This is a genomic window from Pseudomonas sp. 15C (genome assembly GCF_055484735.1).
Genome location: NZ_JBUDGD010000001.1, coordinates 227,401 through 284,032, shown reverse-complemented (window position 1 = coordinate 284,032; position 56,632 = coordinate 227,401). Strand labels below are relative to the sequence as shown.

52 protein-coding genes (2 of these 52 running past the window's edge) are annotated in these 56,632 nt (G+C 61.7%); 27 read left to right on the top strand and 25 right to left on the bottom strand.

Annotated elements, in window-relative coordinates:
• Both ACYYKW_RS01340 and bfr read left to right on the top strand, forming a co-directional pair.
• On the top strand, positions 1-794 hold the 3' portion of the coding sequence (locus tag ACYYKW_RS01340) for a catalase (RefSeq protein ID WP_464989240.1). It extends 661 nt beyond the left edge of the window; only the last 794 of its 1,455 coding nucleotides appear in the window; its start codon lies off the left edge, out of view; the stop codon is at positions 792-794.
• Between the two features lie 149 nt (positions 795-943).
• Entirely contained in the window at positions 944-1,411 is a 468-nt protein-coding gene (bfr, locus tag ACYYKW_RS01335; RefSeq protein ID WP_016772947.1) for a bacterioferritin, read from the top strand.
• A 65-nt stretch (positions 1,412-1,476) separates the two neighbouring features.
• Here the strand turns inward: bfr and uvrA are convergent, their stop codons facing one another.
• Positions 1,477-4,311: an excinuclease ABC subunit UvrA gene (gene uvrA, locus ACYYKW_RS01330; RefSeq protein WP_090286766.1), complete on the bottom strand. Its 2,835-nt coding sequence runs from the start codon at positions 4,309-4,311 to the stop codon at positions 1,477-1,479.
• A gap of 191 nt (positions 4,312-4,502) precedes the next feature.
• On the opposite strand from uvrA, the gene ACYYKW_RS01325 reads away from it, so the two are divergent.
• On the top strand, positions 4,503-5,894 hold the full coding sequence (locus tag ACYYKW_RS01325; RefSeq protein WP_464989239.1) for an MFS transporter: 1,392 nt from the start codon (positions 4,503-4,505) through the stop codon (positions 5,892-5,894).
• Between the two features lie 15 nt (positions 5,895-5,909).
• On the top strand, positions 5,910-6,431 hold the full coding sequence (locus ACYYKW_RS01320) for a single-stranded DNA-binding protein (protein WP_042610650.1): 522 nt from the start codon (positions 5,910-5,912) through the stop codon (positions 6,429-6,431).
• Between the two features lie 108 nt (positions 6,432-6,539).
• Here ACYYKW_RS01320 and ACYYKW_RS01315 read toward each other — a convergent pair whose 3' ends face one another.
• The 7 genes from ACYYKW_RS01315 to ACYYKW_RS01285 all read right to left on the bottom strand — a co-directional run bounded on the left by ACYYKW_RS01315 (position 6,540) and on the right by ACYYKW_RS01285 (position 11,799).
• Positions 6,540-7,697 carry a glutathionylspermidine synthase family protein gene (locus tag ACYYKW_RS01315; protein ID WP_464989238.1) on the bottom strand — a complete coding sequence of 386 codons (1,158 nt, stop codon included), beginning with the start codon at positions 7,695-7,697 and terminating at the stop codon, positions 6,540-6,542.
• A gap of 2 nt (positions 7,698-7,699) precedes the next feature.
• Entirely contained in the window at positions 7,700-8,392 is a 693-nt protein-coding gene (locus tag ACYYKW_RS01310; RefSeq protein WP_464989237.1) for a DUF1190 domain-containing protein, read from the bottom strand.
• A gap of 17 nt (positions 8,393-8,409) precedes the next feature.
• Complete coding sequence (locus tag ACYYKW_RS01305; protein WP_093097853.1) at positions 8,410-8,835, bottom strand: DUF350 domain-containing protein; 426 nt, start codon at positions 8,833-8,835, stop codon at positions 8,410-8,412.
• Positions 8,836-8,850: 15 nt separating this feature from the next.
• Positions 8,851-9,501 carry a DUF2491 family protein gene (locus ACYYKW_RS01300; RefSeq protein ID WP_464989236.1) on the bottom strand — a complete coding sequence of 217 codons (651 nt, stop codon included), beginning with the start codon at positions 9,499-9,501 and terminating at the stop codon, positions 8,851-8,853.
• A 212-nt stretch (positions 9,502-9,713) separates the two neighbouring features.
• Positions 9,714-10,412, bottom strand: coding sequence for a PspA/IM30 family protein (locus ACYYKW_RS01295; RefSeq protein ID WP_093097859.1), 699 nt, complete (start codon positions 10,410-10,412; stop codon positions 9,714-9,716).
• A 17-nt stretch (positions 10,413-10,429) separates the two neighbouring features.
• Positions 10,430-11,011, bottom strand: coding sequence for a YjfI family protein (locus tag ACYYKW_RS01290; protein ID WP_203419683.1), 582 nt, complete (start codon positions 11,009-11,011; stop codon positions 10,430-10,432).
• 233 nt (positions 11,012-11,244) lie between these two features.
• Positions 11,245-11,799: a cysteine hydrolase family protein gene (locus ACYYKW_RS01285; protein WP_464989235.1), complete on the bottom strand. Its 555-nt coding sequence runs from the start codon at positions 11,797-11,799 to the stop codon at positions 11,245-11,247.
• A gap of 101 nt (positions 11,800-11,900) precedes the next feature.
• Between ACYYKW_RS01285 and ACYYKW_RS01280 the strand changes: the two genes are divergently transcribed.
• From ACYYKW_RS01280 to ACYYKW_RS01270, 3 genes are all read left to right on the top strand, one after another.
• The gene (locus tag ACYYKW_RS01280) at positions 11,901-12,881 is read left to right on the top strand and encodes a GlxA family transcriptional regulator (protein ID WP_464989234.1); all 981 of its coding nucleotides are present in this window, start codon (positions 11,901-11,903) and stop codon (positions 12,879-12,881) included.
• 300 nt (positions 12,882-13,181) lie between these two features.
• Positions 13,182-14,291: a DUF3182 family protein gene (locus ACYYKW_RS01275; RefSeq protein ID WP_464989233.1), complete on the top strand. Its 1,110-nt coding sequence runs from the start codon at positions 13,182-13,184 to the stop codon at positions 14,289-14,291.
• A complete protein-coding gene (locus tag ACYYKW_RS01270) occupies positions 14,281-15,039 on the top strand; it encodes an alpha/beta hydrolase family protein (protein ID WP_093097875.1) in 759 nt (252 codons plus the stop codon). Before ACYYKW_RS01275 ends, ACYYKW_RS01270 begins: the two co-directional genes overlap by 11 nt.
• Positions 15,040-15,153: 114 nt before the next feature.
• Here the strand turns inward: ACYYKW_RS01270 and ACYYKW_RS01265 are convergent, their stop codons facing one another.
• Genes ACYYKW_RS01265 through ACYYKW_RS01250 form a run of 4 tightly spaced genes read right to left on the bottom strand, consistent with a single transcriptional unit; the run spans position 15,154 to position 19,128 of the window.
• Positions 15,154-16,140: a lysylphosphatidylglycerol synthase domain-containing protein gene (locus tag ACYYKW_RS01265; protein WP_090286742.1), complete on the bottom strand. Its 987-nt coding sequence runs from the start codon at positions 16,138-16,140 to the stop codon at positions 15,154-15,156.
• Complete coding sequence (gene clsB / locus ACYYKW_RS01260; protein WP_093097878.1) at positions 16,137-17,411, bottom strand: cardiolipin synthase ClsB; 1,275 nt, start codon at positions 17,409-17,411, stop codon at positions 16,137-16,139. The genes ACYYKW_RS01265 and clsB overlap by 4 nt, the downstream gene beginning before the upstream one ends.
• Complete coding sequence (locus ACYYKW_RS01255) at positions 17,408-18,205, bottom strand: endonuclease/exonuclease/phosphatase family protein (RefSeq protein WP_090286739.1); 798 nt, start codon at positions 18,203-18,205, stop codon at positions 17,408-17,410. The genes clsB and ACYYKW_RS01255 overlap by 4 nt, the downstream gene beginning before the upstream one ends.
• On the bottom strand, positions 18,202-19,128 hold the full coding sequence (locus ACYYKW_RS01250) for a DUF72 domain-containing protein (RefSeq protein ID WP_093097881.1): 927 nt from the start codon (positions 19,126-19,128) through the stop codon (positions 18,202-18,204). The genes ACYYKW_RS01255 and ACYYKW_RS01250 overlap by 4 nt, the downstream gene beginning before the upstream one ends.
• 412 nt (positions 19,129-19,540) lie before the next feature.
• Between ACYYKW_RS01250 and ACYYKW_RS01245 the strand changes: the two genes are divergently transcribed.
• Complete coding sequence (locus tag ACYYKW_RS01245) at positions 19,541-21,643, top strand: mechanosensitive ion channel family protein (protein WP_464989245.1); 2,103 nt, start codon at positions 19,541-19,543, stop codon at positions 21,641-21,643.
• A gap of 124 nt (positions 21,644-21,767) precedes the next feature.
• Here ACYYKW_RS01245 and ACYYKW_RS01240 read toward each other — a convergent pair whose 3' ends face one another.
• Entirely contained in the window at positions 21,768-26,054 is a 4,287-nt protein-coding gene (locus ACYYKW_RS01240; protein ID WP_464989232.1) for a DEAD/DEAH box helicase, read from the bottom strand.
• Between the two features lie 303 nt (positions 26,055-26,357).
• On the opposite strand from ACYYKW_RS01240, the gene ACYYKW_RS01235 reads away from it, so the two are divergent.
• Positions 26,358-27,242, top strand: a complete 885-nt coding sequence (locus tag ACYYKW_RS01235; protein ID WP_093097887.1) for a sugar nucleotide-binding protein — start codon at positions 26,358-26,360, stop codon at positions 27,240-27,242.
• Positions 27,235-28,167, top strand: a complete 933-nt coding sequence (locus ACYYKW_RS01230; protein WP_464989231.1) for an NAD-dependent epimerase/dehydratase family protein — start codon at positions 27,235-27,237, stop codon at positions 28,165-28,167. Before ACYYKW_RS01235 ends, ACYYKW_RS01230 begins: the two co-directional genes overlap by 8 nt.
• A gap of 369 nt (positions 28,168-28,536) precedes the next feature.
• Here ACYYKW_RS01230 and ACYYKW_RS01225 read toward each other — a convergent pair whose 3' ends face one another.
• From ACYYKW_RS01225 to ACYYKW_RS01205, 5 genes are all read right to left on the bottom strand, one after another.
• Positions 28,537-29,235, bottom strand: coding sequence for an OmpW/AlkL family protein (locus ACYYKW_RS01225; RefSeq protein ID WP_016985285.1), 699 nt, complete (start codon positions 29,233-29,235; stop codon positions 28,537-28,539).
• Between the two features lie 249 nt (positions 29,236-29,484).
• Complete coding sequence (locus ACYYKW_RS01220; protein WP_093097893.1) at positions 29,485-30,003, bottom strand: DUF3299 domain-containing protein; 519 nt, start codon at positions 30,001-30,003, stop codon at positions 29,485-29,487.
• A gap of 11 nt (positions 30,004-30,014) precedes the next feature.
• Complete coding sequence (locus ACYYKW_RS01215) at positions 30,015-31,280, bottom strand: ABC transporter permease (RefSeq protein ID WP_258447866.1); 1,266 nt, start codon at positions 31,278-31,280, stop codon at positions 30,015-30,017.
• A 1-nt stretch (position 31,281) separates the two neighbouring features.
• Entirely contained in the window at positions 31,282-31,992 is a 711-nt protein-coding gene (locus ACYYKW_RS01210) for an ABC transporter ATP-binding protein (protein ID WP_090286721.1), read from the bottom strand.
• Positions 31,993-32,129: 137 nt separating this feature from the next.
• Positions 32,130-32,729, bottom strand: coding sequence for a DUF2796 domain-containing protein (locus tag ACYYKW_RS01205; RefSeq protein WP_464989230.1), 600 nt, complete (start codon positions 32,727-32,729; stop codon positions 32,130-32,132).
• Between the two features lie 135 nt (positions 32,730-32,864).
• Between ACYYKW_RS01205 and ACYYKW_RS01200 the strand changes: the two genes are divergently transcribed.
• Complete coding sequence (locus tag ACYYKW_RS01200) at positions 32,865-33,224, top strand: hypothetical protein (protein WP_464989229.1); 360 nt, start codon at positions 32,865-32,867, stop codon at positions 33,222-33,224.
• Positions 33,225-33,228: 4 nt separating this feature from the next.
• On the opposite strand, the gene trxA is transcribed toward ACYYKW_RS01200, so the two are convergent.
• The 3 genes from trxA to ACYYKW_RS01185 form a co-directional block, all read right to left on the bottom strand.
• Complete coding sequence (gene trxA / locus ACYYKW_RS01195; RefSeq protein ID WP_434709354.1) at positions 33,229-34,101, bottom strand: thioredoxin; 873 nt, start codon at positions 34,099-34,101, stop codon at positions 33,229-33,231.
• A gap of 198 nt (positions 34,102-34,299) precedes the next feature.
• Complete coding sequence (locus tag ACYYKW_RS01190; protein ID WP_464989228.1) at positions 34,300-34,953, bottom strand: class I SAM-dependent methyltransferase; 654 nt, start codon at positions 34,951-34,953, stop codon at positions 34,300-34,302.
• Positions 34,950-35,414: a YbaY family lipoprotein gene (locus ACYYKW_RS01185; RefSeq protein ID WP_090286712.1), complete on the bottom strand. Its 465-nt coding sequence runs from the start codon at positions 35,412-35,414 to the stop codon at positions 34,950-34,952. The genes ACYYKW_RS01190 and ACYYKW_RS01185 overlap by 4 nt, the downstream gene beginning before the upstream one ends.
• Before the next feature lie 128 nt (positions 35,415-35,542).
• Between ACYYKW_RS01185 and nrdR the strand changes: the two genes are divergently transcribed.
• From nrdR to ACYYKW_RS01125, 12 genes are all read left to right on the top strand, one after another.
• Entirely contained in the window at positions 35,543-36,007 is a 465-nt protein-coding gene (nrdR, locus tag ACYYKW_RS01180; protein WP_172833237.1) for a transcriptional regulator NrdR, read from the top strand.
• Positions 36,004-37,134 (top strand): bifunctional diaminohydroxyphosphoribosylaminopyrimidine deaminase/5-amino-6-(5-phosphoribosylamino)uracil reductase RibD, encoded by a 1,131-nt coding sequence (gene ribD, locus ACYYKW_RS01175; RefSeq protein WP_464989227.1) that lies wholly within the window; start codon positions 36,004-36,006, stop codon positions 37,132-37,134. Before nrdR ends, ribD begins: the two co-directional genes overlap by 4 nt.
• A gap of 47 nt (positions 37,135-37,181) precedes the next feature.
• Positions 37,182-37,844 (top strand): riboflavin synthase, encoded by a 663-nt coding sequence (locus tag ACYYKW_RS01170; RefSeq protein WP_464989226.1) that lies wholly within the window; start codon positions 37,182-37,184, stop codon positions 37,842-37,844.
• 21 nt (positions 37,845-37,865) lie between these two features.
• Positions 37,866-38,957, top strand: a complete 1,092-nt coding sequence (gene ribBA, locus ACYYKW_RS01165; protein ID WP_093097920.1) for a bifunctional 3,4-dihydroxy-2-butanone-4-phosphate synthase/GTP cyclohydrolase II — start codon at positions 37,866-37,868, stop codon at positions 38,955-38,957.
• 90 nt (positions 38,958-39,047) lie between these two features.
• The gene (gene ribH, locus ACYYKW_RS01160; RefSeq protein WP_258447870.1) at positions 39,048-39,524 is read left to right on the top strand and encodes a 6,7-dimethyl-8-ribityllumazine synthase; all 477 of its coding nucleotides are present in this window, start codon (positions 39,048-39,050) and stop codon (positions 39,522-39,524) included.
• Positions 39,521-40,021, top strand: coding sequence for a transcription antitermination factor NusB (gene nusB / locus ACYYKW_RS01155; protein WP_039761889.1), 501 nt, complete (start codon positions 39,521-39,523; stop codon positions 40,019-40,021). The genes ribH and nusB overlap by 4 nt, the downstream gene beginning before the upstream one ends.
• 27 nt (positions 40,022-40,048) lie before the next feature.
• The gene (gene thiL / locus ACYYKW_RS01150; protein ID WP_464989225.1) at positions 40,049-41,014 is read left to right on the top strand and encodes a thiamine-phosphate kinase; all 966 of its coding nucleotides are present in this window, start codon (positions 40,049-40,051) and stop codon (positions 41,012-41,014) included.
• Complete coding sequence (locus ACYYKW_RS01145) at positions 41,011-41,514, top strand: phosphatidylglycerophosphatase A family protein (protein WP_090286703.1); 504 nt, start codon at positions 41,011-41,013, stop codon at positions 41,512-41,514. The genes thiL and ACYYKW_RS01145 overlap by 4 nt, the downstream gene beginning before the upstream one ends.
• A 31-nt stretch (positions 41,515-41,545) precedes the next feature.
• Complete coding sequence (locus tag ACYYKW_RS01140) at positions 41,546-42,283, top strand: substrate-binding periplasmic protein (protein ID WP_464989224.1); 738 nt, start codon at positions 41,546-41,548, stop codon at positions 42,281-42,283.
• A 243-nt stretch (positions 42,284-42,526) separates the two neighbouring features.
• Positions 42,527-43,144, top strand: coding sequence for a GTP cyclohydrolase II (gene ribA / locus ACYYKW_RS01135; RefSeq protein WP_336356057.1), 618 nt, complete (start codon positions 42,527-42,529; stop codon positions 43,142-43,144).
• Positions 43,141-43,560, top strand: a complete 420-nt coding sequence (locus ACYYKW_RS01130) for an MFS transporter (RefSeq protein ID WP_336356058.1) — start codon at positions 43,141-43,143, stop codon at positions 43,558-43,560. Before ribA ends, ACYYKW_RS01130 begins: the two co-directional genes overlap by 4 nt.
• Positions 43,560-44,360, top strand: coding sequence for a cobalamin-binding protein (locus ACYYKW_RS01125; protein WP_464989223.1), 801 nt, complete (start codon positions 43,560-43,562; stop codon positions 44,358-44,360). Before ACYYKW_RS01130 ends, ACYYKW_RS01125 begins: the two co-directional genes overlap by 1 nt.
• Before the next feature lie 62 nt (positions 44,361-44,422).
• On the opposite strand, the gene ACYYKW_RS01120 is transcribed toward ACYYKW_RS01125, so the two are convergent.
• The 4 genes from ACYYKW_RS01120 to ACYYKW_RS01105 form a co-directional block, all read right to left on the bottom strand.
• Entirely contained in the window at positions 44,423-46,306 is a 1,884-nt protein-coding gene (locus tag ACYYKW_RS01120) for a TonB-dependent receptor domain-containing protein (protein ID WP_464989222.1), read from the bottom strand.
• A 165-nt stretch (positions 46,307-46,471) separates the two neighbouring features.
• Positions 46,472-48,370, bottom strand: a complete 1,899-nt coding sequence (gene dxs / locus ACYYKW_RS01115) for a 1-deoxy-D-xylulose-5-phosphate synthase (protein ID WP_464989244.1) — start codon at positions 48,368-48,370, stop codon at positions 46,472-46,474.
• 90 nt (positions 48,371-48,460) lie between these two features.
• Positions 48,461-49,348, bottom strand: coding sequence for a (2E,6E)-farnesyl diphosphate synthase (gene ispA / locus ACYYKW_RS01110; protein ID WP_464989221.1), 888 nt, complete (start codon positions 49,346-49,348; stop codon positions 48,461-48,463).
• Positions 49,345-49,587, bottom strand: a complete 243-nt coding sequence (locus tag ACYYKW_RS01105) for an exodeoxyribonuclease VII small subunit (RefSeq protein WP_003228627.1) — start codon at positions 49,585-49,587, stop codon at positions 49,345-49,347. Before ACYYKW_RS01105 ends, ispA begins: the two co-directional genes overlap by 4 nt.
• A gap of 350 nt (positions 49,588-49,937) precedes the next feature.
• Between ACYYKW_RS01105 and ACYYKW_RS01100 the strand changes: the two genes are divergently transcribed.
• The 4 genes in view from ACYYKW_RS01100 to ACYYKW_RS01085 are tightly spaced (at most 35 nt apart) and all read left to right on the top strand, a layout consistent with a single transcriptional unit that may run on beyond the window.
• The gene (locus tag ACYYKW_RS01100; protein WP_464989220.1) at positions 49,938-50,732 is read left to right on the top strand and encodes a YfaP family protein; all 795 of its coding nucleotides are present in this window, start codon (positions 49,938-49,940) and stop codon (positions 50,730-50,732) included.
• A 35-nt stretch (positions 50,733-50,767) separates the two neighbouring features.
• On the top strand, positions 50,768-52,480 hold the full coding sequence (locus tag ACYYKW_RS01095) for a DUF2138 domain-containing protein (RefSeq protein WP_464989219.1): 1,713 nt from the start codon (positions 50,768-50,770) through the stop codon (positions 52,478-52,480).
• Complete coding sequence (locus ACYYKW_RS01090; protein WP_464989218.1) at positions 52,465-53,130, top strand: DUF1175 domain-containing protein; 666 nt, start codon at positions 52,465-52,467, stop codon at positions 53,128-53,130. Before ACYYKW_RS01095 ends, ACYYKW_RS01090 begins: the two co-directional genes overlap by 16 nt.
• A protein-coding gene (locus ACYYKW_RS01085; RefSeq protein WP_464989217.1) for an alpha-2-macroglobulin family protein crosses the window boundary here: on the top strand, positions 53,127-56,632 show its 5' portion. The gene runs 1,069 nt beyond the window's last position; the window shows 3,506 of its 4,575 coding nt (coding positions 1-3,506); the start codon lies at positions 53,127-53,129; its stop codon lies off the right edge, out of view. Before ACYYKW_RS01090 ends, ACYYKW_RS01085 begins: the two co-directional genes overlap by 4 nt.

Sequence of the window (56,632 nt, the reverse complement as noted above, 5' to 3'; positions counted from 1 at the left end):
GGATCAAGAACCTCGATCCTGCTGTTGCTGCAGAGCTTGCGGGCACTGATCCGGATTACGCTCAGCGCGACTTGTTTAATGCAATTGCTCGAGGCGATTTCCCGCAATGGGATGTATGCATGCAGGTCATGACTGAAGCACAGGCCGCGGCACATCACGACAATCCGTTCGATGTCACCAAAACATGGTCACAGCGGGAGTTTCCGCTGATCAAGGTCGGCATTCTGGAACTGAACCGGAATCCACAAAACTATCACGCGGAAGTTGAGCAGGCGGCGCTCGCACCAAGCAATGTTGTTCCAGGGGTTGGTTTGTCTCCCGACCGTATGCTTCAGGGACGTGTATTTGCTTATGCCGATGCGCAGCGTTATCGAGTCGGTACCAATCACCAGCAGTTACCAGTAAACGCGGCACGCAGCCCGGTGAATACGTACCAGCGAGACGGCGCCATGGCATCCCCCAGTTATGGGACAGGCGCTCCGAATTATGAGCCGAACAGCTATTCCGGGGCTCCGAAACAGGATCCGAGCTACAGGGAGCCGGCGCTGATGCTCAGCGGTAGCGCGGATCGATATGACCATCGCGTCGACAACGATTACTTCAGCTATGCAGGTGCGCTCTTTCGATTGATGAGTCCTGAACAGCAGACGTTGCTGACCACCAACATTGCCGGTTCCATGAGTGGCGTCTCTTCCGATGTGATTGACCGGGCTCTGATGTATTTTTACCAAGCCGATCCGGCGTATGGAGAAGCAATCGCAAAGCTGCTCAACGTACAGCTTAACGAAGTCTAAACGAGAAGCAGAACCGCCCTCATTTGGGCGGTTTTTGCGTTATTTAGGGCGCTTTTCTCGGATATTCTTCGCTTTTATTGCGCGCGGCGGGTGACCTTCCGGTCAGGTTGGTTCAAACTACAGACTTTCAAGCAGGGAGATGTAGGGCGATGCAAGGCCACCCAGATGTAATCGATTACCTCAACACGTTGCTGACCGGCGAACTGGCCGCGCGCGATCAATATTTTGTTCATTCGCGGATGTATGAGGACTGGGGGTTTACCAAGCTCTACGAGCGAATCAACCACGAGATGGAAGAAGAAGCAGGCCACGCCGACGCGTTGATGCGGCGGATTCTGATGCTCGAAGGCACGCCGCGCATGCGTCCGGATGATCTGGATGTAGGCACCACGGTGCCAACCATGCTCGAAGCGGATTTGCGCCTCGAATACAAGGTTCGCGCTGCCCTGTGCAAAGGCATCGAGCTGTGCGAGCAACACAAGGATTACGTCAGCCGCGAGATCCTGCGGGTTCAGCTCAATGACACCGAAGAAGATCACACCTACTGGCTGGAAAAGCAGTTGGGTCTGATCAAGCTCATTGGTCTCGAGAACTACCTGCAATCCCACGCGTCCTGATTGCCACCGAAGTAAAAATGCCCCTGTCACTTCAACGGTGACAGGGGCTTTTTTATGCCTGGCGTTTAGGCCCGGTCGCGGATCAACAGCGGTTTGAGGTAATGGCCGGTGTGGGATTGCTTCATCTCGGCCACTTCCTCCGGCGTACCGGTGGCAATGATCTGCCCGCCTTTGGAACCACCTTCCGGGCCAAGATCCACCAACCAGTCGGCGGTCTTGATCACATCGAGGTTGTGCTCGATCACCACTACCGTGTTGCCGTGATCGCGCAGGCGATGCAGTACATCGAGCAATTGCTGGATATCGGCAAAGTGCAGACCGGTGGTCGGCTCATCGAGGATGTACAGGGTTTTGCCGGTATCACGCTTGGACAGCTCGCGAGACAACTTGACCCGCTGCGCCTCACCGCCTGAAAGCGTGGTCGCCGACTGCCCGAGCTTGATGTACGACAGGCCCACATCCATCAGCGTTTGCAGCTTGCGCGCCAGCGCTGGTACCGCGTCGAAGAATTCCCGGGCTTCCTCGATCGTCATCTCGAGGGTTTCGTGAATGCTCTTGCCCTTGTATTTGATCTCAAGGGTCTCGCGGTTATAGCGCTTGCTCTTGCACACGTCGCACGGCACATAGATGTCCGGGAGGAAGTGCATCTCAACCTTGATCAGGCCATCGCCCTGGCAGGCTTCGCAACGACCGCCCTTGACGTTAAACGAGAACCGCCCCGGTCCATAGCCGCGCGAACGCGACTCCGGCACGCCGGCAAACAGTTCGCGAATCGGCGTGAACAGCCCGGTATACGTTGCCGGGTTGGACCGCGGTGTACGGCCGATGGGGCTCTGGTCGATATCGACGACCTTGTCCAGGTGCTCAAGGCCCTTGATGCTGTCATGTGCGGCTGCTTCCAGCGTGGTCGCACCGTTGAGCGCGGTGGCGCTCAGCGGGAACAGCGTGTTGTTGATCAGCGTCGACTTGCCCGAGCCGGACACGCCGGTTACGCATGTCAGCAGGCCGATCGGAATGTCCAGATCGACGTTGCGCAGGTTGTTGCCGCGCGCGCCTCTGAGCGACAGGTTGAGCTTCTTGTTGCGTGGCGTGCGCTTGGCCGGCACTTCAATCTTCACTCGGCCCGAGAGGTATTTACCGGTCAGGGAATCCGGATGCGCCATGACTTCGTCCGGCGTACCTTCGGCGACGATCTGCCCGCCATGTACACCGGCTCCCGGGCCGATATCCACGACATAGTCAGCCAGACGAATCGCGTCTTCGTCGTGCTCGACCACAATCACCGTGTTGCCGATGTCGCGAAGGTGCTTGAGGGTGCCGAGAAGACGGTCGTTATCGCGTTGATGCAGACCAATGGACGGTTCATCGAGGATGTACAAGACGCCCACGAGACCCGCACCGATCTGGCTGGCCAGGCGAATCCGTTGCGCCTCGCCGCCGGACAGGGTGTCGGCGCTGCGATCCAGCGACAGGTAGTCGAGCCCGACGTTGACCAGAAACTGCAGACGCTCGCGGATCTCCTTGAGGATCTTGTCGGCGATTTCACCGCGGCGTCCGGTCATCTTCAGGTCGGCGAAGTACTCGCAGGCATCGCCGATCGGCAGGTTGGTCACGGCCGGCAGGGTTTTTTCGCCTACCCACACGTGCCGCGCTTCACGACGCAGGCGGGTGCCGCGGCAATCCGGGCAAGCCTGATGGCTGAGGAACTTGGCCAGCTCTTCGCGCACGCTTGCCGACTCGGTCTCGCGGTAGCGACGCTCGAGATTCGGCACGATGCCTTCGAACGGGTGCGAACGCTTGACGATATCGCCCCGGTCGTTGAGGTATTTGAAGTCGACATTCTGCGAACCACTGCCGTGCAGGATGTTTTTCTGCTGCTCGGCGGTCAGTTCGTTGAAAGGCTTGTCGAGGCTGAACTTGTAGTGCGAAGCCAGCGAGCCAAGCATCTGGAAGTAATAGACGTTGCGCCGGTCCCAACCGCGGATCGCACCTTCGGCCAAGGTCAGCTCACCGTTGACCAGGCGCTTGATATCGAAGAATTGCTTCACCCCCAGGCCATCACAGGTCGGGCAGGCGCCGGCCGGGTTGTTGAAGGAAAACAGCTTGGGTTCCAGCTCACTGATCGCATGGCCGCAGATCGGGCAGGCGAAGCGCGCGGAGAAGATCATTTCTTCGCCGGGCTCGTCATCCATCGGTGCCACCAGGGCAATGCCGTCGGCCAGCTTCAGCGCGGTCTCGAACGACTCGGCCAGACGCTGTTGCAGATCGGCGCGGACCTTGAAACGGTCGACGATCACGTCGATCGAGTGCTTCTTCTGTTTATCCAGCTTCGGCAGTTCGTCGAGTTCGCAGATGCGCCCATTGACCCGAGCGCGGACAAAGCCCTGCGCGCGCAGTTCTTCGAAGACCGACAGATGTTCACCTTTGCGCTCACGGATCACCGGCGCCAGCAACATCAGTTTGCTGCCTTCCGGCTGGGCCAGCACCAGATCGACCATCTGGCTGACGGTCTGCGCCTCCAGCGGAATGTCGTGATCCGGGCAGCGCGGCGTACCGACGCGGGCGTAGAGCAGGCGCAGGTAGTCGTAGATTTCGGTGATGGTGCCGACCGTCGAGCGCGGGTTGTGGGAGGTCGACTTCTGCTCGATGGAGATCGCCGGCGACAGGCCTTCGATGGTGTCGACGTCGGGTTTTTCCATCATTGACAGGAACTGTCGGGCGTAGGCCGACAGCGATTCGACATAGCGGCGCTGGCCTTCGGCATACAGCGTGTCGAACGCCAGGGACGACTTGCCGGATCCGGACAGGCCGGTGATGACAATCAGTTTGTCCCGTGGCAGGGTCAGGTCGATGTTCTTCAGGTTGTGGGTACGGGCCCCACGTATCAGGATCTTGTCCAAAGTGGCCTCGCTTGGCGGGCGGCGAAAACGTAGGAGTATACGGCCAAATACTGGATGGATGCACACTATCAAACGAAGGGCGTTTTACCGTTCATGAAGAGAGTTTCATCTATACGCGTCATAGCGTCGCGATATACCCCGTCTTCCGATGGGACTGGTAGAATCGCCGCCGGTTCACACGAGGTTTTTCCATGCACGATCCCCACAGCGAACGCATGAGTGGCAGCGAGACCCGCGCGGCGAGCGGTCTGGCCCTGGTGTTCGCCTTCCGTATGCTGGGCATGTTCATGGTGTTGCCGGTACTGGCGACCTATGGCATGGATCTGGCGGGCGCGACCCCGGCCCTGATCGGGCTGGCGATCGGCGCTTACGGCCTGACCCAGGCGATTTTCCAGATTCCGTTCGGGATCATTTCCGACCGCATCGGCCGCCGTCCGGTGATTTATCTGGGACTGATCGTCTTTGCCCTCGGTAGTGTCCTGGCCTCGCAGGCTGATTCGATCTGGGGCGTGATTGCCGGGCGGATCCTGCAAGGTGCCGGGGCGATTTCCGCAGCGGTGATGGCGCTGCTGTCCGACCTGACCCGCGAACAACACCGCACCAAAGCCATGGCGATGATCGGCATGACCATCGGCGTGTCGTTCGCCGTGGCCATGGTGGTCGGGCCGTTGCTGACCCGTGCCTTCGGGCTGTCGGGGTTGTTCCTTGCCACTGGCGGCATGGCGCTGGTCGGTATCCTCATCATCATGTTCATGGTGCCGCGCTCCACCGGGCCGCTGCAGCATCGTGAATCCGGAGTGGCGCGGCAGGCATTGCTGCCGACGCTCAAGCATCCGGACCTGCTGCGCCTCGACCTGGGCATCTTTGTGTTACATGCCATGTTGATGTCGAGCTTCGTCGCCTTGCCGCTGGCGCTGGTGGAAAAAGCCGGGCTGCCCAAGGAGCAGCACTGGTGGGTCTACCTCACCGCGCTGGTGATTTCCTTCTTCGCCATGATCCCTTTCATCATCTATGGCGAGAAGCGACGCAAAATGAAACGAGTTTTGCTCGGTGCCGTCATGACACTGATGCTGACTGAACTATTCTTCTGGCAGTTCGGCGACAGCCTGCGCGCTCTGGTGATCGGGACGGTGGTGTTCTTTACCGCGTTCAATCTGCTGGAGGCTTCGTTGCCGTCGCTGATCAGCAAGGTTTCACCGGCGGGCGGCAAGGGCACGGCCATGGGCGTGTACTCCACCAGCCAGTTCCTCGGATCGGCACTCGGCGGGATACTCGGCGGCTGGCTGTTTCAGCATGGCGGTCTGTCGGTTGTGTTCCTTGGATGTGCCGGGCTGGCTGCACTTTGGCTGGCCTTTGCTGTTACCATGCGCGAACCTCCCTACGTGACGAGCCTGCGCTTGCCGTTGTCGCCCGAAGCGATCCGCGAAGCGGGTCTGGTCGAGCGTCTCAAGGCCCTCGTAGGGGTAACGGATGCAGTGATAGTCGCTGACGAGGCGGCTGTTTACATCAAACTGGACAAAGAATTAGTGGATCGCGACACCCTCGAACGCCTGGTGAACAACCCGGCCGGGGCTGCGTGCTAAGCCTAGGAGAACGTTATGGCCCGTGGGGTTAACAAAGTCATATTGGTCGGCACTTGCGGCCAGGATCCCGAAGTTCGCTACCTGCCTAACGGTAACGCCGTGACCAACCTGAGTCTGGCCACCAGCGAACAATGGACCGACAAGCAAACCGGTCAGAAGGTCGAGAAGACCGAGTGGCACCGCGTTTCGATGTTCGGCAAGGTTGCCGAAATCGCCGGCGAATACCTGCGCAAGGGTTCGCAGGTGTACATCGAAGGCAAGCTGCAGACCCGTGAATGGGAAAAGGACGGTATCAAGCGTTACACCACTGAAATCGTGGTCGACATGCAAGGCACCATGCAACTGCTCGGCGGCCGTCCACAACAGGGCGACCAGCAAGGCGGCGGCAACAACTACCAGCAGCAGGCGCCACGTCAGCAGGCTCCACGCCCGCAGCAGTCGGCACCGCAGCAGCGTTCGGCGCCGCCAGCGCCACAGCAGGCCGCACCGCAACCGGCTCCGGATTTCGACAGTTTCGATGACGATATTCCGTTCTGATTTGCCGCTGTATCCGCTGTAAATGAAAAGGCCCGTCGCATTACGCGACGGGCCTTTTTTGTGCCGCAAATCAAGATTGCCTTCGCTCCCACATGGGATTTGGTGTTTTTAGTCGAGGATCAGGTGAGGCAGGAAACGGCTCGAATCCTTGGTGATCAGGCTGTTGTCCTCTCGCACGCCAATCCCCGCCGCCTCATCACCGATCACCCACGAGCCGATCAGCGTGTAGCTGTCGCCAAACTTCGGCAACGGCGCAAACTCCTGCAGGATAAATGGCGCATCCGTGTAAGGCCCGTCCTCTTTGAGGATCATCCCTTCAGCGGTTTGCAGCTCGATGTTGGCGCCTTCGCGGGAGAAGTACGGCTTGCGCACCCAGCCTTTCGGCACTGCACGTTGCGGATTCGGATCGAGATGCGCTGCCAGCAGATTCGGGTGGCCCTTGTGCATCTCCCACAACAAGGGCAACACGCCTTTGTTGGACAGAATCGCTTTCCACGCCGGTTCGAAGAACTGCGTGTCGCATTCGGCAATCGCTGCGCCGAACGGTTCGTGGAAGATGAATTCCCAGGCATGCAGTTTGAACAGGTGCGGGATCCAGCGATCCTCCAGGTCGACAAAGCGACCCTCGGCCGTCAGGCCGATGTCTTCGATATCAATGTGCCGCGACTCGATGCCGACCTTTTCCGCGATCAGGCGCAGGTAATCGGTGGTGCCCTTGTCTTCGACCGAATCTTTCATTGACGCGAAATAGAATGGACGCTTGAGCTGCAGTTCGGCGAAGGCCTGGTGCAGTTTGGTGTCGATGCTGTTGAACTGGTCGGCATGGCGCGGCAGCGTGCCGCGCTCGATGCACTGTTCCAGCCAGCCCCACTGAAAGGCTGCGGCTTCGTAGAGGCTGGTCGGCGTGTCGTAATTGAGTTCAAGCAGTTTCGCCGGGCCGTTACCGCTGTAGGAAAAGTCCATGCGCCCGTACAGATGCGGATGACCTTCCAGCCAGGAGGTGCGGATCATGTCGTAGTACGACGGCGGAATGCTCAGGCGGTCCAGCAGTTCTTCGCTGTGCACGACGCGGTCGACCAGATCCATGCACATCTCGTGCAGTTCGGTGGTCGGGTCCTCGAGATCGTTTTCGATCTGCGCCAGAGTGAACTGGTAATACGCGCTTTCGTCCCAGTACGGCTCGTCGTCGATGGTATGGAACATAAAGCCGAGGCTCTCGGCGGTGCGCTTCCAGTCGGGCCGCTCGGCGCAGGCAATCTTCTTCATGATCAGCTGCTCGAGCGCCCGGAACTGCTGCCCCAACCACCCCAGCCGCTGCGGGCACTGGACTGGCTGCCGAAGCCGCCACGGGACGTCGAAGAAGCCACGTTGACCGGTTTGCTCTTGCTGGTTTCGTAGTCCGGTTGGCTGCGCGCCGTCGTTTCGGCTCGGCGGTACTGTGTCGAGGTGTTGTAAGTCTGGCGGGTGTCGCGATCGCGATAAACCGTGCGATTGGCGTTGTTGCTCATGGCGTTGCCGATCAGCCAACCGGTGAGCCAGCCACTGCCGCCGCCACCACCACTGGATTGTTGCGAAGTGGTTTGCGCATTCTGCGCGGTGGTGTCACCGGCAGGCATTTGTGCGTTGGCGATAGCGTCGAGGTTCTGTGGGGCTTCAACATTTTGCGCGACCTTGAAGCCGCCGAGTTTCGGCACGAAGCGGCCATCGGAATTTTTCTGACACCAGTCAGCGGCGAAATCCGCATCGCAGTTGGCCTTTTCGTCGTACACCGGTGCGATGCGCCGGTGTTCGGTCAATGCTGCGACGTAAGCGTTGGAGCAGACCTCGGCGGCCACTTCGGCATCGACGCATTGCTCGACGCTCTGGAAACTGCGTGGTTGATCGGCGGCGCTCACCTGGCCGGAAATGGCCATGGCCACCGAGGCGGCGAGGGACAACTGAACGTATTTGCTGCGTTTCATCGAAGGCTTCCTGCCGATCAGTTGGACGGGGTCATGCAGGCAGCATTGAGCATGCCGACGCTGATCGCCACCGCAGCCACATAAATGCCGGCAGCCACTTCGCCATTGGCGATGCGCTGAGAGGTGCCTTTGAGCACCAGCCCTGTCGCGACGAACGCCAGCAATTGCACGACGGCGGCAATGACCGCCCAGAGTATGAAGTCGAGCACGTTGACCGAATAAGCGATCACGTTGCTGGCAGGAATCGCGAAACCGATGATCGCGCCGGACAGTGCGATAGCGGCGGCGGTATTGCCGGCGCGGATCAGCTCGAATTCCTTGTGCGCGGTGATGCGCGTATAGACGAATTGAAACAGCATGAACAGCAGCACGGCGCCGATCAGATAGACGACGAAACCGACCAGCGCGGTCTTGTTCAGGGAAACGGCCAACACTTCCAGCATGAAAAACTTCCTTTTTTAAATGGCGCTCAAATCAGTCGTGTACAGCGAGATGCCCAGCGAAGTGCTCAGGCTGACGGTGCCTTCTTCGTCCTGCTCGACGGAGAACAGCAGCAATTCGCGGCGATCGGTCAAGCCAGTGTCGCGCGCGTAGAGCATCGAATGGTGATTGATGGTGTAGCTTTCGTCCGGGTTGACCACCTGTTCGGTCATCGGTACCAGCTCGGTCTGGCCCTGTTCGGTGCCCCATTCGCGGGTGTAGGCGACGCCTTCGTGGGTGTAGTTCGGCAAACCGATCTGGCTGTTCGGGCCGGCCAGACGTTGCAGTTCGGCGTCACTGTTGACGGTCACGTAACTGAGGTAATTGAACAGCGTGACGGATTCGATCTGGTCTTCACCGGTGACGTGGATCTGCACCCAGAAATCTTCGTCGTTCATGTAAAAGCGGTGCAGTTTGTTGGACTGGCCGAGGTCGACCCAGCCCGCGCTCCAGACTGCCTGATCAAAGGGTACCCGCACCGAAGTCGAGCCCTCGAGCAGCAAGGCCAGGGTCGTGTCGAAACGCACGCCTTTGCCCTGCGCCATCCCGAGCGGGCCGCTGGCCACGTTTGCAGTTGGCGCAGCCGTCTGCCAGTTGCTGGTGCCCAGCAAATCTTTAAACCATCCCATGGGTACGTTCCTTGAAGCGGGTGGACGTGTTCGTTGGCGAAAAAGTGGCGCTAGTGTACCGGGCGCAGCGGCGAACGAGCAGAGGCAATTTCACGCCGAAAATCATGTAGGAGTGAGCCTGCTCGCGATGGCGGCGGTTCAGACAACATTGATGTTGAATGTACCGGCCTCATCGCGAGCAGGCTCACTCCTGCAAGGGTTTTGCGCGGGTGTTATTGAGCGGATTTCTGCTTCAGGCGCTCAAGAATCGCATTGGCGCTGCCTTCGTTCGGCGTGATGCCGGCGTCGCGCAGTTTGCGTTCCAGATCGTTGCCGGTCGAAGCGTCGGCCAGTTCGTCGGCAGCGCTCAGTTCAGCGGCGCGTTGCTGCTGCTTGGCTTGCAGACGGTTCAGGGTGCCGACGGCGGTTTCCAGCTTGCCGTTGGCGCCACCGCTGGCGATGGAAGCGCTGACTTGAGCTTTTTGCACGCTGTCCCGGGCCTTGGCCATGTCCACTTGCTGGCGCAGGCTCTTGATCCGCGACTCGGCCTTGCTGATGTCCTTGCGCATGTTGTCGGCGTAGGCGCCGAATTCATCGCTGAGCTTCTTCTCGGCGCTCAGGTCGTTGGTCAGGGTCGAGATCGCTTCAGCGACTTCCAGCGCCAGGTCTTCACGACCGGCGTTCAGCGCCGAGACGGCCTTGGCTTCGAGGTCCTTGATCTTGGCGTCGTACTCGCTGACGCGGTCGGCGGCCAGTTTGTGCTTGGCCATGATGGTGACCAGTTCGCGACGGGCGTTGGACAGCGCGGTGTCGGCGTCGCGGATTTCCTGATCGAGGATGCGCAGGGCCTGCTGGTCGGCGATGGCTTCGCCGACTTCATTGGCGCCGCCGCGCAGTGCGGTGAACAACTTGCTCCAGATGGACTGAGTCATTGGATATTCCCTGTTGATTACTTGAAGAAGTGTTCGAAGGCTTCGCTGGCGCGCTGCACGTTGTCGACCAGGGTTTTCACCTCGGTGACGATGTTGGTCAGGCTCGAGTCGGCGCTGAGGGCGCCAAACATGTTGTAAACGGTCTGCCCGTTGGGCATCGACTCGATGCCGATCGACGACAGCGGGAACATTTCCCGGCTGCGCAGCACGGCGTCGTTGAAGGCTTGGACATTGCTGATCGAATCGACATCCACCAACACGGTGTCGACGATGATCTGCTGGCCAGCCAGGGCGATGTGAATCGGCAGACCGCCGAATTCGTTCATTTCCAGCTTGATGCTCGGCTCGGAGCTCTGGATCAGCGACAGCGTGATTTCTTGCGAAGCCACCTCGTCCAGGGCCTTGAGGGCGTTGAAGAGGCTATCGATGGTCCAGTTGTTGCCTGCGCTCATGTAATTCTCCGACATGAATGAGCCAGCCAGAATCGGTTGGCGTAGCTGTTGCTCCATTTGCTTGAGCAAGCTTCGGTTTTCGGGAAGCACCCAAGTTTCGTGTTTCACATAACCGGCGGCCGCCAGACCCGCGCGCATCTGCTTCATATAAAAGCTCGACGGTTTCTTTGCGGAGGTTTTGGCGCGCTCGCCTTTCGGGCTTGCTGCGGCGTGCGCCTTCGAGCGGCTTGTCATGGCTTGAATCCGGTTATGAATGTCTCACGCGTGGGCCACACTACAATCAATTCAAAGTGCCATCAATGACTCACGCGTGAGATTTTCATGACAGGTGCAAAAAGGCCCGCAACGCGGCGGGCCAGTGGGCATTGCACCAGTTGTTGCTAGGCGTTGCTGCGCAGGAATTCGTCAGTCGACACCACGCTGGCGTAAGCGAAACCCAGCGCCGACATGAACGCGGCGTGCACATGCGCGGCCGGCACGGTCAGGCCGTTGAATTCCAGTTCACGGCTGGCGCAGGCATCGTGAACGACTGTGACGCTGTAACCCATGTCTGCCGCTGCGCGAGTGATGCCATCGACGCACATGTGGCTCATGCTGCCGACCACGACCAGGTCGGTAACGCCTTTGTCGTCGAGGACCGCTTTCAGATCGGTTTCGCGGAACGAGTTGACGAAGTGCTTGAGCACCACCGGTTCGTCGGCACGGTTGAGCACTTTCGGATGCAGTTTGGCGCCGTCTGAACCTGGGGTGAAAAACGGCGCGTCAGCCGACGTGAATTCGTGGCGAATGTGCACCACCGAATCGCCCGCCTCGCGGAAGGCTCCGATCAGTCGGGCGGCATTGTCGGCAGCGGCGTCGGCACCGGCCAACGGCCACTTGCCTTGAGGGAAGTAGTCATTCTGGATATCGACTACGATGAGCGCTTGCTTGGTCATGGGTGTGTCCTCGATGTGCTGGCTGGAAGTGACTCCAGTATTGGCGCTGATAAGCGATTCGAGGATTGGCCGCACCGACAATAGGCAGGGGAAAACTGACAATGGGCGCAGAAAACGCCGCCATCGCTGAACTCGGTGTGCTGATTTATCCCGGCGCGCAGATGGCGGCCGTGCATGGGCTGACTGACCTGTTTGCAGTGGCGAACCGGATTGCTGCCGAGCAGCAGGCTACCCAATTGCCATTGCTGCGGGTCAGCCACTGGCAGGTCGAAGGCGATCAGCCGCCGGTGCGGATTTACGCCAGTCTTGCGGGCGATGAATCCAGTTTGCAGGCCGTGCTGATTCCGCCGTCGATCAGTGGCTTTTCGGCGGCGCACATGCCGACTCGGCTGATGCAATGGCTACGTGATCAACACGCAAGCGGGGCAACGCTGGGCGGGGTCTGCGTGGGTTCGCTGATGCTCGCCGAAAGCGGCTTGCTCGATGGCCGCAGCGCCACGGTGCACTGGACCGCGGCGCAGGGCTTCAGCGAACGCCACCCGAAAATCCAGCTCAAGGCCGACACGCCGATTGTCGACGATGGTGACCTGATCACCACCGCCGGGCTGATGGCCTGGTCGGAACTGGGCCTGCGCCTGGTCAACCGCTTGCTCGGGCCGAGCATCGCCACCCGCACCGCGCATTTTCTGGTGATGGAACACAGCGAGAGTGCCAGCGCCTGTGGCAGCAATTTCGCGCCGATTCTCAGCCATGGCGACGCGGCGATTCTCAAGGTCCAGCACTGGCTGCAGAGCACCGGCGCGACTGACGTTTCAGTGAGCGCAATGGCTGAACGCGCAGTGTTGGAGGAACGCACGTTTCTGCGCCGGTTTCGTGCCGCGACCGGGTTGAAGCCGACTGAGTATTGCCAACATTTACGGGTGGGCAAGGCGCGGGAGATGTTGGAGTTCAGCAATGGCACGATCGATCACATCGCGTGGACGGTGGGCTATCAGGATCCCGGCGCGTTTCGTGCGATTTTCAAGAAGATTACCGGGCTGACGCCGAGCGATTATCGGGGGCGGTTTGGTCTGTCCCGTTAGTCAGCAGCGCCTGAAATACCTGTGGGAGCGGGCTTGCCCGCGATTCGGTCTTTCAGCTAAGCCCATTGGCGACCGACCTACCGAAATCGCTGGCAAGCCAGCTCCCACAGTTGTTTTGTGAAAGCCATTAAATCGTGCAATTTGCTGGAATTTTCTACGCCGTCGTGCAGTTTGAAACAGGCGTGGTGCCAGCACTTTCTCGTTAACTGATTGATTTTCAAAAGCTTTGCCGCGTGCAGCGATTGGCCTGATCTCTGCACCTCTCAACGGGAAACCATTGAACCAGCAAAAGGGGAACGCATGACCCCGACACCGCGCAAGAAAATCGTTGTCGCTCACTCGGTGCGTCCCGACGCGCCGCAACATGAAGTACAGACCAACAAAGCCCTGGCGCGCTGGCTGGCGCAGATTCTCGGGTGCAAGTTCGGCGGCAGTTACGATGCGGAGAAACACCGCGGCCGCGACCTGTATCTATTACCGACGCAAACCATCGTCGGCACCGCCCACGCCGAGGAACTGGGCATCAGCGGCCCGGACGATCTTTGGGGCGGCTTCGTCGAACATGATTTCATCTGCACCAAAGCCATCAGCCACGGTTTGCGCAGCCACTTGGCCAGCGCGCCGTCGGGCTGGTCGCCGCTGTTTTCCGAACGGGTGCGCAACGTTGTGCTCGATGGGCTCAGCGTTTTCGCCCTGGAAGATGCACGGCCAGCCGCGGAACATCTGCTGTATGCCGGGCCGATCCGCATCAAGCCGATTCATGCCTGCGCCGGTCGCGGCCAGGAAGTCATCAAAAGCCTCGACGCCTTCGATGAAATCCTCGCCCGGCCCGATGCGGAAAAGCTGTTCAGCGAGGGCGTGGTGCTCGAGCAGGACTTGAGCAAAGTGGTGACCCACAGCGTTGGCCAGTCATTCATCGGCGGCAAGGTGCTGAGTTACTGCGGCGATCAATACCTGACCGAGGATGGCCAGGGCGAGGAGGTCTACGGCGGTTCCAATCTGCTGGTGGTGCAGGGTGGTTACGAAGCTTTGCTGGCGCTGGATCTGCCCGACGACGTACGTCTGGCCATCGAACAGGCCCAAGTGTTCGACAGCGCTGCGGATGAAGCCTACCCGCGCTTCTTCGCCTCGCGACGTAATTACGACATTGCCCAAGGCCTCGACAGCAGCGGCAACCCGCGCAGCGGTGTGCTCGAACAATCCTGGCGCATGGGCGGGGCAAGCAGTGCCGAAGTCGCGGCGCTGCAGAGTTTCGTCAACGATCCGGGGATGCGCGCGATTCGCGTGTCTTCGGTGGAAACCTACATCGATCAGGCGCTGCCGGTGGACGCCATCGAGATCTATCGCGGCCCCGCCGAAAGCAGCGACTTTCTTCTCAAATATGTAACGGTCAAATCCTATGACGGCTAGAAGCGAAAGCATTCAAATCGACATTGATGATGAACAGATGAGCGGGACTTTTCTCAGCCCGAAATCGAAAGTCCCCGGCGTGCTGTTCGTGCACGGATGGGGCGGCAGTCAGGAGCGTGATCTTGAACGAGCCAAGGGCATCGCCGGTCTGGGTTGCGTGTGCCTCACCTTCGATTTACGCGGGCACACCGGCGGTACCGGTATTCCGCTGAGCCGGGTGACCCGTGAGGACAATCTGCGCGACTTGCTCGCCGCCTACGATCGCTTGCTGGCGCATCCGGCGCTCGATACTTCGGCGATCGCCGTGGTCGGTACCAGTTATGGCGGCTATCTGGCCTCGATCCTCACGTCATTGCGCCCGGTGCGCTGGCTGGCGCTGCGGGTGCCAGCGCTGTACCGCGACGAGCAGTGGCACACGCCCAAGCGCGATCTGGACAAGGCGGATCTGCGTGACTATCGCGGCACGCTGGTGCGCGCTGACAGCAACCGCGCCTTGCATGCCTGTTCGCAATTCACCGGGGACGTGTTGCTGGTGGAATCCGAAACCGATGACTTCGTCCCCCACGCGACGATCATGAGTTATCGCGCGGCGTGCCAGCAGACCCATTCATTGACGCACCGGATCATTGATGGTGCCGATCATGCGCTGAGCGATCCGGTGTCGCAGCAGGCGTATACCTCGATTCTGGTGGACTGGATAACCGAGATGGTGGTCGGGGAGCGGTTGAGCATTATCCAGTCCAGATGATCTGCGTCGTTTTGCAGGACGCCATCGCGAGCAGGCTCACTCCTACAAGGGAACGCATTCCAAACTGTAGGAGTGAGCCTGCTCGCGATAGCGGTATCCCATCCAACATAACTTTCAGGAAGGCTTCTTCTCGATCCGCAACGCCTTGGCCTTCGCTTCCACAACCAGATACATCACCAGCGTGATCAGCAGCGGCAACAGAAAGTAAATCGCCCGATACGCCAGCAATCCCGCCACCAGACTGCCGCGCGATACCTCATGTTGCAGCAGCGCCACAAACACCGCCTCGAGCACGCCAAGCCCGGCCGGGATATGCGTGATGACCCCGGCAATCGCACTGATCAGTAGCACGCCTAGCACCAACGGATAATCGAGTTTGCTTGGCAACAGGGTGAAAATCACCGCCGCCATCAGCGACCAGTTCAACGCGCCGAGCAGTAGTTGCAGCACCGCCATGCGCAGCGACGGCAGGTTGATTTCGACGTTGCGAATCGACCATTCACGGCGTTTGGAAAAGCGGCACGCGGCCAGGTAACCCGCGCTCACCAGCAACAGCAAAACGCCGATGCCCTGCAACGCGGTGCTGCTGATTTTCCAGCCCGGCGGCATGCTCACCAAACCACTGGTGAACACCACGCCAGCGATGGTCATGTAGCCGAACCAGTTAGTCGCCAGGCTCAGGCCGAGAATCTTGGCGATGTTGCTTTTGCTCACTCCCAGTCGTGAATACAGGCGATAGCGCATGGCGATCCCGCCGACCCAGGCGCTGAGATTGAGGTTGAATGCGTAGCTGATGATTCCCACCGGCAGGATCTGTTTCCAGGTCAGATCCTGACGAATGTAAGTGCGGCCGATCAGGTCGAAACTGGCGTACACCAGAAAGCTCAGCAGCGTCAGGCTGGCAGCGATGATCAGCGTACGCACCTTGAAGTCGGCGAGCGTTTGCAGGACCTCGGCCCATTCGATGCGCATGGCGAACATGGTCAGCAAGACGATCAGGGCGAGAAAGAACAGCAGCGTCAGCGGGCGCTTCCAGCGGCTCCATTTCGAATGTTGCGCCGGTGCCGACTGCTCGGCCGAATGCGTTTCGGTATGGCTCATGTCAGGTTCCCTCGAAATGGCTTGAGCCTTGGTTTATGTGCCGGCAGCCAGCCGGCCATGGCCGGAAAATGCCGCAGGAAGTGGAACACCAGGAAACCCACAGTCATGTGCCAGATGCGCCCGCGCGGCAACTTCGCCGGGTCCATGGCTTTGCAGTGGTTGCGGCTGAGGTCTTCGAGGCGTTCGTACAGATGTTGATTGAATGCGCGATCGCGGATCAGCACATTGGCTTCAAGGTTCAGCGACAGGCTCAGCGGATCGAGATTGCTCGAACCGACGGTGCTCCATTCTTCGTCCATCAATGCGACTTTGCCGTGCAGCGGACGCTGGCAATATTCGTGAATCTGCACGCCGGCCTTGAGCAGATAATCGTAGGTCATGCGCGCGGCGATCTTGGCCACCAGCATGTCCGGCTGACCTTGCAGAATCAGCCGTACCTCTACGCCTCGGCGTGCGGCATTACGGATCTCGCGCAGCAAGCGATAGCCAGGGAAGAAATAGGCATTGGCGATCACCACCCGGTGTTTGGCGTGGCGCAGCGCCTGCAAATAAACATCTTCGATGTCGGTGTGGTGCTGGTCGTTATCGCGAAACACCAGACGCACCTGGCCGTCGTGGTCGTTGAAAGCCATTTCGGCACGCCGTTGGCGCCGGCGTTGCCACCAGAATTTTGCCCGTCCCGGACGACCGCTCTGCAGCAAGGCGAAGTGGTGAATATCAGCCACCGCCGGGCCCTGGATTTCCACCGAGTAATCCTGCTTGGCTTCGGGGCCGAAATCGGCCAGGTGATCGCCGGAGAAATTGATCCCGCCGATGAACGCGATCGTGCCGTCGACCACCACGATCTTTCGGTGCAGACGGCGGAACCAGTTGGTGCGAATGCCCAAGTGCTTGGGGGCGGGGTCGAAGATCTGCAAATGCACGCCGGCGTCGCTGAGTGCCGTGAGGTAGCTGGTGCTCAGCTCGCCACAGCCAAAGCCGTCAAGGCTCACCGTGGTGCGCACGCCACGCCGGGCGGCGTCGATGAGAATTTCTTGAAGTTCGGCGCCGACCTTGTCTTCAAAGACGATAAACGTCTCGAGGAGAATTTCACTTTTCGCCGCACGCATTGCCGCAAACACCCGCGGGAAATATTCCTCGCCGTTTTCCAGCAGTTCGATGCGGTTGCCGCCGTGCCAGCGGTACTGCACGTCAACGTGGCCGGGCTCGCGGACCGGCGGGGTGATGGTCATCGGCTCCACGGCGGATTTCTCCAGTGGCGAGCTGCTCATAATTGGATCTCCACCGATAACGGGACATGATCGGAAAGGTGTGACCAGGGCCGGTTCGCCAGAACTTTCGGCTGGCTGGCCTTGAGGTTGCGCACATAGATGCGGTCCAGGCGCAGGGCCGGCAGGCGCGCCGGAAAGCTGCGTGCCGGTTTGCCCTGATGTTCGGCGAACACTTCGCGCAAGCCGCACGGCTTGAGCTGCGCATCGGCACGCTGGCGCCAGTCATTGAAATCGCCGGCGACGATCACCGGCGCGTCCTGCGGCAACTCGGCCAGGCGCTGCATCAGCAGATCCAGTTGCGCGTTGCGATGGCTCTCGCGCAAACCGAGGTGCACGCAGATCGCATGCACCTCGGCACCGTCGCCGGGCAAGCGCAGCACGCAATGCAACAGGCCGCGGTTCTCGTGGCCGCTGATCGACACATCGAGGTTGTCGTGACGGATGATCTGGAATTTCGACAGCAGCGCATTGCCGTGGTCGCCATCCGGGTACACCGCATTGCGCCCATAGGCAAACTGTGGCCAGAGGCTGTCGGCAAGAAATTCGTACTGCGGCATCGTCGGCCAGTTGTCGAAGCGCTTGTGGTGATGTTCGTGGGTGCCGTGGACTTCCTGCAAAAACACCACATCGGCGGCGACACTACGCACCGCCTCGCGCAACTCCGGGAGGATGAAACGCCGGTTGAGCGCAGTGAAACCCTTGTGAGTGTTGACCGTCAGCACGGTGAAGGTACGTACCGACGGCGCGCTTACCGAGCCTTCATCGGTGAAGCCGACCGGTTCTGGAATGCTCATGCCAACACTCCTTCGCCAGCGGGTTCGCCAGGGGCGGTGGCGAGGTCCTTGTCGAGATCGAAACGCTGCAGCAGGTTACGCGCGTCGTAGGGCGCGCGGACCTTGATGTCGTTGTCGAAATAGCAGAACACTTCGCGGGATTTGCGCGCGCGCGGTTTCAGGCGCGGGGCGATCAGCTGCGCATCCTGCGGTTGCCCGCCGTGATGCCAGGCGTCGATGCGCTCGGCCCAGCGCTCCAGGGCCTCGGCGCTGTAGCCGCTGGCGTAGAGCTCTTCGGCACCGTGCAGACGCAGGTAGACAAAGTCACTGGTGACGTCTTCGCGGTACGGCCATTTATTGGCGGTGTCGGCTATCACCAGTGCGGTGTTGTGGCGCTTGAGCAAGCGTACGAATTCGGGATCGATAAAGCTGTCGTTGCGGATTTCCACCGCATGGCGCAGGGGCTTTTTACGCCAGGCTTTGACGCTGACCGGGCCACGCAGGTGCTCATCGTGCTGACGGGCGAGTGCGGCGGCGGCTTCGGTATCGCGAGGCAATTGGGCGAGGAAATTTTCGAAGCGCTCAGGCTCGAACTTGAAGTTGGGCGGGAACTGCCAGAGGATCGGCCCGAGCTTTTCCTTGAGTTCCAGCACGCCAGAAGCAAAGAAATTCGCCAGCGGTTTTTCGATTTCGCGCAAGCGCCGCACATGAGTGATGAAGCGTGGCGCCTTGACGCTGAACACGAAGTCGTCCGGGGTCTCGGCGTACCACTGGGCGTAGCGTTCCGGCCTTTGCAGGGCGTAGAACGATCCATTGATTTCGATGCTGTTGACGGCGCGCGAGGCGAATTGCAATTCGCGCTTCTGCGCCAGCCCCTTCGGGTAGAAATCCCCGCGCCACGGGGTGTAGCGCCAGCCTGAAATACCGATGTGAATCGCCGCCATCCCATCCTCCCGTAGAAAGTCCTCGTGTTGCCGGTGTTTTGTGATGACTGCGGCGGGGGCGGGAAAGTTTCGGCGGTGTTACGGGCGGTCGGCGTGGGGGATTGTTCAGAAGCGAAGATCAAAAGCTTGCCCCCTCACCCCAGCCCTCTCCCCCAAGGGGGGCGAGGGGGAAGGGAGCAGATCTGCGTGCTCGTCAAAAATTGTGCTCGACGCAGGCTACAGAACTGCGGGGATTCGATATGGAGTTCGGTGCAGATCTGTCAGGTCGTTGCGGCTCCAACATTGAACGCGGTCGGCTCCCTCTTCTGGGGGAGAGGGCTGGGCGGGCGGCGTTCCGATGAGGGGGGCTCTTGAACTTGCCGCGCAATTACCGATCAGTTCCTTACAGGTTCATCCACAGGAGTCACGCGTGTTGACCAGGTTCAGGATCGCCATTGTGCTGGGCGCGCTGCTGTTTATCGGCGCCAGTGAAGTCGAGGCTGCTGCGTTACCGGGCGTTCCGGCCAGCGCCGAAACCAGCGAAAAAGCCGCCGAACCCGAGCCGCTGGTGCAGGGCGGGCTGCTCGGTGCGATCAGTACCAGCATCGATGACGTGCAGGAAAAACTCGACCTCAACGAAGATCTGGTCGACGCCTGGCGCCTGCGCGCCGACCGCGCCGCCGACGAAGTCGACAAACTGGTCAAGCAACCCTCGAATCGCTCGGGCTGGAGTGTCGCCGGCGACTTCCTCACCTTGTCCGGCGCCTGGCTGGGCAGCTTTGCCGTGCTGACCGTACTCGGCAGCCTGTTGGCCAAACGCCTGCGCGAAGGCCGCTGGCTGCGCACGCGCCAGCGTGGTCAGGATCTGCTCGGTTATCTGCTGCCGTATACCGTGCCAGCGTTGATCTGCCTGCCACTGACCCTTTATGTGAGTCATTTTCTGCAAGCCTCGGTTGGCCGCGCCTTGGCGCTGTGTCTGGCTTACGCGACCAGCAGTGGCATCTTTTCCACCTCGATGCTGCTGTGCGTGGTCGTGGTGTTCAATGTCGGGCACAAACGTACCGCCGCGCGAATCATCCGCCAATACTGCCCGCGACCGCTGTTCTTGATCGGCTTTCTCGCCGCGCTCAGCGATGCCTTGACCAGTCCGCAGATCGCTCGGCAACTGGGCGGCAACATCACCAGCAGCATCGCCGTGTTCACTGGCCTGATCGCCTCGATCATCTTCGGCTTGCTGGTGATCCGCCTGCGTCGTCCGGTGGCGCATCTGATCCGTAACCGCTCGCTGAGCCAGCGCCTGAAACAGCCGTCGCTGCAAGAGTCGCTGCGGATTTTTTCCGGGCTGTGGTATTGGCCGATCGTGCTGATGGTGCTGGTCTCGGCGGTGAGCCTGATCGGCATCGGCGAGGACAACCAGAAAGCCCTGCGCTGTGCCTTGTTCACCACGGTCTTGCTGATCGGCACGGTGTTTCTCAGTACCGTGCTGCAGCACCTGTTCAAGTCGCGCAAGGCCGAAGCGATCCAGCGTAGCAGCGCCTACAAGGAGCGTTTTCTCAGCCTGTTGCATGCGTTGTTGCGGATCGTCATCGCGATTGCCTTCCTCGATATTCTTGGGCGGATCTGGGGCGTGTCGCTGCTTGATTTTGCCCAGAGCAGCGCGGTGGGCCGGGCGATCAGCGAGGCGTTGAGCAGCATCGGTCTGATCTTTCTGGTGACGTGGCTGCTGTGGGTGGTGCTGGACACGGCGATTCAGGAAGCGCTGAAACCACCGCTGAGCAAACGCGCAGCGCGCCAGCCGAGCACGCGGGTGAAAACCATCCTGCCGCTGCTGCGCAACGCGATCAAAATCATCCTGGTGGTGATCTGCGCGATTACCACCATGGCCAATCTGGGGATCAACGTTGCGCCATTGCTGGCGGGTGCCGGGGTGGTCGGTCTGGCGATCGGTTTCGGCTCGCAGCAATTGGTTCAAGACGTGATCACCGGGCTGTTCATCATCATCGAAGACACCCTGTCGATTGGCGACTGGGTGGTGCTCGATTCCGGGCATGCCGGTACGGTCGAAGGGCTGACCATCCGCACCCTGCGTCTGCGCGACGGCAAGGGCTTCGTGCACTCGGTGCCGTTCGGCCAGATCAAAGCGGTCACCAACCAGTCGCGGCAGTTCGCCTTCGCATTTTTCTCGGTGCAGTTCACCTATGACACCGATGTGGACAGGGCCATCGAGCTGATCCGCGAGACCGGCGATTCGATCCGTGAAGATCCGTTTCTCAAGTACAACCTGCAGGGGCCACTGGATGTGTTCGGGGTCGACAGGATGGACCTCAACGGTGTGGTGCTGACCGCGCAATTCCGCACGGTGTCGGGCGGACAATATGCGGTGAGCCGGGCGTTCAACCAGCGTTTGAAGAAGCTTGTGGATAACACCGCGAATGTGCATTTCGCGCAGACTTATCCACAGCAGGTGGTGTTGCCCAAACGTCAGCCGGTGGAGGAGATTGCCGGGGCGGAGGTGCCGCAGGAATCGCGGACCTGATCTGAATGATGCGTTGCATGTCCCGGCCTCATCGCGGGCAAGCCCGCTCCCCACATTGGTTTTGTGTACACCGCAGAACCCTGTGGGAGCGGGCTTGCCCGCGATGAGGCCAGAACAGACGCCTTCAATGCCGGATCAGCTTGCTGTGCACCTGTTCCGCCGCCATCTGATCCAGCTCCGACCAGATCTGCTGCTTGCCGGCAATCATTGCCGCCGCCGGAACCCCATCGAGATACACCAGCCGGTTACTCGCCAGCGCCGGCACTTTCACCCCCGGCAACAAGGTCCCGGCGAGGTTCAACGGGTCGACGCCGCAGACCATCACCAGACTGCCGTCGTGCGGGCGCCGGCGTACTTCGCGCAACAAGGGAATTGCCTCGGGCAGGGCAAACTGCTCGCCCGCCAGACCACTGACAAAGCGTCCGCCACGAATCTCGCCACGCGCTTCGAGTCGATGGAACGTGCGCAATAGCTCGCGCCAGCTCGGCAACCAGTCCGCCTCACGTTCAAGCAAGCGCCAGAACACCACGCCGTAGCGGCGCAGCAACGTCATGGCGACATGCTCCAGCGTTTGGCTGTTATCCACTGCCGTACCGCGCCGCAACAAGGCCCAGCGTCCGGCATCGTCCATGCCACCGACAAACGCGCCGCGCCCGCGCCGACTGCTGCGCTGCTGGCGCTTGCTCGGCGGCGTGATCAGTGCGCGCAGGCCGGCGAAGCTGTCGGCGTTTACCAACCCGGCGCCGACCAGTTCCTGCAAGGCGATCTCCAGTTCGCTGCGCAGCAGGTGCGCTTCGTGAATCAGCTCATCGAAAAACAACGCGCCGTGCTGGCTCAAGGCGTCGAAGACCTTGCGGGTTTTCGGCGACAGTTCGTCTGCCGGCGTCTGTTCGGCCAGCGCACTCCACAAGCCGACCTGAGCGCGCGGCAGCAACACAATCGGTGTGCTGCGCAACGCCGTGCCGCTGACCTTTTGCCGAGCGCTGAGGCGCGTCCACACCATTTTGCCGTTGCGGCACAGATCATCCAGCCAGCTCGGCGAATAGTCCTTGAGCCGCGCCGGCAGGATGTCGCTGTCCCACGCCGAAGCCGCCGCCGCGTAGCCTTCGAACTGGCCGACAATGGCCGGCAACACAGCGCTGCCCTGACCGCGCGTCGAGGCCGACAGGTGTTGCCAGTCGAACAGGAAGCGCATGAAATCCTGCAACGCCACCGGTTCGATTTCCCGGCGCAGACGCTTGACCGTGTAGCGATGGATGCGCGCGAGCAGATGCCGTTCGCACCATTCCTCGTCATTCAGGTTCGGCGTGAATTGGCCGCGCAGCACATAACCTTCGCGCTCCAGTTGAGTGAGGGCTTGAGCGACCTGCGCAGTCGGCAACGCCAGCGGTTGGGCGATGGCGAGTAACGGCAGCGGGCCGAACCCGGCGAGGCGCGCGCGGATCACTTCGAGCAAGGCGTCATCGAAACTCCACGCTGCGTCGAAGCCGGGCAATGCGTCCAGCTCGCGCTGCGGCGTGGCCTGTGGATAAAGCGCTTGCAGGCAGGTCAGGCGCTCGCGGGCCAGCCACAAAGAATGCTCGGCATCGACCTGCAGACAACACGCGCGACCGCTGCTGGCCAGGGTCTGCAGCCACTCGCGCCAGCCGTCATTGGCGGCAACTTCCGCTGCGCTAATGCAAGCCAGGCTCATCAGCGCTTCGTGCATTTCATCCACCGAATTCGCCGTTGGCCAAGCCTCTTCGCGTACTGCGGCAATCGCGTCGGCATCCAGCGCACCGAGGTCATCGGTCGATTGCGGATCGCTCCAGCGCCGGTTGATCACCGCTTGCGTGCGGCGCTCTTCCAGCGGCGCGTCATCGAGAAAGGTGTACGGCCGCGCGCTGAGAATTTCTGCGGCGAGCGGCGAGGGCGCCGGCAGGTCGCGGCTGATCAGGCGCACCTCGCCGCGTTCCATGCGTCGCAACAGCGTAAGCCAGCCTTCGCTGTCCATCGCTTCGTGCAGGCAGTCGTCGAGGGTTTGTTCGATCAGCGGATGCTCGGGGATTTCCCGTTCGCCGGCGAGGTTTTCCAGGCAGGCGATCTGTTCGGGAAACACGCTGGCGATCAGGTCTTCGCTTTTCATTCGCTGCAACTGCGGCGCGACTTTGCGCCCGCCGGTAAAGCGTGGCAGCGCCAGCGCGACCCCGGCATTCCAGCGCCAGCGCACGCCGAACAGCGGCGCGTCGAGCACCGCCTGGATCAGGATGTGTTCGGCACTGTTGCTGTGCAGGTAGCGCCAGACCTCGTCGAGTTCAAAGCTATGACTGGTCGACAGCGACAGCACGATTGCGTCTTCGCTGGCGGCGGCCTGCAATTCGAAATTGAAGGTGCGGCAAAAGCGCTTGCGCAGGGCCAGGCCCCAGGCGCGGTTGATGCGGCTGCCGAACGGCGTGTGAAGGATCAGTTGCGTGCCGCCGGATTCGTCGAAAAACCGCTCCATCAGCAGCGTGTCCTGCGAGGGCAGGGCGCCGAGGGTCTGGCGCGCGCGGGCCAGATACTCGACCATTTGCTCGGCGCTGGCGCGATTGAGGCCCAGGGTCTGGGTCAGCCAGTCGAGCGCCGGTTGCAGATCGCCAGGGCTGGCGCCGAGCAATTCGTCGAGCTGCGCTTGCAGGCGTGCCACTGCGGCGGACAGCTCATCGCTGCGGCCCGGGGCTTCGCCAAGCCAGAACGGGATGGTCGGCGGCTGGCCGTGGGCGTCCTCGACCCGTACCTTGCCGGCCTCTACGCGCAGGATACGGTACGACGTATTGCCGAGCTGGAACACGTCGCCGGCAATGCTCTCGACGGCGAAGTCTTCGTTGACGCTGCCGATGTTCAGGCCCTGCGGTTCGAGCAGCACGCTGTAGTCGGCGTTGTCCGGAATCGTCCCGCCGCTGGTCACCGCGGTCAGTTGCGCGCCGCGCCGGCCGCGCAAGGTGCGGCTGACGGCGTCGCGGTGCAGATACGCGCTGCGGATGCCCTGGCGGCCGTTGTAGCCTTCGGCGAGCATGCTCAGCAGCGCCTGATAGTGCTTTTCATCGAGATCGCGATAGGGCGCGGCGCGGCGAAACATGGCCAGCAAGGCGTCTTCCGACCATTCCTGACAGCTGACCTCGGCAATGATCTGCTGCGCCAGCACATCCAGCGGCGCTTGCGGTATGTGCAAAGTGTCGAGTTCACCACGACGCACGCAATCGAGCAGGGCGGCGCATTCGATCAGATCGTCACGGGTGGTGGCGAACAACCGTCCCTTCGGCGTGCCGCCGACCTGGTGGCCCGAACGGCCGACCCGTTGCAGGAAACCGGCAATCGAGCGCGGCGAACTGATCTGGCAGACCAGATCGACTTCGCCGATATCGATGCCCAGTTCCAGAGACGCGGTGGCAATCAGCACCTGCAGTTCGCCGCGCTTGAGCCGCTGCTCGGCATCGAGGCGAAACTCCTTGGCGAGGCTGCCGTGGTGCGCCGCAACCGCGTGCTTGCCGAGGCGTTCGCTGAGGTGTCGACTTAGACGTTCGGCCAGGCGCCGCGTGTTAACGAAAATCAGCGTGGTGCGATGTTCCCGGGCCAGTTCGGCGAGGCGGTTGTAGACCAGCTCCCAGACGTCGTTGGCCATCACCGCCGACAACGGCACCGGCGGTACTTCAATGCCCAGATCCCGTGGGCGGGCGTGGCCAATGTCGATGATTTCGCAGGACCGTTCATGGCCGACCAGAAACTGCGCCACGGCTTCGACCGGTTTCTGCGTGGCGGACAGGCCGATGCGCGTCAGCGGCTCGCTGCACAAGGCTTGCAGGCGTTCGAGACTCAAGGCCAGATGACTGCCGCGCTTGCCGGCGGCCATCGCGTGGATTTCATCGATGATCACCGTGCGCGTGGTGCCGAGCATCTTGCGCCCCGACTCGGAACCGAGCAGCACGTACAGAGATTCCGGCGTGGTCACCAGAATATGCGGGGCGGTCTTGCGCATGGCCGCGCGGTCTTTATGCGGGGTGTCGCCGGTGCGCACGGCGGTGGTGATCTGCAGCTCGGGCAGACCCAGTTGGCGCAGTTGTTCGGTGATGCCGGCCAGCGGATTCTGCAGGTTGATCTGGATATCGTTCGACAGTGCCTTGAGCGGCGAAACGTAAACCACCAAAGTTTCATCGGTCAGGCCTTGGGGGGCTTCCAGGCCGCGATGAACCAGATCGTCGAGGACGGCGAGAAACGCGGTCAGGGTTTTGCCGGAACCGGTCGGCGCGGCGATCAGCGTCGAACGGCGCTGACGGATCAACGGCCATGCACGGGCCTGGGCAGCGGTGACCGCCGGGAACGTGTGGCTGAACCAGGCGCTGACGGCAGGGTGGAAACCGGCCAGGGCGCTGTCGGCGGGTAGGGGGAGATTCATGGGTAAAGTTATGCGGGCGGGGGAGGGAAGATGCAAGTACCGCTGGGGATCTTCAGAGACAGTCGAGCCCTTATCGTCGGCAAGCCAACTCCCACAGGATTCATGCCTGGCACAGAACCTGTGGGAGCTGGCTTGCCAGCGATGAGGCCGGTTGCCTCAATACAAATTGCGGGATCTGCACATTACGGATGACGGTTGCGCACTAAACCCGCAAAATGCAACGATTCCGGCAATTATCGACGACGGTTCCACGAGATCCGTTGCTAAAGCCATCGTTCCAATCAGACTGGGCCTGCTGACTCTATGCGAATGCGCCTTATGTTACTGGGCGGCGGAAATGCCCTTGGGCAGGCGCTGATTCGCCTCGGTGCGGAGGAAGACATTGGTTTCCTCGCCCCCCGCCCGCCCGAAAACGGCTGGGATGCCGCGAGCCTGACGCAACTGCTGGACGACACCCGTCCCGATGCGTTGATCAACCTCGCCTACTATTTCGACTGGTTCCAGGCCGAGACCGTCAGCGAAACCCGCATGGCCGGGCAGGAACGTGCGATCGAACGTCTGGCCGAACTGTGCCAGCACCACAACATCGTCCTCGTGCAGCCGTCGAGTTATCGGGTGTTCGACGGTTCGCGCGCTACCGCCTACAGCGAAAAAGACGAGCCGGTGCCGCTGGGCCTGCGCGGCCAGGCCTTGTGGCGTATCGAACAGAGCGTACGCGCCACGTGCCCGCAACATGTGCTGCTGCGTTTCGGCTGGCTGCTCGATGACAGCCCGGACGGCACCCTTGGGCGTTTTCTCGCCCGCGCCGAGCAACCGGAAGAATTGCTGCTGGCCGATGACCGTCGCGGCAACCCGACGCCGGTCGACGACGCTGCACGGGTGATCATTTCGGTGCTCAAGCAACTCGATTGCGCGGCACCGCTGTGGGGCACGTATCACTACGCCGGCCACGAAGCGACCACGCCGCTGGCGCTGGGCCAGGCGATTCTCACCGAAGCACGCAGCCTGCACGCGCTGGCCATCGAAGCGCCGACCGCCCAGGCACACGCCGCGCGGCCCGACGCTGCCGAAGAGCCGCAACACGCGGTGCTGGCCTGCAAGAAAATTCTGCACACTTTCGGGATCAAGCCGCGCGCCTGGCGTGCCGCACTCCCGGGCTTACTGGACAGGTTCTACCGTCATGGCTGAAGGTATCGTTCTAATCACCGGCGGAGCCGGTTTCATCGGCTCGCACCTGACCGACGCGTTGCTCGCCAAGGGTCACTCGGTGCGGGTGCTCGACGACCTGTCGACCGGAAAACGCAGCAACCTGCCGCTGGATAATCTCAAAGTCGAGTTGATCGTCGGCGATGTCGCCGATGCAGCACTGGTGGCGCAAGCCATGCACGGCTGCAGCGCGGTCGCCCATCTGGCGGCGGTGGCGTCGGTGCAAGCGTCGGTGGACGATCCGGTGAAGACTCACCAGAGCAATTTCATCGGTACGCTGAATGTCTGCGAAGCGATGCGTCTGGCCGGGGTCAAACGGGTGTTGTACGCCTCCAGTGCTGCGGTTTATGGCAACAACGGCGAGGGCGAGTCGATCAACGAAGACACGCCGAAAGCCCCGCTGACACCGTACGCCTCGGACAAACTCGCCGGTGAGCAGTATTTCGATTTCTATCGCCGCCAGCATGGCCTGGAACCGGTGATCTTCCGCTTCTTCAATATCTTCGGCCCGCGCCAGGATCCGTCCTCGCCGTACTCCGGGGTCATCAGCATTTTCAGCGAGCGTGCGCAGCAAGGTTTGCCGATCACCGTGTTTGGTGATGGCGAGCAGACGCGCGATTTTCTCTATGTCGAGGATCTTGTCAGTCTGCTGGTGCAGGGGATTGGAAAGCCTCAGGTGGAAATAGGCGCGGTGAACGTTGGCTGGAACCAGTCGATGAGCCTCAAGCAGATGCTCGAAGCATTGAAAGTGGTGGTCGGTGAGCTGCCACCGATCAGTTATGGCCCGGCGCGGGCGGGTGATATCCGGCATTCGCGGGCGGATAACCGGCGACTGCTGGAGCGGTTTGAGATGCCGCGGCAGACGCCGATGAGTGTGGGGTTGGCGCGGTTGTTGGGGCGTGGCTAATAGCACCCTCATCGGAACGCCGCCCGCCTAACCCTCTCCCAAAGGGAGAGGGGACTGATTGAGGTGTTTGTGGGAAATACGCCGACTTGAAATACCAAGTCGAACTCAGGTTTTGAAGGACTCCAAATCGGCTCCCTCTCCCTCGGGAGAGGGCTGGGGTGAGGGGGTAGACTCAAACTCACCACGCATTCCAGGCAGACATGAAAAAGGCGCCCTTCAACAGGCGCCTTTTTCATGGCCGGAATAAACAATCCATCCCAGTGGCAAGGGGACATTGTCCCCCGATCAACGGCGTACCGTCGTCGTCAGTTCCAGGCCTGCCTGCCACGAAGCCTCATTCACCACCACGTGAACGTTCGGTCAATCGACTCAGAACTTATAGCCCAAACCGACCATGTAGATGAACGGATCGACATCGACGTTGACCCGAGCGCGAGTGCCCGGCGCGACGGCGTTGTTTTCGACGGTGGCGCGGGTGTCGATGTCGATGTAGCGCACCTGGGCGTTGAGCATGATGTTGTCGGTCAGCATGTAGTCGGCACCGACCTGCCAGGCCAGGCCCCAGGAGTTTTTCGCCTTGAAGTTGCTGAACCCGTTGGCGCTGGCTTCACTGCCGACGTGCTCGTCATAGATCCAGGTGTAGTTGATGCCGCCGCCGACGTAGGGCTGGAACGCCGATTTCGAATCCAGCGGGTAGTACACGACGCTGAGGGTCGGTGGCAAGTGTTTCAGGGTGCCGAGTTTGCCATTGGCAGCCGGCAGGGCGGTGCCCTTGAGCTTGACGTCGTGCTCGAACGGCGTGGCCGCGAGCAGTTCGAGGCCGACATGGTCGGTGAGCATGTAAGCGAAGTTCAGACCCAGTTGGGTGTCGCTGCTCATGGTCGCCTTGCCGCCCAGATTCGCGCCGCTCAACGGACCCTGATCGACCTTGACGCTGGAGCTGTCGGCCTTCGGGTTGACGGTGATCGCACCGGCGCGGATCAGAATATCGCCGGCCTCGTGGGCGTGGGCGAGCGGGGCTGCGAGCGCAAGGGCAAACAGCGAGGCGCTGAGCAAGGACTTGTTCATGGGGGCTCCGAAAGGACATAAGAAAAATCTGATGCCCTATGGTACGAAGCCAACTGATCCGGTCTTTTGACTCAGCTCAATGAAACAGTGAAGGGGTGAAGTTTTGTGGGGACTTCCAGGGCCCAATCGCTGGCAAGCCAGCTCCCACAGTGATCGAGTCGTTCACAAATTTTGTGATCACCAACGAAACCTGTGGGAGCTGGCTTGCCAGCGATGAGGCCCTTGCAAACAGCACAAAACCACCGGGATTTACTCCGGCAGCTCATACGCATAAATCTTCTGCGCCTCCATCTGATACCCGGCATCCGCCAGTTCGCTGCTCGACGCCTTGACCTGCAACGGCCCCTCGACCCAGTACGGCTGATACAACTCGTCGAGCTTCACGCCGAGTTCGCTTTTCACGTGCACGATCTGGTTCGACGGCGGGGGCGGCACGTGGATGCAGGCGCCGAAATACGGCACCAGCAGGAAATCCGTGGTGCGGCCTTCTTCGCTGACTTCCAGCGGCACGATGTAGCCTGGCAAACGAATGTTCTGGCCGTCGAGGCTCTGTACCACCGGCGCATTCGGCAGGTCCTGCTTGGCCGCCGGGGCGGATTCGGCCGACAGCGCATCGCCCATCTTCGACAGGTCATGCAGCGGGGTCATGTTCGGTACTTCCGGTGCGGCGTCCGGCGGAATCATTTCCGACCATGTCAGGTCCTTCGGCGCTGCTGCCCAAACGGGCAGGGCAATTATCAACAGCAGCGCGAGCACGGCGCGGGGCATGGTGGACTTCCTCATAAACGGATCGACAGGCCATCGGCCAAAGATTGGCGGTAAGCACGCCAGGCCGGCACGCTGCCCATCAGCAGCGCGGCCGCCAGAATGCCACCGAGCAGCGTCCATTCATACTCGCTCGGCCACGCCAGCGGCAGATACAAACCGTAATTGGCCTGCACGTAACCCTGCGCGGCGGCGATGCCGATGTACAGCAGCGCCAGTCCGGCGATCACCCCGGTCAATGCCAGGGCAAACGCCTCGAGCACCAGCAGGCTCGCGATGTGCCATGGCCGCGCCCCCACCGAACGCAGAATCGCCATCTCGCGGCGACGCTCGTTGAGGCTGGTGAGAATCGCCGTGAGCATGCCGATCAACCCGGTCAGCACGACAAACAGCGAGACCACGAACAAGGCTTTTTCCGCCGTGCTCATCAGACTCCACAATTCCTGCAGTGCCACGCCCGGCAGAATCGCCAGCATCGGCTCACCGCGGAATTCGTTGATCTCGCGCTGCAGTGCGAAAGTGGAAATCTTGCTGTTGAGACCGAGCATGAACGCGGTGATCGCTTGCGGCGTCAGGTCCATGTTGCGCGCCTGATCCGCGGTGATCCGGCCGTTGCCGCGCGCCGGCACACCGTTGTGCCAGTCGATGTGGATCGCTTCCATGCCGCCGAGGCTGATGTGCAACGTGCGATCGACCGGGGTCCCGGTGCGCTGCAGGATGCCGACCACGGTGAACGGTTTGTCGTCGTGCTTGACCAGACTGATCGCCGCCACGCCGTGGGCCAGCACCAGTTTGTCGCCGAGCTTGTAGTGCAACGCTTCGGCGACTTCGGCACCGAGCACCACTTCGAACGGATCTGTCGCAAACGCGCGTCCGTCGGCCAGCGCCAAGTGCTGCTGACGGCCGTACTGGTAATGCTCGAAATAGGCTTCGGTGGTGCCCATCACGCGGTAGCCACGATGGGAGTCGCCGAGAGACATCGGGATCGCCCACTTCACTTTCGGGTTGTTGGCGAAGTGTTCGAAGCTGTCCCAGCGAATATTGTTGGTGGCATTGCCGATGCGGAACACCGAGTACAGCAACAGATTCACCGAGCCGGAGCGTGCGCCGACAATCAGGTCGGTGCCGCTGATGGTGCTGGCGAAACTGGCTTTGGCTTCGGTGCGCACGCGCTCGACCGCCAGCAGCAAACACACCGATAAAGCGATGGCGAACGCAGTGAGCAAAGCGGTGAAACGGCGGTTGGCCAAGCTGGCCATGGCCAGACGAAACAGATACATCTCAGACCTCGGCAGACGTGGCGGCGCGATTGAGTTCGGCCAGGGACAGGTGACGATCGAACAGCGGCGCCAGGCTCTGGTCGTGGCTGACGAACAGCAAGCTGGAACCGGCTTCGCGGCATTCGGCGAACAGCAGACGAATGAAATTTTCCCGGGCGTCGTAATCCAGCGCCGAAGTCGGCTCGTCAGCGATCACCAGCTCCGGCTGGCCGATCAGTGCACGCGCAGCGGCGACCCGTTGTTGCTGGCCGATCGACAACGAATCGGCACGGCGGCTGAGAAGGCTTTCGTCCTTCAAGCCCAAATGCGCGAGCAGGGTCGCGGCGGCCTGATCGACGCTGCCATGGCGCTGTTTCGCTCGCTGGGCACGCAGTTTCGAAAAATGGCAGGGCAGTTCGACGTTCTCGCGCACCGAAAGAAACGGCAGCAGGTTGAACTGCTGGAAAATGTAGCCGGTGTGGTCGACACGAAAGGTGTCGCGGGCACCGGCGGAGAGCTCGGTCAGCTCCTGGCCGAGCAGGCGAATGCTGCCACGGCCCGGCTTCTGCACGCCGCCGAGTAAGCCGAGCAGGGTGGTCTTGCCGCTGCCGCTCGGGCCTTTGAGAAACAGGGTCTCGCCGGCTTCCAGGCGAAACGCCGGAATGTCCAGCAACGGCGGGTGACCGGGCCAGTTGAAGCCCAGGTCGGACAGTTCGATGAGTGCTTGGGTCATGTGCAACCGGTCAGGTAATTGAGTGACGCTTTTGTAGGCGTGAGCCTGCTCGCGATAGCGTCGTGTCAGTTGAGATCAAGTTGTCTGACAACCGCTATCGCGAGCAGGCTCACTCCTACGGGGGATCTTCATACAGTTCAGAACTTCAGCGACGCCGCCTTGGCCGTCACTTCCGTACCTTGCTGGCCGCTGGCGCTGATCAGTTGTACCTGAATCTTCTGTGTGGCCGGGAAGGTCTTGAACAGATTCGTCAGATCCAGCGTCTTCAGCGCACCAGGCGTAGTGCAAGTGAACTGATAGTGCGCATGGATTTCGCTGTGCTCATGGTGATGCTCGTGGCCATCCTTGCCCGCTTCATCTTCGTCATGATCGTCTGCATCCGGCTTGTCGCCGAACAGCGGACTTTCCAGTTCCTGACTTGCCACCTTGCAACCGGCCGCCGCAGGCAGACTGAACAGCGCCAACGGTTTTTCCAGCTGCGCACGAGCGGCAGCGACCTTGGCCTTGTCAGCGTCCGAAGTGGCCGCATGCTCGAAACCCACCAGGTTCATCGCCGGGCTTTCCAGCTCAAGCTCCAGAGTCTGGCCATCGAGCGCAGCATTCAGTCGACCCACGCCATGCTCATGGGCGCCGAGGCTGCCGTGCTCATGATCATGATCGTGGTCATGCTCGTCAGCGGCGTAGGCAACGGCCAGCGGCAACAGGGCAAACGGCAAAGCGAGCAACAAACGACGCATGGCGAACTCCGGGACGTAAAGTGAAAAGTTTGTTATGTAATCTTATAACGAAAGTGCGCAGAGTTTGCCCGTGTGCTTGGCGTTACACAAGTCCCGTGGGAGCATGCAGGTCGGAAAAAGGCAGGAGCGAATTCAATGTTGCGGATACGCGGAACCGTCGGCGCGCTGCCGGTGGATTTGACGGTGGAGCTGGATGACAGTGACTGGGTCAGGCTTGGTTCGGCGCTCAGTGCTCAGGCGCCGCTGGCTCAGTCTGAGGCGGCTGCAGCGGTGCCGGCGGCGAAACCGCAGGGGCAGGACGATGAGTTGTGGCAGGTGGCGAAGGATCTGTTGCGCCAGGCCGGGCAGCTCAGCGGGCCGGACTTGCTTGATCAACTGGAAGGGCTGACCGGCAGTGCGGCGGCGGGCAAGCGCTTGCTGGTGCGCTTGCGCCACAGTTCGCAGGTGAAAGTGCAGAGCGGCGCCGACACGCCGCTCTATAGCTGGGTCGAGTGAGCGCTTAGTACAGCGCAGCGAAGACCTTGCGGCGATAAGCGGTCACCAGCGGATGATCGTTGCCGAGCAGCTCGAACACTTGCAGCAGGGTCTTGTGCGGCAAGCCTTCGCCGTAGCTGCGATTGCGGATGAACAGTTTGAGCAAGGCTTCCAGCGCCGCTTCGTACTGTTGACGCGCCAGTTGCTGGATCGCCAATTGATAGGCCGCTTCATCGTCCTGCGGGTTTTGCGCCAGACGGCTTTTCAGCTCGGCGGCGTCAGGCAGGTCGCGGGCCAGCCCGAGGAACTGGATCTGCGCCTTGGCGCCAGCCAGTGCGGCTTTGTGCTCGTCACTCTTGACCGCGTCGAGCACGGTCTGCGCTTCGCTCAGCTCACCGCGTTCGGTCAGGCAGCGCGCATACAGAATCAGTGCCTTGGCGTTGCTGTTGTCCTCCTGGAGCATGGCTACCAGCGCCGCTTCGGCGTCGGCGTAGCGTCCATCATCGAACAGCGCCTGAGCCTGTTCGAACGGATCGGCCGCAGCCGGTGGCGGCATTTGCACGTGCGGTTCCAGCAGCGCGCGCACTGCGGATTCCGGTTGCGCACCGGCAAAACCGTCGACCGGTTGACCGTCCTTGAACAGCACCACGGTCGGCAGGCTGCGAATGCCGAAGCGGGCAACGATGTCCTGCTCGACGTCGCAATTGACCTTGGCCAGCAGCAACTCGCCCTGATAGCTCTCAGCGATGCCTTGCAACATCGGCATCAGCGCCTTGCACGGCGCGCACCATTCGGCCCAGAAATCCACCAGCACCGGTTTGTTGAAAGAAGCCTCGATCACCGACTGGTCGAAATCGGCCGTCGTGGCGTCGAAGATGTACGGCGTTTGCTCACTCATGGGGGATCTCGTCAAAGCGTGGATGGGGCAACTATAAGGCTTGGTGGGGTGTGGCCGGAAGCGGGGCAGATTTGAGAGGTGTACCGCTAAGCAAGACGCCATCGCTGGCAAGCCAGCTCCCACAGGGTTCTGTGTCGTATACCAAATGTTGGTTCGACTCGGTCACTGTGGGAGCGGGCTTGCCCGCGATGCTTTTAGCTAGCGCCGCGCATGGTAGAGGCTGACATGCCGAAACTCTTCGGGCTCGGCCAGATCGGGGAGGGTCATCGCCTCCAGCATCTCGATCCGTTGATACAACGGATGGCGAAAATCCCGGACCCGTGAATCCGCCACCAGCGCCTCGCGGCCACGGCTGAGAAAGGCATCGAGCAGCGGCAGATTCGCCCGGTCATACAGCACGTCCGCGACCAGAATCAGATCGAAACGATCAGCCTCGGCGAAGAAATCGGTCGAGTAATTCATCTCGACATCATTCAACACAGCATTCGCCCGACACGCCGCAATCGCCAGCGGATCGAGATCGCAGGCCACCACTTCCAGCGCGCCGGCTTTCACCGCCGCGACCCCGGCAATCCCGGAACCGGCGCCGAAATCCAGCACGCGCTTGCCGCGCACCCACTCGGGAAACGCCGCCAGATAGCGCGCCACCGCCAGCCCGCTGGCCCAGCAGAAACTCCAGTAGGGCGGGTCGTGCAGGATGCGCTGGGTTTCTTCCTGGCTGAATTCGCGGGCCATGTTGTCGCCGTCGATCAACCACAGCTGCAAATCGGTGCCCGGCAACGCGCAGGCTTTCAGTCTGGCGTCGCCGAGCAATTCGCCCAAGGCCTGTTGCAGGTCGAGCGGTGCCGTCATGGGGCTTTGACAAATTGCAGTTGGCCCAGCGCCTGGGTGGTCGGCTGGGTGATGGTCTGCGACGGCAGATGCAGGATCAACTGACCGGACTGGCTGGCGCGCCCACGCAGCTCAACCCGCGCACCGGCCGGGAAGGCCTCGGGGTTGAAGCGCAGGCGGAAAGGCAGAAGCTGATTGGTGCCGATCAGGCTCGAGCTGGCAAGCAATTGTTGCGGGCGATCCTTTTCATCGATCACCAGCAGCGCCAACTCGACTTCGGCCCCGGCGGGTACGCCTTGCAGGGTGCCGCTCAATTCCCGTTGATAGGCCGGCAGCGGGCCGAGCTCGGCGGCCTCTTTGGCTTTTTTCTGTGCCTGCTGTGGTGCAGGGCCAGGTGTCGGCGGCTGGGGCTTGGGTGCGTCGCTGCCACAGGCCACCAGCAGGCTGAAAAGACTGAGCAATACGAGGGGACGTAACGGCATTGGAGGCTCCGGCAAAATGAATTCCGTGGATCAAACGATCATGCCGTTCTGTATACCGCAAAGGCTATGGCTTGTCTTGCCACCGGGATGCGCTACCATGGCCCTCCCTTTTTTTGTTGCCAGCCACCATGCACTGTCCCTTCTGCGGTGCCAACGACACCAAGGTCATCGACTCGCGTCTGGTCGCCGAGGGCGAACAGGTGCGCCGCCGGCGTGAATGCCTGGCCTGCGGCGAACGTTTCACGACGTTCGAGACGGCCGAACTGGTGTTGCCGCGCCTGATCAAAACCGACGGTAGCCGTCAGCCGTTCGACGAAGAAAAACTCCGTGCCGGCATGCAGCGCGCGCTGGAGAAACGTCCGGTGAGCGTCGAGCGCCTCGAATCCTCTCTGGTCCACATCAAGCACAAGTTGCGCGCCACCGGCGAGCGCGAGGTCAAATCCCTCGTTGTCGGTGAACTGGTGATGGCCGAACTGCAAAAGCTCGATGAAGTCGCCTACATCCGTTTCGCCTCGGTGTACAAACGCTTCCAGGACCTCAACGAATTCCGCGAAGAGATCGACCGCCTCGCCCGCGAACCGGTGCAAGAATGACTGCCGCCGAGCAGGCCATCCTCGACGCGCATTTCATGGCGCGCGCGCTGGAACTGGCGCGCAAGGGTCACTACACCACCCATCCCAATCCACGGGTCGGCTGTGTGGTGGTGCGCGACGGGCAGATTGTCGGCGAAGGCTGGCATGAACGCGCCGGCGAACCTCACGCTGAAGTTCACGCGTTGCGCGCTGCCGGTGAGCAGGCCCGCGGCGCCACCGCGTATGTCACCCTCGAACCCTGCAGCCACCACGGCCGCACGCCGCCGTGTGCCGATGCGTTGGTGAGTGCCGGCGTGGCGCGGGTAGTGGCAGCGATGCGCGACCCCAATCCGCAGGTCGCCGGACGCGGTTTGCAGCGCCTGGCCGATGCCGGCATCGCCACCGAAAGCGGCGTGCTGGAGGCCGAAGCGCGCGCGCTCAATCAAGGCTTTCTGAAACGCATGGAACATGGTTTGCCGTTCGTACGGGTCAAACTGGCGATGAGCCTCGATGGCCGCACCGCAATGGAAAGCGGCGAGAGCCAGTGGATCACTGGCCCGGCGGCGCGTTCGGCGGTTCAGCGCTTGCGTGCCGAGGCGGCGGTGGTGCTGACCGGCGCCGATACCGTGCTGGCCGACGGTGCGCGCTTGACCGTGCGTGCTGACGAGTTAGGGCTGGACGCCGAGCAAACCGCGCAAGTCATGAGCCGGCCGCCGTTGCGCGTGCTGATCGACGGCCGCCTGCGGGTGCCGCTGGATGCGCCGTTCTTCAAGGCCGGCCCGGCGCTGGTCGCCACCTGCGTGGCGGTCGAAGAGCAGTACGCCAACGGCCCGGAATGTCTGATCGTGCCGGGTGACGATGGTCAGGTCGACCTGCATCAGCTGCTGCTGGAGCTGGCCCATCGCGGCGTCAACGAGGTGCTGGTCGAGGCCGGCCCGCGTCTGGCCGGGGCTTTCGCGCAGCTCGGTCTGGTCGACGAATTCGTGATTTTCATCGCCGGCAAGTTTCTCGGCTCCACGGCGCGTCCGCTGCTCGACTGGCCGCTGGCCTCCATGAAGGATGCGCCGGAGCTGAAAATCACTGAAATCCGCGCGGTCGGCGATGACTGGCGAGTCACTGCCCGCCCTGTCCCTACGGCGCGCGTATAATTCCCGGCCATCGCCTTAGCGCTGGCCCCGTTCTCAAGGAGAACTCCATGTTCACCGGTATCATCGAATCCATCGGCAGCATCCGTGCACTGACCCCCAAGGGCGGTGATGTGCGTGTGCATGTCGACACCGGCAAGCTCGACCTGAGCGACGTCAAACTCGGCGACAGCATCGCCGTCAACGGCGTCTGCCTGACCGCGGTTGAGCTGCCAGGCAACGGTTTTGCCGCCGACGTCAGCCGCGAAACCCTCGACTGCACCGCCATGAACGACCTGAAAAGCGGCAGCCCGGTCAATCTGGAAAAAGCCCTGACCCCGACCACCCGTCTCGGCGGACATCTGGTCAGCGGCCACGTCGACGGTGTTGGCGAAGTGGTGTCGCGCAGCGACAACGCCCGTGCCGTGGAATTCTGCATCCGCGCGCCAAAGGAACTGGCCAAGTACATCGCCCACAAAGGCTCGATCACCGTCGACGGCACCAGCCTGACTGTGAATGCCGTCGATGGCGCCGAATTCATGCTGACGATCATTCCGCACACCCTGAGCGAAACCATCATGGCGTCGTATAAGCCAGGTCGTCGGGTGAATCTTGAGGTCGACCTGCTGGCGCGTTATCTGGAGCGTCTGCTGCTGGGTGACAAGGCCGCCGAGAAGACCGCCGGCAGCACGATCACCGAAAGCTTTCTGGCCCAAAGCGGCTACCTCAAATAATTCAAAAGAAGGGGGTGCCTTGTGGCGCTCAATAGCATCGAAGAACTGGTTGAAGACATCCGCCAAGGCAAAATGGTCATCCTCATGGATGACGAAGACCGCGAGAACGAAGGCGACCTGATCATGGCCGCCGAGTGCTGCCAGGCTGAACACATCAACTTCATGGCCAAGCACGCCCGTGGCCTGATCTGCATGCCGATGAGCCGTGAGCGCTGCGAGCTGTTGAAGCTGCCGTTGATGGCGCCGCGCAACGGTTCCGGCTTCGGCACCAAGTTCACCGTCTCGATCGAAGCCGCCGAAGGCGTGACCACCGGCATCTCCGCCGCTGACCGCGCGCGCACCGTGCAAGCGGCTGCCGCCAAAGATGCCAAGGCTGAAGACATCGTCAGCCCGGGCCACATTTTCCCGCTGATGGCCCAGGCCGGCGGCACCCTCGCACGCGCCGGCCACACGGAAGCCGCATGCGATCTGGCGCGCATGGCCGGTTACGAGCCAAGCGGGGTGATCTGCGAAGTGATGAACGATGACGGCACCATGTCCCGTCGTGCCGAACTCGAAGCCTTCGCTGCCGAGCACAACATCAAGATCGGCACCATTGCCGACCTGATTCACTATCGGATGATCCACGAACGTACCGTTCAGCGGATTGCCGAGCAGCCGCTGGACAGTGAACTGGGCCAATTCAACCTGGTCACCTATCGTGATTCGGTGGAAGGCGACGTGCACATGGCACTGACCCTGGGTACTGTTTGCGCCGAAGAGCCGACGCTGGTGCGCGTGCACAACATGGACCCGCTGCGCGACCTGTTGATGGTCAAGCAACCGGGCCGCTGGAGCCTGCGCGCCGCCATGGCTGCGGTCGCCGAGGCGGGCAGCGGTGTGGTGCTGTTGCTCGGCCACCCGCTCGACGGTGACGTGCTGCTGGCGCATATCCGTGAAACCGGCGATCAGCCGGCGCCGAAAAAACCGACCACCTACAGCATCGTCGGTGCCGGTTCGCAGATCCTGCGTGACCTCGGCGTGCGCAAAATGCGCTTGATGAGCGCACCGATGAAGTTCAACGCGATATCCGGTTTCGATCTGGAAGTTGTAGAATACGTGCCCTCCGAATAATGACCGGCTGTTTCCGGACTCCGATTCGCGGCAAATAATCACTGAGGGGCGCGTAGCAGACGCGTCCCGGCTCTTTAAGAGAACTGACGAATGACCCTGAAGACCATCGAAGGTACCTTCATCGCCCCCAAAGGCCGCTACGCTCTGGTAGTGGGCCGCTTCAACAGCTTCGTGGTTGAAAGCCTGGTCAGCGGTGCCGTTGATGCCCTGGTTCGCCACGGCGTGAGCGAAAACGACATCACCATCATCCGCGCACCGGGCGCCTTCGAAATCCCGCTGGTTGCGCAGAAAGTCGCGCAGAAAGGCGAGTTCGCCGCAATCATCGCCCTCGGCGCGGTCATTCGTGGCGGCACCCCGCACTTCGAATACGTGGCGGGCGAATGCACCAAGGGTCTGGCTCAGGTGTCCATGGAGTTCGGCGTGCCGGTCGCTTTCGGCGTGCTGACCGTCGATTCCATCGAGCAAGCCATCGAACGTTCCGGCACCAAGGCCGGTAACAAAGGTGCCGAAGCTGCCCTGTCCGCTCTGGAAATGGTCAGCCTGCTGGCGCAGTTGGAGGCCAAGTGATTAGCGACGAAAGCGATCGTTTCAACCCGCGCGATCCGAAACCTGCGGATGCCGGCAAGCCTTCGAAAAGCGTCAAGCGTCGCGAAGCCCGTCAGCTCGCGACTCAGGCGCTGTACCAGTGGCACATGGCCAAGCAATCGCTGAACGAGATCGAAGCGCAGTTTCGCGTTGATAACGATTTCACCGATGTCGACGGCGCTTACTTCCGCGAGATCCTGCACGGGGTTCCGCAGTTCAAGACCGAAATCGACACCGCCCTGACGCCTTGCCTGGATCTGGCGATCGAAGAGCTGGACCCGGTTGAACTGGCGGTTCTGCGCCTGTCCACCTGGGAACTGCTCAAGCGCGTCGACGTGCCGTACCGCGTGGTGATCAACGAAGGTATCGAACTGGCGAAAGTCTTCGGTTCGACCGACGGCCACAAGTTCGTCAACGGCGTGCTCGACAAGCTGGCCCCGCGCCTGCGTGAAGCTGAAGTGAAGGCGTTCAAGCGCTGATCGGCGCTTGAGCACTTTGTCTCAGCCATGGGCGAGTTTGAGCTGATCCGCAATTTCTTCGCCGCCGCGCCTTGTGCGCAGGGCGGCGAAGGCGTTGCTCTCGGGATTGGCGATGACTGTGCCTTGCTGGCGGTTCCCGCCGGGGAACAGTTGGCCATTTCTACCGATACGCTGGTGGCCGGTGTGCATTTCGCCGACCCGTGCGATCCGTTTCTGCTCGGTCAGCGCTCGCTGGCCGTTGCGGTCAGTGACCTGGCCGCCATGGGCGCCGCGCCCGTAGCCTTTACTCTTGCCCTGACTGTGCCGACGGTGACCGCCGATTGGCTGCAACCCTATGCCCGCGGTTTGAACCGCATGGCGCAGAGTTGCGGCGTGGCGCTGGTTGGCGGCGATACCACGCGCGGGCCGTTGAGCCTGACAGTTACCGTGTTTGGCCGCGTAACCGCTGGCCAGGCGTTGACCCGCAGCGGCGCGCGACCGGGCGACCTGCTTTGTGTCGGCGGTGAATTGGGCAATGCTGCCGGGGCTTTGCCGCTGGTGCTGGGGCAACGCGACGCCGCGGCCGAAATCGCCCAGCCGCTGCTCGATCATTACTGGTCGCCACAGCCGCAACTGGCCCTCGGTCAGGCCTTGCGGGGCAAAGCCACAGCGGCGCTGGACATCTCCGACGGCCTGCTCGCCGACTGCGGTCATATCGCACTGGCGTCGAAGGTGCGACTTGAGATTGAACGCGAGCGTGTACCGTTGTCGGATGCCTTAGTGGCGTTTCTCGGTCAGCACGGTGCCGAACGTGCGGCGCTCAGCGGTGGCGATGATTACGTGCTGGCCTTCACGCTGCCGTCCGTCGAACTGCCGGCACTGCTGGCGGCCGGCTGGCCGATCCATGTGATCGGCCGCGTCAGCGACGGCCAGGGCGTGGTGCTGCTGGATCGTGACGGTCGCGATATCATCCCGCATACCCGCGGTTATCAACATTTTCAGGAGACACCGTGACAGATCACCCGAAACAGGTTCCGGCTGAATTCGTGCCGCCGTCGGTCTGGCGCAATCCCTGGCATTTCCTCGCGTTCGGCTTCGGTTCCGGCACGCTGCCCAAAGCCCCGGGCACCTGGGGCTCGCTGGTGGCGCTGCCGTTCATTCCGTTGTGGCAGATGCTGCCGGATTGGGGCTATTGGCTGATGCTCGGCATCACCATGCTGTTCGGCTTCTGGCTGTGCGGCAAAGTCGCCGATGATCTGCGGGTGCATGACCATGAAGGCATCGTCTGGGACGAAATGGTCGGCATGTGGATCACCTTGTGGCTGGTGCCGGAAGGCTGGTACTGGCTGCTCGCCGGTTTTCTGGTATTCCGCTTCTTCGATATTCTCAAGCCGTGGCCGATCCGCTGGATCGACAAACACGTGCATGGCGGCGTCGGCATCATGCTCGACGACGTGCTCGCCGGGGTGTTTGCCTGGCTGGCGATGCAGGGCCTGGTATGGCTGTTCGCCTGATCAGGGTCAGGGGCAAGTGAGGGACAGGTAAATGCTGCGACGCGGGTTGGCGATGCTGGTTTTGGCTCTGTTGGGCGCGTTCGCCCATGCGCATGAAGCGGCGCCGACGCCTGCGGTGATCCATCTGGCCAGCGAAGACTGGCAAGACTACACCGCCGCCGACGGCCATGGTCTGGCCTGGGATGTACTGCGCAAAGTGTTCGAACCGGTCGGCGTGAAACTGGACATTCGCACGGTGCCGTATACCCGCTCGATCGGCCTGGTGCAATTGAAGGAAGTCGACGCGCTGGTCGGCTCCTACCGCGATGAAGCCCCGCAGGTGCTGTATCCGCAGTGGAATTTCGATTCCGACCACATTTACGCACTGGGGCTGGCCAACAGTCCCGAACCCACCCAGGCGACCCTGGGCAAATACCGCTTGGCGTGGGTGCGCGGCTATCGCTACGAAAACTACCTGCCTAACATCAAGCGCTATAACCAGATCGAGCGGCGCAGCGGCATTCTGTCGATGCTCAGGCAGGGGCGGGCCGATTACTACATCGATGCGCGGACCGAGGTTGAAGCCGTGGTGCGCGATGCGGCGGACCCGGCGCAGTACCGTTATTCGCATCTGGCCGAGTTGCCACTGTTCCTCGGTTTCGCCGATACCCCGCAGGCCAGAACGCTGATGGCGTTGTATGACCGGCGTATGGCGCAACTGGTCAAGAGTGGCGAGCTGAAGCCCGTTTTCGAGAAGTGGAAGCAGCCGTATCCGTTCACCTCGAACTGAAGCCCAACACAAATCCCTTGTAGGAGTGAGCCTGCTCGCGATAGCGATTGATCAGGCGACATCAATGTTGAATGTAAGTCCGCTATCGCGAGCAGGGTCACTCCTACAGGGAGGGCGATCAAGGCCATTGTCATCAAACTTTTTGATCGTTATCGCCGATAATTCAGCCTAAGCGTCCACAGGAACCTGCTGTTACAATGCCGGCCTGCGAATTTTCAGAATTTTTAGATCAGGAGCACACCGGTGCCTGTCGTCTTTGTTGCCGCTTGCAAGCTGCCAACGCCTTATGCGCAATTCACCATGCACGGGTTTCTCGATGAAACCACCGGCCGCGAGCACGTCGTGCTGAGCCTGGGTGAAATTGCCGACGGCGCTCCGGTACTCGGCCGTTTGCACTCCGAATGTCTGACCGGCGATGCCTTGTTCAGCCAGCGTTGCGACTGCGGCTCGCAACTGGACGCCGCCCTGCAGGCGATCGCCCGCGAAGGCCGTGGCGTGCTGTTGTATCTGCGCCAGGAAGGTCGCGGCATCGGTCTGCTGAACAAGATCCGCGCCTACGAATTGCAGGACGGCGGCGCCGACACCGTTGAAGCCAACGAACGTCTGGGCTTTGCTGCCGACCAGCGCGACTACGCCATGTGCCTGCCGATGCTCGAGCATCTGGAAGTCAAATCCCTGCGTCTGATGACCAACAATCCACGCAAGGTCAAAGCCTTGACCGAGATGGGCATTGTCGTCGCCGAGCGTGTGCCGCTGCACACCGGCCACAACCCGCACAACAAACTCTACCTGGCGACCAAGGCCAGCAAGCTCGACCACATGATGGGCAACGAGCATCAGGGCGAGGTCGACCGCGCGTGACGCGCGGACAGGTGCGGCGCCGATTGTCGGTAGCCTGGTGGCAATACCTGGCGCTGGCGCTGGTACCGCTGTTTGTCATCAATGCGTTGTTCGGCGCGGGCGAGGGGCTGCTGCCCGTCTTGGCGATGCCGTTGTTCATTGCCGGCGTTGCGTCGATGTTCGTCAGCCTGAAGTTTTTCGGCCGCTACAAGCATGCGCTGATCGTCACGCAAAAAGCCCTCGATACGCCTGATGAACCGGCGGCGTGGATTGCGCTGGCGGCGCGCCGTCGCGCGGCGTTTCTGGTCGCCTCCCTGCCAGCGTGGATCGGTGCGCTGGCGGTGTTCGTCGGCCTCGAAGCGGTGCCGCTGATGTTGCTGGCGCTGTCCACGGCGGTGCTGTTTTACCTCTACCGTATTCCGCGTCAACTCGGCTGATGCGCCGGCTCTGGCTGGCGGTTCTGCTGCTGATCGGCGCTGGCCCGGTGTTGGCCGATCTGCGCGTGGTCAGCCTCGCCCCGTCGCTGTCCGAAATCGTCGTTGAACTCGATTCAGCCGACCTGCTGGTCGGCGTGCTCGATGCCGGGGAGAGGCCTGCCGAAATTGCGCATGTGGCCTCGGTTGGGCGTTACGGCCAGCTCGACATCGAGCGTTTGCTCAGCCTCAAACCTGATCTGCTACTGCTCTGGCCCGGCAGTGTCGGCGCGGCGCAGCGTGATCAGCTCAAGCGCCTGGGTATCGCGACTTTCGTGGCTGAACCGCATTCCCTCGAACAACTCATACACCAGATCGAAGCCATCGCCACGCGCCTGGGACGACCGGAGCGCGGACTGAAGCGCGCGGACTATTTGCGCCAACAACTCGCCAATCTGCGCCAGCGCTATCGCCGTGAGGTGCCGTTGCGGATGTTCTATCAGGTCTGGGACAAGCCGCTGTACACCATTGGCGGCGGACAGATCATCAGCGATGCGCTTGAAGTGTGCGGGGCGCGCAATGTCTTCGCCGACCTGAGTTTGCCAGCGCCACAGGTGAGTATCGAGGCAGTGTTGCAGCGTGATCCCGAGTTGATACTGGCGGGGGATCAGCCGCAGCTGGAGGCGTGGAAGAGCTGGCCGCAGGTGGCGGCGGTGAAGCAGGGGAATCTGTTGTTGGTCATCGACAAAGGTCTTGAAAGACCGAGCGGGCAGATGATTGAGGCAACCGCGAAGCTTTGCCGGTTGATCGCGCCCGACCGTTGAAACCGCAGCGCCTGCATTCGCGAGCAGGCTCGCGAAGAGGCCCGCAAACCACCAAAAAAGGATCAGAGCTCCGGCGTCCAGCTCACCCCAAACATCCACACCCGACCCTCTTCGCGATACCCATACTGGCTGCCGTCATAACTGTAATTGGCCCGGCTGTAACCCTTGTCGAAAAGGTTGTCGACCTTCAAGTCCAACTTGATCTCGCGATTCAAAGCCCAACTGCTGCGCAAGCCGAACAGCGCATAGCCACCCAGTGATTGCTGGTTGTCGCGATCGTCATAACTGCTGCTCACCGCCTGCCAGCTCGCGCCCAGGCTCAAGCGGTCGAACTGCCGATCCAGATCCCAGCTCAGTGTCCGCCGCGCACGGCGCGCCAGGGTGTGCCCGCTGTCGCGGTCACGCGGGTCGATGATCGAAACGCCCAGATTGCTTTGCCAGCCGAACAGGTCCTGCTTGAGCGCCGCTTCAAAGCCAATGATCCGTGCCGAAGCGACATTTTCCGGGCGTGAATTGCTGCCGAAAATAATCGCGTCTTCCAGATCGGTGCGATAGATCGACGTCTCGAGGCGGCTGCTGTCGCTCAACTGGCTGCGCCATTGCAGCTCATAGCTTTTCGAGGTTTCCGGTTTCAAATCAGTGTTGCTGAAATCCGGGTAATACAGATCATTGAAAGTCGGTGCGCGGAAGCCTTCGCTGTAGCTCAGTAACAGGTCGTTGTCCGGGTTAAGCGGCAGGGTGAACGTGCCGCTCCAGGTGTTCTGGCCCCCGAACTGCTGATTGTCGTCGTGGCGCAGGCCCAACTCGGTGGAAAAGCTGTCGCCCTGGTAGCGGTGCTGGATAAACGCGGCGCGATTCCAGCGGCTGTCCTCGTCGAACGCGGTGCTGCTATTGATGCGGTCTTCGTACCAGTCGCCGCCGAGAATCAGGCTGTTGCGAGCATCGAGGGTCAGGTCGTTCTGCCAGTTCAGCGAATCACGGTAAGTGTTGAACACCGAGCGCTCGTCGCTGAGCTTGTCGAAGGTTTTTTCGCGGTTTTCGCTGTGGCCGAACTCGACGCGGGTTTTCCAGATTTCAGTGATCTGCGCGTCGATGTAACTGTTGAGGCTGCTGACGTTGAAATCGCTGTAGGGCTGTTGCTGCAGAGACTCGAACGTAACCGGGTCGAAGCGGCCGAACGGATTGTCGAATTCGCTTTTGCCACGATTATCCAGCAGATTGGCGCCGACTTCGATGTCGTCAGTCAGCGCATGGCTGAGGCTCAGGCTGGTGGATTGGTTGCGGTAGGCGTCGTGATCGCCGTCACTCGGGTATGAGTCGTGAGTGCGGTCGATGCCGGCGCTTTCATCGAGGCTGGCGCCAAGGTTGAAGCGGGTTTTGTCGTCGCCCCCGGACAAGCCGAGGCTGCGCTCCCAGCTCTGGTTGCTACCGAAGCCCATGTGCAGCCGTGGCTGCAAGCCTTGGCCGGTGCCGCGGCGGGTGAAGATCTGGATCACCCCGCCAATCGCATCGCTGCCATAAATCACCGAGCGTGAGCCGCGCAGCACTTCGACGCGCTCGATCTGTTCGATATTCAAATGCTGCAGATTGCTGTCACCGGACGTGGAATTGCCGATGCGTTGGCCATCGACCAGCACCAGACTCTGCGCCGACTGCGTGCCCCGGATGTAAACGCCCGGCAGACTGCCGCGCCCGCCAGTCTGCGCCACTTGCACGCCCGGCACGCGGCGCAGCAGGTCCGGCACGTCGCTCGGTTGCAGGCGGTCGATGTCTTCGCGGGTGAACACGGTATTGGCGGCGCTGCTGTCGTTGCGCGCTTCGACCTGGCGGTTGGCGCTGATCAGCGTGTCGGGCAGCTTCAGGGCCTGGTCGCGTTCGAAGGTATCGGCGAAGGTGTTGGCGGTCGGCAGCAGGAAAAAGGGCAGGGCGAGGCGCGAGAGGTTCATCGGTGGTCCGTGAGAAATTGCAGATGTACACAAACTTTATGCTTCCACAAAACACTGTGGGAGCGGGCTTGCCCGCGAAGACGCCGGTACATTCAACATCGAGGTTGACTGTGCCGACGCCTTCGCGGGCAAGCCCGCTCCCACAGGTATTGTGTGTCCAGCGAGTTAGCGGTCGAGCAGCGCCAGGCGCTGACGAATCGACGCTTCGATCCCGGCTTCATCCAGGCCGCATTCGGCCAGCATCTGTGCAGGCTTCGCGTGCTCGACATAGATATCCGGCAAGCCCAGGTGCAGCATCGACTTGAGGATGTTCTCGCGCGCGAGGAATTCGCTGACCGCGCCACCGGCGCCGCCCATGATCGCGTTTTCTTCGATAGTCACCAGCAGCTCGTGGGTGGCCGCGATCTCGCGAACCAGGGATTCGTCCAGCGGTTTGACGAAGCGCATGTCGACCACCGTAGCATCAAGCTTCTCGGCGACTTTCAACGCTTCGGCCAGTTGCACGCCGAACACCAGCAGGGCGACTTTGCTGCCCTGGCGGCGGACGATGCCTTTGCCGATTTCGATCGGTTCAAGGTCTTTCTCGATGGTCGCATTCGGGCCGCTGCCGCGCGGGTAACGCACTGCCGCCGGGCCGTTGAACAGGTGACCGGTGGTGAGCATCTTGCGCAGTTCGTTTTCGTCGCTCGGCGTCATGATCAGCATGCCCGGGATGCAGCGCAGGTACGACAGGTCGAAGCTGCCGGCGTGGGTCGGGCCGTCTTCGCCCACCAGACCGGCGCGGTCGATGGCGAACAGCACGTCGAGGTTCTGTACCGCGACGTCATGCACCAGCTGGTCGTAACCGCGCTGCAGGAACGTCGAGTAAATCGCCACCACCGGTTTTGCGCCTTCGCAGGCCATGCCGGCGGCGAACGTCACCGCGTGTTGCTCGGCAATCGCCACGTCGAAGTAGCGCAGCGGGAAACGCTCGCTGAATGCCACCAGATCCGAGCCTTCCTTCATCGCCGGGGTAATCCCGACCAGACGCGGGTCGCTGGCGGCCATGTCGCACAGCCACTCGCCGAACACCGCCGAGTACTTCGGCCCGCTGGCGGCTTTCGGCGCAGCAGCCGGCGCGTCCAGCGGCTCGAGTTTGGTGATGGCGTGGTAACCGATCGGGTCGACTTCCGCCGGGGCGAAGCCTTTGCCTTTCTTGGTGACGATGTGCAGGAACTGCGGGCCTTTGAGGTCACGCATGTTGCGCAGCGTGGCGATCAGGGTCGGCAAGTCGTGGCCGTCGATCGGGCCAATGTAGTTCCAGCCCAGCTCTTCGAACAGCGTGCCGGGAACCAGCATGCCTTTGGCGTATTCTTCGGTGCGACGGGCGATTTCCCAGGCGCCCGGCAGGCGCGAGAGGACTTTCTTGCTGCCTTCGCGCATGCTGGCGTAAGTGCGGCTGGAAAGGATCTTCGCCAGATAATTCGACAGCCCGCCGACGTTGCGCGAGATCGACATGTCGTTGTCGTTGAGGATCACCAGCATGTTGGCGTTGACTTCCGGCGCGTGGTTCAGCGCCTCGAAAGCCATGCCGGCGGTCAACGCGCCATCGCCGATCACCGCGATGGCCTTGCGATCGCTGTCCTGCAGGCGGGCGGCAATCGCCATGCCCAGCGCGGCGCTGATCGAAGTGCTGGAGTGGCCGACGCCAAAGGTGTCGTATTCGCTTTCGGAGCGGCGCGGGAACGCGGCGATGCCGTCCTTCTGGCGCAGGCTGGCCATGCGCTCGCGACGGCCGGTGAGGATCTTGTGCGGATACGCCTGATGGCCGACGTCCCACAGCAAACGGTCGTCCGGCGTGTCGAAGACGTAATGCAGCGCGATGGTCAGCTCGATCACGCCCAGGCCGGCACCGAAATGCCCACCGGTCTGGCCGACCGTATAGAGCAGTTCCAGGCGCAACTCATCGGCCAGGGTTTCCAGCTCGGCTTCGCCTAACCGGCGCAGGCCGTCCGGCGTGTTCGCGCGGTCGAGCAGGGGCGTGGTCGGGCGCTTGCGGGGAATCTCATGAAACGTCGTGGGCATCAGCGAATCGTTATAGGTATAGAAGATGCGGCAGTTTACCTGATGCATCGGCCCCTGCCCACGCGTTGGTCTTTTTTGGCCGATTCGCCGTCAGTTGCGCCGCTCGACGATATACCGGGCCAGCTCGCGCAACGGCTCGGCCGCCGCGTCAAACGGTCGCAGGGCGTGCAGCGCCTGATCACGCAGCTCCAGCGCATAGACTTTGGCCGCGTCGAGGCCGAGCAGCGCCGGGTAGGTCGGCTTGTCGCGGGCGATGTCGGCGCCCTGGCGTTTGCCGAGGGTCGCGGTATCGCTTTCGACGTCGAGAATGTCGTCCTGGACCTGAAACGCCAGACCGATGGCCTGTGCGTAAGTCTGCAGGGATTTCAGTTCGTCCGCCTCGGCCCGGCCGCTGGCGAGGGCGCCCAGGCGCACGCTGACTTCGATCAGCGCGCCGGTCTTGTGCCGATGCATCTGTTCAAGGGCTTTCTGATCGAGTTTCAAGCCCACCGAGCCAAGGTCGATGGCCTGGCCCCCGACCATACCCGCCGGGCCCGCAGCCTGCGCCAGCGCGGTGACCATTTGCAGGCGAATGTCGCTGCTGCAATTGCTCAGGCGCGGGTCGAGCAGGGCGCTGAATGCCAGACTCTGCAAACCGTCGCCGGCGAGAATCGCGCAGGCTTCATCGAATTTCTTGTGAGTGGTGGGTTGGCCGCGACGCAAATCATCGTCGTCCATCGCCGGCAAATCGTCGTGCACCAGCGAATACGCGTGGATCAGCTCCACCGCGCAGGCCGCGCCGTTGGCTTGCTCGGCCTTGCCGCCGAGCGCTTCGCACGCGGCGTAAGCCAGCAACGGGCGTACGCGTTTGCCGCCGTTCATCACGCTGTAGCGCATGGCTTCGTAGAGTCGCGCCAGCTCCGGCAGCGGCGCATTGAACAGGCTCTCCAGCGCCGCGTTGACCCGGCCCTGGCTGGTCGCCGAATACGCTGCAATCATTCTGGCTGTTCCGCGTCGAAGGGTTCCTCGGCGAGTTCGCCATCGCGCTCCAGCAGCACTTGCACCTTCTGCTCGGCCTGCGCCAGCGCTGCCTGGCAATCACGGGTCAGACCGATGCCCTGCTCGAAAGCGGTCAGCGAGTCTTCCAGCGACAATTCCCCGTTCTCCAGACGCTCGACCAGCGTTTGCAGGTCGGCGAGGGACTGTTCGAAATCCAGTGCAGCTTTTTTGCGGGCCATGGCGGCAATTTCCGGTAGACGTTAAACCGGCGCGACACTAGCAGATAGGGGGGGTATGGGCAAATGAGCGGCGTCTACGCTCAAGGTTCCAGTGACGATGTAAAAGGGCTGAGGATTATTCGGCTCATTTTGTGAGCCGAATAATCGCGCTATTCGGCTCACGACCCACAAACAGCTCACTTCCTACAGCAAAAGCACATGTATCCGATTGTTAAAAAACCGCCGAATCGCTAATCTTCGCGCCTTCGACGACCCGCATTCGCGGGTTCATCAGACGAAACGCAGTTCACCGCTGTGAAGCGCCGAGGATCGGGTGCAAGGTTTCGTTGGGGCATGGCAGGAGGCGTCACATGCGTTCATTTCTGTTGCTGCTGATCGGCCTGGCCTGTGCGCCGGGGCTGTGGGCGGCCGCGCCGAGCGCTGAATTGTCGGAACCGGTGGGTGGCTGGCGCTATCACGGCTTGCTCGATCGCACGGAAAACCCGCAGGTCGCCTACCCGACGCCGCCGATCGATCGCGGCATTCAACGCAATCGCACAATGATTCAGGGCCAGCTCAAGGCCCTCGGCCATATGCGTCCGCCGCATAGCCTCGCAGTGAATGGCAATCCACTCAACCTGTACACCGACGACCAAGGCCGCTTCGCCCGGCCGTATGCGTTCGGCGCCGGTTCCAACAGTGTCGAGGTGATCAGTGCCGAAGGCCAGTCGCTCAAGCGCGTGCAATTTTATGAAGCCAATAATCTGCGCACGCCGGCGCGGATTCGTCTTGTCCTGGGCTGGGACGATCCGAAAGCCGAACTCGATCTGCATATTGTCACCCCCGATGGTCAGCATGCGTTCTGGGCACGGCCGGCGCTGAGCAATGGCGGCGGTCTCGACCCGGATGGCGTCGACGGGCCGGGCCCGGAGATGTTCACCATGACCGCGCCGCTGCACGGCGCCTATCTGGTTTACGTCAACTATTGGGGCAACTACGGCAACGGCGGCTATAACTTCGAGGAGACCAGCAACCAGAACGAGGTGATCACCTCGCAAATCACGCTGGTGCTCAACGAAAACACTGTCGACGAAAAACGCGAAACCTTCATCGTGCCTCTGCGGGCAATCGGTGATCTGCTGCTGGTCAAGACTTTCAACTATTAAGCATCCCGCCACGGATGAACTCGGATGTTGTGCACATGAGCGATAACACTGCTACTCCGGCTGCCGCTACGCCAGCGGCCATACCTACGCGGCGCTGGCCGTTGCTGTTGCTCGGGCTGTGCCTGATCGCCGGTGTGGCGGGCGGTTTCGGCTGGCTGCTGCTCAAGCCCAAGGCGCCGCCGGCCGAGCTGGCCAGTGACAAGCTCGGCCTCAGTCGCCCGGACGCGTTGCTGGAAACCCGCTCCCTGAGCCAGTTGCCCAAAGACCTGCTGACGGTGCCATTCCTCAAGGCCACGCTGACTGAGGATTTCGTCTTCTATTACGAAACCCACGCCGATCGCCTCGGCCTGATCGGCAGCCTGCGGCGGATCGTCTACGAGCATGATCTGAAATTGCAGGACAGCCTGATCGAGGAGCTTTTCGATCAGCCGGCCGATGTCGCGCTGTGGCGTGGCGCTGATGGTCGCTTGAAGGATTTTCTGCTGGTGATGGATCGCGGCGGGCTGGCGAAACTGCTCGAGCCGCTGGCGAAAGTCGCGCTGGATGACAGCCAGCTCAGCGTCATCGGCAACCTCAAGGTTAGCAGCGACGAAGTCCCGCTCTATCAGCTCAGCTACAACGCCAGCAAATCGCTGTTGTTCGCCTCGCGCGGCGACAAACTGGTGGTGTTGTCCAACCCGGCCAAATACTACGACCCGGAAAACGGCGCGTCTGAAGAATCCGGCCACGTTTCCTCGCAAGCGCTGGCGGCATTGCTCAACGGCGAAAAACTCTTTCCCGAAGCGTTCGGTCTGCCGGCGAAAAGCCCTGAAACCAAGCAGCGGCTGTCGGTCAATTCCAGCGTGCTTGCCATGGGCTATCAGCGCTTTATCCCGAACTTTGCCGGGCTGCGTTTCGACATGGACGACAAAGGCTGGCACAGCTACCTGGCCATGGACGAGCTGGAAAACCAGCCGGACTTCGATTTCAAACCGGTGTGGCAGGCGATGCCGCTGGGCGCCAGCGCCTGCGTAACTTTGCCCGTGGCAGCCGAACCGCAGAAACCGCTGCTGATCAAGCTCGGCGCCGACGATGCCGTGGCACAGACGTTGACCGAGCACGTCGCCGGTGCGGCGGGTCTGTGCTGGTACGCCGACTCACGGTTGTACACGCCGCTGCTGGTCGCCAGTCTGAAAGACGAAGACAGCAGCAAGCTCGATGGCGATCTGGGCAAGCTGTTCGGCTCGATGGTCGGCGCGTTCGAGCCCAACGTTGCGGAAAACGTATTCCCGGTGGTCGAGAAACAGGAAGGCCAAAGCCACGTCTGGCAGCGCCAGGTCAGCTCCAGTTTCGGTCCGTATGCGGCGAAAACTGCGCAAACCCCGGAGGCGATATCCGGCAAGGCGTTCATGAAAGTCAGCCTCGCCCGACACGGCTCGACGCTGCTGTTTTCGCTGGACGACAAACTGCTCGACAAGGCCCTTGGCACCCTCGACAAACGCTTCCCGCCGATGGCCGACGTTTTGCCCAAAGACGTGCTGATGCCGATCTACTTCGGCCCGGATTCGATGGCCCAGCTGATGCAGCAGGAAACTCTCGACAGCCTGCCGCAGGACATGGAGCCGGTGTTCTACAACGCCGCACAAACCTATCTGCTGCCGAAACTGCGCACCCTTGGCGGCTATGGCAAATACGCCCTGACCTTGCCCGAAGGCAGTGAGCCGGACGGTCACTGGCAGTGGCTGCCGCTGGAATGGAAAGCGCTGTGACGACATTGATCCGCAGCCTCGGCCTGCTCGCGCTGTTGCTCAGCGCGGGCGCCTGCGCCGTCGACTCTCTACCTTTAAAAGCCCCGGCGCTGGACCCTGCGCAATCGCAGGTGTTCCGCGCCTGGTTCGTGCGCATTGCCCAAGAGCAACTGAGCCAGGGCCCAAGCCCGCGCTGGTATCAGCAGGATTGTGCCGGGCTGGTGCGCTTCGCCGCCAACGAAGCGCTGAAGGTCCACGATGACAAATGGCTGCGCAGCAATGGCCTGTCCAATCGCTACCTGCCGCCGGAACTGTCGCTCAGCGACGAGCAACGCAAGCTTGCGCAACAGTGGCAGCAGGGCGGTGGCAAGGTCGGGCCGTACGTCAACGCGATCAAACTCATTCAGTTCAACAGTCACTTGGTCAGCCGCGATGTGTCGCAGGCGCGCCCCGGTGACCTGATGTTTTTCGATCAGGGCGACGACCAGCACCTGATGATCTGGATGGGCCGCTACATCGCCTATCACACCGGCATCACCACTCCCACAGACAACGGCATGCGTTCGGCAAGCCTGCAGCAACTCATGACATGGAAGGACACCCGATGGATACCCGACGCAGCCAACCCCAACTTCATCGGCGTCTATCGACTGAATTTTCTCTCCCAATGACCGGTGCCCGCATGTTGCGACTCTGCTCCCGAATTCCACTGCTGCTCGCACTGTTGCTGCCACTGGCGAGCGTGAATGCTGACGATTCGGTCGAACCCAGCGGCTACACACCGGTGGCCGGCGAAAGCTTCTTTCTGCTTGCCGACAGCAGTTTCGCCAGCGACGAACAGGCCATGGTGCGCCTCGAGGCGCCCGGTCGTGATTACCGGCGTTTTCGCATGGAGCCGTATGGTGGCGCCGACATTCGTGTGTACCGCATCGACAAACCGCTGGATTTTCTCAAGCGTCAGAAGAACCTGCACCGGGTGGTCAGTGACGGCCAGTTCAAGGGCGAAGGCCTGTCCAACACCCTCGCGTATCTATGGGACAACTGGTACCGCAAATCCCGTCGGGTGATGCAGCGCGCGTTCTCCTACGAGTCGCGCAAACAGGTCACCGAAGAAGTGCCGGAACTGAAAATGGGCGACGCCATGGCCGCGCCGACGCCGTACGACGCGCAGCCGCAATTTGCGCTGATTCCGGGCCTGCCGGTGGTCAGTCAGTTCCGCTATCCGCTGTGGCAGGCCAAGCCGATTCAGCCACCGGCCGGGGTCGACCTGGCCGGCTCTTCCAGTGATTTCGTCAGTGTCGCGCCGGGCAACGTTTACATTCCGTTGGGTCAGCTGAAACCGGGCCTGTACCTGGTCGAAGCGCTGATCGGCAAGTACCGCGCGACGACCATGGTCTTCGTTTCCAACACCGTGGCGGTGAGCAAGATTGCCGGTGACGAACTGCTGGTCTGGGCTGCACGCAAACACGAAGGCAGCTCGGTGCCGAAGGTCAATGTCCTGTGGACCGACGGCCTCGGCGTGATGAGCAGCGGCGCGACCGACAGCGACGGTTTGCTGCGCCTGAAACACGTGAGCCCCGAGCGTTCGTTCGTCATCGGCGAAGACGAAGAGGGCGGCGTGTTCGTCTCGGAAAACTTCTACTACGACAGCGAAATCTACGACACCAAACTGTATGCCTTTACCGACCGGCCGCTGTATCGCCCTGGCGACTGGGTGTCGCTGAAAATCGTCGGTCGCGAATTCAAGAACGCCCGCGATTCGGTATTGCCGGGGGCGGCGGATGTCAGCGTTAGCGTGCTCGACGCGACCGGTACGGAGTTGCAACACCTCGACCTCAAACTTGATTCGAAGGCCGGTACTCAGGGCCGTTTCCAGTTGCCGGACAACGCCGTGGCCGGTGGTTACGAGATCCGTTTCAACTACAAGGATCAGGCCTACAGCAGCGCCTTTCGCGTCGCCGAATACATCAAGCCGCACTTCGAGATTTCCCTGAATCTGGCCAAGCAGGACTACCGCACCGGCGAGCCGGTCAAAGGCAGTCTGGTGTTGCTCTATCCGGACGGAAAACCGGTGGCCAACGCCAGGCTGAGCTTGAGCCTGCGCGCCCAGCAGTTGTCGATGGTCGACAATGAACTGCAATACCTCGGGCAATTCCCGGTGGAATTGACCAGCGCTGAACTGACCACCGACAGCAAAGGCAATGCGACTCTAGACCTGCCAGCCGCCGACAAACCGAGCCGCTACATGCTCACCGTATTCGCCAGCGATGGCGCGGCGTATCGGGTCAAGACCACCAAGGAAATCCTTATCGACCGTGGCGCCGCCAGCTTCCGGTTGAGCGCGCCGCAACGCTTCAGCGCGGCCGGCGACAAGGTCGCGTTCAACTATGCCAACGAGGGCGGCAGCGAGCCGAGCAAAGCGGTGACGCCAAGCAGCTATGGCTGGGTGCGTCTCGAGGACCAGAGCACCGGCGAAGGCAAACTCGCCGCCACCGACAAAGGCTTCAGCCTCGCGTTCGAACGTCCGGGCACCTACAACCTGACGCTGAAGGATCAGCACGGTCGCGTCCTCGGCGCCACTGGCCATTCGGTGACTGGCGACGGCGTCAAAGCCGTGCCGGGTACCGTCGAGATCGTCCTCGACAAGGCTGAATACAGGGCCGGCGATGAAGCGCTGGCGCTGATCACCTTCCCCGAGCCGGTCAGCGATGCATTGCTGTCGCTGGAACGCGACAAGGTCGAAGCCACCGCGCTGTTGGCCAAGGGCGCTGACTGGCTGAAACTGGAAAAGCTCAGCGACACTCAATACCGCGCGCGCATCCCGGTGAAGGATAACTTTGCGCCGAACCTGACCTTCTCCGTGCTCTACACCAAGGGCGGCCAGTACAGCTTTCAGAACGCCGGGATCAAAGTGGTCGCGCCGCAGATCGACGTGGCGATCAGCACCGACAAAGCGGTGTACCTGCCGGGCGATACGGTCACGGTTGACCTGACCACGCAATTCGCCGGCAAGGCAGTACCGGCGCACCTGACGGTCAGCGTTGTCGATGAAATGATCTACGCGCTGCAACCGGAAGTCGCGCCGACCATCGACCAGTTCTTCTATCACCCGCGCCGCAATAACGTGCGCACCAGTGCCAGCCTGTCGTTCATCAGTTACGACGTCGCGTTGCCCGGCAGCCCCGGCGCTCCGGGCAAGGCCAACCGCAGCGAACGCGGGGTGAAAGTGCTGGAGCGGCCGCGTCGTGAAGACGTCGACACCGCCGCCTGGCAGCCGGAACTGCTGACCGGTGCCGACGGCAAAACCCGCTTCACCTTCAAGATGCCGGACTCGCTGACCCGCTGGCGCATCACTGCGCGCGCGATCGCCGATGACGGTCAGGTCGGGCAGAAGAAGCAGTTCGTCCGTTCGGAAAAACCGCTGTACCTGAAGTGGAGCGGGCCGAGCAAATTCCGCAAGGGCGATCAGCCGCAACTGGGGGTGTTCGCGTTCAGCCAAGCCGAAAAACCGCTCAAGGCTGAACTGGTCACTCGTTATGCCGGCGCAGAGCAGCGTCTGCCGGTGACATTGAACAATGGCATCAACTACCTGCCGATCCCGGCATTCTCCCTGGCTTCCGGTGAGTGGACGGCGGAGCTGGTGCAGGACGGTAAAACCGCTGACGCCTTGGCGGTGCGCCTGAGTGCAACCGGTGATGGCTGGCAGGTGACGCAAACGCAAAGTCTCGAGGTTGCCAGCGGCGATACGCCGTTGAGTCTGCCGACCGATGCCACGGATATTCGCCTGCGTCTGGATGACAGTCCGCAAGCGCTGTTCCGTTCCGCCCTGGATGATCTGCTCAGCTACCCGTACGGCGGCGTCGAGCAGACGGCCAGCCGGTTGCTGCCGCTGAGCATCGCTTATCCCTCGCTGGCGTCGAACCCGCAGATACGTGATCGCTTGCGCCTGATCATGCAGAACAGCCGCCTGCGTCTGGTGCAAATGGCCGGGCCGTCGGCGAGCTTCACCTGGTGGGGCTATGACGGCGAGCCGGATGCATTTCTGACGGCCTACGCTTACTACGCCGACTGGAACGCCAGTCAGGTGCTCGAGCTGACCTTGCCGCCGGAGCATTGGCAGCGGGTGCTGGAGGTCTACGCCAAGCAAGCGCCGAATACGCCGCTGCTGCAACG

Excerpts from the sequence above, each read along its gene's own strand:
- ACYYKW_RS01220 (WP_093097893.1), bottom strand. The coding sequence starts at position 30,003 with ATGCCCCGCGCCGTGCTCGCGCTGCTGTTGATAATTGCCCTGCCCGTT.
- ACYYKW_RS01280 (WP_464989234.1), top strand. The coding sequence starts at position 11,901 with ATGGGCGCAGAAAACGCCGCCATCGCTGAACTCGGTGTGCTGATTTAT.
- ACYYKW_RS01105 (WP_003228627.1), bottom strand. The coding sequence starts at position 49,587 with ATGGCCCGCAAAAAAGCTGCACTGGATTTCGAACAGTCCCTCGCCGAC.
- ACYYKW_RS01300 (WP_464989236.1), bottom strand. The coding sequence starts at position 9,501 with ATGGGATGGTTTAAAGATTTGCTGGGCACCAGCAACTGGCAGACGGCT.
- ispA (WP_464989221.1), bottom strand. The coding sequence starts at position 49,348 with ATGATTGCAGCGTATTCGGCGACCAGCCAGGGCCGGGTCAACGCGGCG.
- ACYYKW_RS01205 (WP_464989230.1), bottom strand. The coding sequence starts at position 32,729 with ATGCGTCGTTTGTTGCTCGCTTTGCCGTTTGCCCTGTTGCCGCTGGCC.
- trxA (WP_434709354.1), bottom strand. The coding sequence starts at position 34,101 with ATGAGTGAGCAAACGCCGTACATCTTCGACGCCACGACGGCCGATTTC.
- ACYYKW_RS01270 (WP_093097875.1), top strand. The coding sequence starts at position 14,281 with ATGACGGCTAGAAGCGAAAGCATTCAAATCGACATTGATGATGAACAG.
- thiL (WP_464989225.1), top strand. The coding sequence starts at position 40,049 with ATGGGCGAGTTTGAGCTGATCCGCAATTTCTTCGCCGCCGCGCCTTGT.
- ribH (WP_258447870.1), top strand. The coding sequence starts at position 39,048 with ATGACCCTGAAGACCATCGAAGGTACCTTCATCGCCCCCAAAGGCCGC.
- ACYYKW_RS01310 (WP_464989237.1), bottom strand. The coding sequence starts at position 8,392 with ATGAAACGCAGCAAATACGTTCAGTTGTCCCTCGCCGCCTCGGTGGCC.
- ACYYKW_RS01290 (WP_203419683.1), bottom strand. The coding sequence starts at position 11,011 with ATGAAGCAGATGCGCGCGGGTCTGGCGGCCGCCGGTTATGTGAAACAC.
- ACYYKW_RS01325 (WP_464989239.1), top strand. The coding sequence starts at position 4,503 with ATGCACGATCCCCACAGCGAACGCATGAGTGGCAGCGAGACCCGCGCG.
- ACYYKW_RS01100 (WP_464989220.1), top strand. The coding sequence starts at position 49,938 with ATGCGTTCATTTCTGTTGCTGCTGATCGGCCTGGCCTGTGCGCCGGGG.
- ACYYKW_RS01295 (WP_093097859.1), bottom strand. The coding sequence starts at position 10,412 with ATGACTCAGTCCATCTGGAGCAAGTTGTTCACCGCACTGCGCGGCGGC.
- ACYYKW_RS01230 (WP_464989231.1), top strand. The coding sequence starts at position 27,235 with ATGGCTGAAGGTATCGTTCTAATCACCGGCGGAGCCGGTTTCATCGGC.
- ACYYKW_RS01305 (WP_093097853.1), bottom strand. The coding sequence starts at position 8,835 with ATGCTGGAAGTGTTGGCCGTTTCCCTGAACAAGACCGCGCTGGTCGGT.
- ACYYKW_RS01275 (WP_464989233.1), top strand. The coding sequence starts at position 13,182 with ATGACCCCGACACCGCGCAAGAAAATCGTTGTCGCTCACTCGGTGCGT.
- ACYYKW_RS01240 (WP_464989232.1), bottom strand. The coding sequence starts at position 26,054 with ATGAATCTCCCCCTACCCGCCGACAGCGCCCTGGCCGGTTTCCACCCT.
- bfr (WP_016772947.1), top strand. The coding sequence starts at position 944 with ATGCAAGGCCACCCAGATGTAATCGATTACCTCAACACGTTGCTGACC.
- ACYYKW_RS01320 (WP_042610650.1), top strand. The coding sequence starts at position 5,910 with ATGGCCCGTGGGGTTAACAAAGTCATATTGGTCGGCACTTGCGGCCAG.
- ACYYKW_RS01225 (WP_016985285.1), bottom strand. The coding sequence starts at position 29,235 with ATGAACAAGTCCTTGCTCAGCGCCTCGCTGTTTGCCCTTGCGCTCGCA.
- ACYYKW_RS01235 (WP_093097887.1), top strand. The coding sequence starts at position 26,358 with ATGCGAATGCGCCTTATGTTACTGGGCGGCGGAAATGCCCTTGGGCAG.
- dxs (WP_464989244.1), bottom strand. The coding sequence starts at position 48,370 with ATGCCCACGACGTTTCATGAGATTCCCCGCAAGCGCCCGACCACGCCC.
- ACYYKW_RS01285 (WP_464989235.1), bottom strand. The coding sequence starts at position 11,799 with ATGACCAAGCAAGCGCTCATCGTAGTCGATATCCAGAATGACTACTTC.
- ACYYKW_RS01125 (WP_464989223.1), top strand. The coding sequence starts at position 43,560 with ATGCGCCGGCTCTGGCTGGCGGTTCTGCTGCTGATCGGCGCTGGCCCG.
- ACYYKW_RS01215 (WP_258447866.1), bottom strand. The coding sequence starts at position 31,280 with ATGTATCTGTTTCGTCTGGCCATGGCCAGCTTGGCCAACCGCCGTTTC.
- ACYYKW_RS01120 (WP_464989222.1), bottom strand. The coding sequence starts at position 46,306 with ATGAACCTCTCGCGCCTCGCCCTGCCCTTTTTCCTGCTGCCGACCGCC.
- ribD (WP_464989227.1), top strand. The coding sequence starts at position 36,004 with ATGACTGCCGCCGAGCAGGCCATCCTCGACGCGCATTTCATGGCGCGC.
- ACYYKW_RS01170 (WP_464989226.1), top strand. The coding sequence starts at position 37,182 with ATGTTCACCGGTATCATCGAATCCATCGGCAGCATCCGTGCACTGACC.
- ACYYKW_RS01140 (WP_464989224.1), top strand. The coding sequence starts at position 41,546 with ATGCTGCGACGCGGGTTGGCGATGCTGGTTTTGGCTCTGTTGGGCGCG.
- ACYYKW_RS01210 (WP_090286721.1), bottom strand. The coding sequence starts at position 31,992 with ATGACCCAAGCACTCATCGAACTGTCCGACCTGGGCTTCAACTGGCCC.
- ACYYKW_RS01265 (WP_090286742.1), bottom strand. The coding sequence starts at position 16,140 with ATGAGCCATACCGAAACGCATTCGGCCGAGCAGTCGGCACCGGCGCAA.
- ACYYKW_RS01190 (WP_464989228.1), bottom strand. The coding sequence starts at position 34,953 with ATGACGGCACCGCTCGACCTGCAACAGGCCTTGGGCGAATTGCTCGGC.
- ACYYKW_RS01200 (WP_464989229.1), top strand. The coding sequence starts at position 32,865 with ATGTTGCGGATACGCGGAACCGTCGGCGCGCTGCCGGTGGATTTGACG.
- ACYYKW_RS01185 (WP_090286712.1), bottom strand. The coding sequence starts at position 35,414 with ATGCCGTTACGTCCCCTCGTATTGCTCAGTCTTTTCAGCCTGCTGGTG.
- ACYYKW_RS01315 (WP_464989238.1), bottom strand. The coding sequence starts at position 7,697 with ATGAAGAAGATTGCCTGCGCCGAGCGGCCCGACTGGAAGCGCACCGCC.
- ACYYKW_RS01090 (WP_464989218.1), top strand. The coding sequence starts at position 52,465 with ATGGAAAGCGCTGTGACGACATTGATCCGCAGCCTCGGCCTGCTCGCG.
- nrdR (WP_172833237.1), top strand. The coding sequence starts at position 35,543 with ATGCACTGTCCCTTCTGCGGTGCCAACGACACCAAGGTCATCGACTCG.
- ACYYKW_RS01095 (WP_464989219.1), top strand. The coding sequence starts at position 50,768 with ATGAGCGATAACACTGCTACTCCGGCTGCCGCTACGCCAGCGGCCATA.
- ACYYKW_RS01255 (WP_090286739.1), bottom strand. The coding sequence starts at position 18,205 with ATGAGCATTCCAGAACCGGTCGGCTTCACCGATGAAGGCTCGGTAAGC.
- ACYYKW_RS01250 (WP_093097881.1), bottom strand. The coding sequence starts at position 19,128 with ATGGCGGCGATTCACATCGGTATTTCAGGCTGGCGCTACACCCCGTGG.
- clsB (WP_093097878.1), bottom strand. The coding sequence starts at position 17,411 with ATGAGCAGCTCGCCACTGGAGAAATCCGCCGTGGAGCCGATGACCATC.